We start from the raw sequence: 57,671 nt of genomic DNA, 5'->3' as shown, positions 1-57,671 counted from the left end.
CACCTTCGCCGAGATCGGGCAGAAGGTGAACCTGTCCGCGCCGGCGGTCAAACGCCGCGTCGACCGGATGCTGGACAACGGCGTGATCAAGGGCTTCACCACTGTCGTCGACCGCACCGCGCTCGGCTGGAACACCGAGGCGTATGTGCAAGTGTTCTGCCACGGCACCATTACGCCGGATCGCCTGCGGGCCGCATGGGTGGACATCCCCGAAGTTGTTAGCGCGGCGACGGTGACCGGCACGTCGGACGCGATACTGCACGTGCTCGCCCGCGACATGCGGCACCTGGAGACCGCCCTGGAACGCATCCGGTCGAGTGCCGACATCGAACGCAGCGAAAGCATCGTCGTCCTGTCGAACCTCATCGACCGCATGCGGCCGTAGCTATCACCTACTCAGGTGCAATATCGTCTCGAGCGCTATGGCGATGCCACTGGCCGCGACGGTGATCGCAAGTGTCACCCAGTCCGCGAGTTTGGGCCGCGCCGGGTACGCGGACAGCTGCCCGGTTCCGCCGCGGGCAGTGATCGCGTCGCCCATCTCGTCGGCGCGCCGCAGGGTCACCGTCATGGCGGCAGCGAGCAGGTCGATCAGCTCACGAGCACGCCACTGCCGTCGGGCTTTGCGGGTTCGCGGTATCCGTTTGGGCCGCAACCGACGAGCGGCGTAGAGCACCTGGAATTCGTCGATCAGCATGGGGAAGGCGCGCAGCGCGAGCGCCAACGCCACTGCCCATTCGTCGACCGGGATCCGCAAGGCACGCAGTGGACGGCCCAAAGTGGCTACCGCAGGCCCGATTTCGGCGACGTTGGTGGTCCAAGACACCATCGCCCCAAGGGCCAGCATCACGATCGACAACGCCGTGATTCGCAGGAAGTTCAACGTCCCGCCAAGCCCGAGCTCGACACCACCCACCGAAATCACTGGGTCACCGCCGGCCAGAGCTGCCGTGAAACCACCGATCGCGATCACGATCCACAGCCAGCGCGGCACCGACGGCAGCGCTCCACGCGGGATGCGCGCGATCCAAAGCGCCGCCAGCACCAAGGCGGCCATCATCCCGATTGCCACCCAACCCGGATAGAACGTCAACAGCACCGAAACGCCGAAGACGACCAGCAGCTTGGTGCCGGCCCACAAGTCGTGGATGGCCGATCGACCCGGCACCGGAATCAGCAGCACAATCGGACGTCCGGAGCGGCGGTTGTCGCGACGTGTCGGGGCCGAGGTGGACGTCATGGCCTACCCCCCGCCCCCGGTGCCGCCGCGGTCGATGGCGATTCCAGCACACCATTGCGCAAATGCAGCGTGCGCGGGCACAGCTCCTCCATGCCCACGAAGTCATGCGAGATGACCACCACGGTCAGACCCCGCTCTCGGCGCAGGTCCGCCAGCAGCCGCAGCAGGCCACGCTGGCTGGCAGCGTCCAAACCCGCCAGCGGCTCGTCGAGGATCAACGCCCGGGGCGAACACGCAAGCAGTCCGGCCAACACCACGCGTCGCATCTGGCCGCCGCTGAGCTGGTCGATGCGCCGCTTGGCCAGCGCGGGATCCAGCCCGACGACGCCTAGCGCCGCGGCCACCCGGTCCTGATCTCGAGTGGAAAAGCCTGCTGCGGAAGCAACTTCCAGGTCGACACGGCTGCGCATCAACTGCAGTCGAGCCGCCTGGAATGACAACGCCACCGCGCCGACCTGCTCGTGTGTGGGACGGCCATCAAGCAGGCACGAGCCGGTCGTAGGAACCGTCAGCCCGGCCATGATCCATGCCAGCGTCGACTTCCCGGAGCCGTTGCCGCCGTGGATCAGCACCCCATCCCCCTGCTCCACCACGAAGTTGATATCCCGCAACGCGGTCTTGGCCCACGGTGTGCCGCTGCCGTATTCGTGGCCGACACCCACGAGTTCGAGCGCCGGCGCATGTGCTCGGTGACCAACCCCGGCGGCCGGCACCGGCGCATGCTCGGTCTCGACGATGTCGGTGTTATCCGGCGAATCGCTGAGTTTGATTGTGCGGTGGGCGGAATCGGCCTCGTTGTTGTAGTGCGTGATGTGCACCAGAGCGGTGCGGTGCCGTTTGGTCAGGCCGGACAGCACTTTGAGCAGGGCCTCGCGGCTCTGCTGGTCGACCATGGTGGTGACCTCGTCGGCGATGAGCATTGCCGGTTCTCGCGCCAACGCCGCCGCGATCGCCAGGCGCTGCAGCTCACCGCCCGACAGGCTGCCGGTGTCGCGTTCGGCGAGGGCCTCCAGACCGACCTCGTTCAGTAGCTGGCCGACGTCGATCTTGGTGCCCGGCGGCAGACCCCAGACCACGTCGTCGGCGACCCGGGTGCCCAAGACCTGGGATTCGGGATGCTGCAAAACAACCGCCGTCCCGCCCAGCTTTCCCAACCCCACCAGGCCCGGGCGGTCCACGATGCCCGACGTCGGTTCGCGACCCGCCAGGATCAGCATCAGCGTGGTCTTGCCGGAACCGTTGGCGCCGGTGATCGCCACGTGCTCGCCTGCCTCGACATCCATGCTGAGTTCGCGCAGCGCGTCTTGGTCGGCACCGGGATACCGGAACCGCACCTTGTCCAACCGCACCGGCACCGGATCGATCGTGTCGCCATGATCACCGGCCGGTGCGTCGAGCATGTGCACGTCGGGGATTCCGCGCATCCGCTCCAACAGGCGAGACAACGCCCACCAACCGATCAGGGACACGATCATCACGAAGATGGTGAAGTAGCCGAGCACCCACCACGGCCAGGAATGCAGCCCCACTGCGAAATTGCGCTTCAAGCTGGCGCCGGCATCCTGCAGATGCACCCTGCCCAGGAATGCAGCCAGCCCGTCAATGTTGGCGGTCATGACGGCGAAAATCAGGTGCCGCAGTCGGGCGAGGACAACCAACATGACAACGACCATCGCGCCGAATCCAAATCCGGCGATCAAGGACACGACAACGACCGTTGGCGTACCGCGGCGCCGTCGTTTGACGATTCCGGTCAGCCCGCCGATGTAGGCGCTTTGGACCACCGCCATGAAACCGCCCAGCCCCGCGATCAGGAAGGCAATCACTGCGGCAGCAACCGTGGCGGCCATCAGCGCCCGGAGCCGGTAGCGATAGGCCAGCAACCCCATGGGCACGGTTCCCAGCAGCGCCAGTCCCGCGGCGAATGGGACAACGACGGAAATGATCGCCGTCACCGCGCACAGCGCAGCCATGACCGAAGCCTGCGCCAATTCGCCCGGTCGCAGCGGCCCACGCCGACGATACGAAGAGGGGGGGTCCGCCGCGGTCACTTCATCGATTGTGCCAGGCCCAGACCCTAAGTAGGTGCGGCACGCATAGCAATGCGGGGTTGGCATGCCGGAGGCAACGATTGGTCCCACATAGCAAAGCTATGCAACGATGGGTGCATGACTTCATCCGCCACAGCCAAGCAGGCCGAGGTCGCGCACGGGCTGGGCGCGGATCTGCTGGCCGTGGTCGCACGGCTCAACCGGCTGGCCACCCAGCGCATCCAGATGCCGCTGCCATCCGCCCAAGCCCGGCTGCTGGCCACCATCGAGTCCCAGGGCGAAGCACGCATCGGGGACCTGGCCGCGGTCGATCACTGTTCCCAACCGACGATGACCACACAGGTGCGGCGTCTCGAGGATGCCGGGCTGGTTACCCGAACCGTCGACCCCGGTGATGCGCGGGCGGTCCGCATCCGCATCACGCCCGAAGGACTACGCACACTCAACGCGGTCCGGGCCGATCGTGCCGCTGCGATCGAACCGCAACTGGCCCGGCTCGAACCGGCAGACCGTCAGGTGTTGGCCGATGCGGTCGAGGTGTTGCGGCGTCTGCTCGACAATGCCGCCGGCGCACCCGGGCGCAACACCCTGTGATGGTCGCGCGCAAGTGGGTAGACACTTGATTCAAGATGACTGCCTTGCCATTGACCGTGTGGGTCGGATCGATGCGGTACGTCTTTGCGCCCGACCGCAATGTGATCGTGGGCTACGGCGACCGGTGCGACATTCGCCTGGACCTGCTCGGTCCCATCGACCCGAACGCGGTCCCGAATTTGGTGCTGCGGTTTAACGGCACCCATTGGGTGGCGATCGATCGCAGCAACAACGGCATCTTCGTCGATGGTGCGCGGATGTCGACGGTCGATATCCGCAACGGCCAATCGATTGCGATCGGCGATCCTGCGCGAGGCCCACGACTGACCTTCCAGCTCGCCGCTCCCGTCGGCCCGGGGGAAGCGGCCACAAAGCAAATGCGGGTACCCCCACGCCCGCAACCGCCGCTCCAACGAGCCACCAGGCCAATGCGGTTGCCACCACGACCAGCCCCGCCTCCCGCGGCCAACGTCCCCGAATCGCCACCAGCAGAGGACGCGCAGTCGAAGACCCGAGGGCTGGTCGATTGGATGGCCATAGCGACGAAAAAGCTGCACATTGCTCGCCCTGACACCGACGCCGGCGCAGCAGCGACACCGACCACCAGCCGGTTACCGTTCAAGCCCGGCGCGCGCACGATCGGGGTGGCCGCCTATGAGCTGGGGCTGACCGCCGGTGGACACGACCTGCTTTCGAATGTGTCGTTCACCGCGCGCCCGGGCTCATTGATCGCGGTTGTCGGGCCATCGCCGGCACGCAACTCTGCCTTGGTCGGACTGCTTGGCGGCACACGGCCGCTGGGCTCCGGTGTGCTGACCGTGGACGGCCACGACGTGCATGCTGAGCCCGAGTCGACGCGATCCCGCATTGGGGTACTAGCGCGTGACGACCGCGCGCACGCGCGCCTCACCGTCGAACAGGCCGTCGGGTACGCCGCCGAAATGCGGCTGCCCCCAAACACGTCGCCGGACGATCGCCACCGGGTGATCGACCAGGTTCTCGACGAACTCGAGCTGACCCCGCATCGCAAGACCCGGGTGGCCAAACTGCCCCCCGAGATGCGTCGGTGTGCATCCATGGCGATCGAATTGATTACCAGGCCGTCGTTGCTCGTTGTCGACGAGCCAAGCGCGGGACTGAGGCCGGCGCAGGAATACCACGTCATGTCGTTGTTGCGGCGCCAGGCCGACCTCGGCTGTGTTGTCGTGGCGGCTATGGGGTCGCTGTCACAGTTGAACCTGTGCGACCAGGTGTTGCTGCTAACCCCGGCCGGCACGCTGGCCTACGCCGGGCCGCCAGCGCAGATCGAGTCCGCGATGGGCACCACCAATTGGGCCGACATCTTCGCGCAGATCAGCGCCCATCCCGTCGGTGCCCATCGGGCGTTCCTAACCCGGCAACAGGCGTCGGTTTCCACAACATCACCGGCGGTGGCCGCGCCCGACCCGGCCCCCGCCGAACTCACCTTCTGGCAGCAGATCCGCTTGGTGACCCGTCGTCAGGCCCGCCTGTTAGTAGCCCACCGCAGCTACTTCGTCTTTCTGCTGCTCCTGCCATTCGCGTTGGGGGCGTTGACGCTGCTGATTCCCGGCAGTTCCGGCTGGGGCAAGGCAAACCCGACGGGCAAGAACCCCCACGAAGCCGTCGAGATCCTGGCGTTGCTCAACATCGGCGCAGTGCTGATGGGCACCGCGCTGACCATCCGCGACCTCGTTGGCGAGCGCCGCATCTTCCCGCGCGAGCACTCCGTCGGACTGTCGACATCGGCCTACCTGGCCGGCAAGATCGTCGTCTTCAGCGTGGCCGCGGCCGTCCAGGCGGCAATCCTCACCACCATCGTCGTTGTCGTCAAAGGCAGACCCGTGCAAGGCGCTGTCCTGCTTCACGACCCCGCGCTCGAGCTCTACGTGGCGGTGGCGACCACAACCATCGTTTCGGCGGTCGTTGGGCTGGCGCTGTCCTCGCTGGGAAACTCGCTGCGGGAAGTCCTGCCACTAGTAGTGCCGGTGATCCTGGCGTCGCTGTTGTTCGCCGGAGGGCTGGTCTCACTCGTGGGCACCTGGGGCTACGACCAGATTTCGTGGCTCATTCCCGCCCAATGGGGCTTTGCGGCAACGGCTTCCACCGTTGATCTGCGACGGGTCGACACACTGGCCGCTCACAACCAGGTGTGGACACATTATGTGGGCTGGTGGATGTTCGACATGCTCGTGCTCGCCGTGATTGGCGCGATGTGCGCCGCGTTTGTCCGATACCGACTGGGCCAAACCGCTACATCGCGAACAACAGGAACTGAGTGACCTGACTAGGCGAGAAATCGTTGTCGCTGACGAGCACTACCGATTGACGGCCGTCGGGCAATTTCGGTCCCAGCGTGATGCCTTCAATGTTGTACACCGGGTCTTTCGGGGACGACAGAGCGGACAAGTCCACGACAAGTGACTTGCTCATCGCGGTCAACGTTGCACCTTGTAGGGAGGGCATAGCCAGAACATCGGTCGCGGTTCCGATTTCGGCGCGAAATATCCGAACGAGCGGCGGTAAGGCGTTGGACCGTTCCAGCACCAGAAAGGTGGTGTCGGACAAGGCGACGAGATCTGAGACGCCGTTGAATCCGGCGGGCCAAGCGGGCGGCTCCAGCGGATAGGCGTACTGCGCGGTGGGCGCTGCGCTGGCGACCTTGAATTTGGTGATTCGGGTCAGCACCTGGCGGTCGCCGTCCTTCAGCGGTCCGTCGTTGTAACCCGGATCCTCCATCGCAGCGAACAGGGACCTGCCGTCGGGTGTCAGCGTCAACCCCTCCAGTGCCCGGTTCCGGCGCGGACCGGTGCGCTGCGCAGACATCGCCAGATTGGCGGGCAAGGTGAATTGCCCCAGGTAGGCGCCGTCGGGCGCGGCAATGCGGAGCCACGACTCCAGCAGCAAGGGCGGTCCGTCGGTGAGCCGTTCGCCTTCGGAGCTCCAATACAGCCGGTGCCGCGCGGAGTCGAAGGCGATGCCCTCCGGGTCGGGAGGAACCACTGGCGGCCTGCTCTCCAGATTCTGGTGCTCAAACGGACGACCGGAAGCGTCCAGCAGCGGATGCACGCCGGTAATCGCGACATCGCTAATCCCCTTGTCCGACAACGAAAGCCGCACCGTGTAGAAGCGAGCCGGACCCTTCTCAGAGTAGTCGTCACTAATCACGTAATAGGCCTGGCTATCCGCATCGAAGCTGATTCCCGACAAGCCGCCGATGGGCGTGCCGTCAAAGGTGGCGTCGGCCGGAACCCGAATCTGGCCCAGGTAACTCAGCATCGGCCGTGGGATGGTGGCCGGCGGGCGCACCGAGCAGCCGGCCAGCGACAGGACGGCGCACAGACAGCAAACAGCCAGCAATCTTGGCGGTATGGGCATCACATGACCGCTGCGACGAGCAACCCGACCAGGTACGCAAAGGTGGCCGCCCACAACCAGCCTCCGCTCACGTCGGAATGGATGTGCCCGACGTCGTAAGAATCGCCGGAGTCTGACTGGGACATTCCGCTATCTAAGCCCACCCGGGGTCCCGCTATAGATACCGCCTGACGCGGCTGCAGTACTCGATGTACTCCTGGCCGTAGCGCTGCCGCATGAATTCTTCCTCCCGCAACACCTGCCGGTTAAACAGCCAGGTACCGCCGACCAGATAGACAAGGGGAATCCAATTGGGAAACACCAGGAACTGACCCACGAGGAACAGGAAAAACCCGACGTAGATCGGATTGCGGCTCACCGCGAATATGCCGGTCGTCACCAGCCCGCCGGGATGTTCGGTGTCAATGCCGACCCGGAAGCTGTTGCCGAACGCCACCAGGCTGAGCACCAGGATCACTATCCCGCCCAGGCAGAGTCCCACTCCGAGCCAAGCTAGCGGCGTGGACCGAAAGAACCTTTGACCGCTGACCAGAGGCCACCCGAACGCGGCGGCAAACAACGTATAAAAGTAGAACAGCGCCACCGGGGGTATCAAGAAATCGGTCTTGTCGAGTTCCCCGAAATGCATTGCCCGAGTACCGCTTTTGCGCAGCACGAGGACCCTGCCCAACACCGCGCCCACCAGGAGCACGATCGTGAGTGCGGCCAGAATTTGCGGCATCGCGGTCCTGTTCGATCACTTCAGCTCAGGCTCGACATCCTCGACATTACCGATTTTTTCGGGCTACTCCCATGGCCGCGAGAGCCGCGGGCTACCGTTCGGTTATGGCGCCAGACACCACAACCACTGCCGAACATCTGCGCAACGCGCTGGACGGGCGTTGGCGTGATGTGAAGAACCAGACGCGGGCCAAGCTGAACCACGAAGTGTTCCGCCCGCACTACACCCCGAACACGGTCATCGCCCGCGCCAAAGTGGCAGAGCAAATGCAGATCATGGCGGCCGCCGGCGTTTCCGACGAAGGATTCCGCAAAGAGCACGGCGGCACCGGCGACGTCGGCGCGGCGATCACGATGATCGAGATGCTGGCGATGTCGGATCTGTCCCTGATGGTCAAGGCCGGGGTGCAATGGGGCCTGTTCGGTGGGGCCGTGGAGAACCTGGGCACCGAACGCCACGCGACGTACGTGAAGAAGATCATCACCCTCGAGCTGCTCGGTTGCTTTGCCATGACCGAGACGGGGCACGGAAGCAACGTTCAGTCCCTGGAGACGACGGCGACCTACGACGCCGAGACCGAAGAGTTCATCGTCGACTCCCCGACCCCGACGGCGCGCAAGGACTACATCGGCGGCGCGGCCGAGACCGCAACCATTGCAGCGGTTTTCGCCCAGCTGATTACCGCCAAAGGCGGCAAGCCGGTCAACCACGGCGTGCACTGCGTTTTAGTGCCGATCCGCGACGCCGACGGCAACGACCTGCCGGGTGTCACCACATCGGACTGCCACTACAAGGGCGGACTGCCCGGTGTCGACAACGGCCGCATCGTCTTTGACCATGTCCGTGTGCCGCGGGTGAATCTGCTGAACAAGTACGGTGACGTCGCTGCGGACGGCCCCTACAGCTCCCCGATCGACACCCCGAACCGCCGGTTCTTCACCATGATCGGCACCCTGATCCGGGGCCGGGTCACCGTCGGCGGCAGCGCAGGCGCGGCCGCTCGCGTGGCGTTGGATATCGCCACCCGATATGCGTTGCAGCGCAGGCAATTCAGCGCACCCGACGACAGGGACGAGGTGCTGATCATGGACTACCTGGCGCACCAGCGTCGGCTGTTCCCGCTGATTGCCAGGTCTTACGCGCTGCAGTTCGCGCAGAACGAGCTGGTGTCCAAGACCCACGACCTGCAGACGTCCGACGTCGTGGATGCCGAGGAGCAGCGTGAATTGGAAGCCCGTGCCGCCGGGTTAAAGGCAGCCAACACCTGGCACGCCAGTAGGGCCATACAGGAGGCCCGAGAGGCGTGCGGCGGTGCGGGCTATATGGCCGAGAACCGGCTGATCGCGTTGCGCGCCGACACCGATGTGTTCACCACGTTCGAGGGCGACAACCACGTGCTGACCCAGCTGGTGGCCAAGGAGCTACTGACCGCCTACGCCGACGACATCCGCAGCATGAGCCCGGTCGAATGGGTTCGCTTCGCCGCCAACGCCGTCGGTGATCGCGTGATGAAACGCACTGCGGCAGAAACGATTATGCAGACGATCGTGGACACCCGGCAGGACAGCGAGGAAGAGGGCAGCCTGTTCAACCGCGGCACTCAGGTCAAGATGTTCGAGGACCGTGAGGAATACCTGATTTCGTCGGTCGCCCGGCGGTTGCAGGCCAAATCCAAGGAGATGTCGTCATTCGACGCGTTCAATGCGGTGCAGGATCACGTGCTGCACGCGGCCGCGGCGCACATCGACCGGGTGGTGCTGGAAGCCTTCGTCGCCGGCATCGAGTCATGCCCAGACCGGGAGGCGCGCAAGCTGTTGGGTGTCGTATGCGACCTCTACGCGTTGTCGGTAATCGAGGAGGACAAGGCCTGGTACATCGAGCACCGATACCTATCGACCGAGCGGGCGAAGGCAGTCACCCGCGGGATCAACGATCGCTGCCGCGTCTTGCGCCCGCACGCCAAGACGCTGGTTGACGGGTTCGGTATCCCGGAGCAGTTGCGTTACGCCGAGATGCTGCACCCAGAGAATCTGTCCGGGTGAACCCCGGCGCGGGCTGGTCGGCGCGCGTACACCTTCCAGGTCAGCAGACCCGCGGCCGCGTAGAACACCATGAAGATCAGGAACGCCGAGGTGCCGGTGCCCGTGCTGATGTAGGACTCGCGCAGCGCCAGGTTGATTCCGACCCCGCCGAGCGCGCCGAAGGCCGCCACGAACCCGATCGCTACCCCCGAGATGACTCGTGACCAGTCGCGGCGTTCGGCCTCCCCTGCCTCCGGGCCGAGATCCAGGGAACGGCTGCATGACTCGAAAATCGTCGGAATCATTTTGTAGACGGATCCATTGCCCAGCCCGGACAAGATGAACAGCACGATGAAGCAGACAAAGTAGCCGACGATGGCCGCACCGGCAACCGAACCAGTCTGCAGGCCATGGTGGTGGCGGTCCTCGAGAGAACTTGCGCCGATCAGCAGGCCGGCGGCAACGGCCATGGCGACGAAGACCATCAGGGTGAGGCGGCTACCGCCGATCCGGTCGGCCAACCGGCCACCGTAGACCCGGGCCAGCGCCGCCAGCAGCGGCCCGACGAAAGCCAGTTCGGCGGAATGCAGCGCCGCCTGCGCGGCAGTTTGTCCACAAGCCATGAAATTGGTCTGCAATACCTGGCCGAACGCGAACGAGAACCCGATGAACGAGCCGAACGTGCCGAGGTAGAGCAGCGAGAGCAACCAGGTGTCCCGGGTGGAAAGGACCGCGGTGATGATAGGCCGGAGCCGCTTCGCCTTGACCCGGTGCTGCTCAACATTGTTCATACACAATGCCGCTCCGATCGCGGCGATCGCCAGCAGCACCGCATACAGCCCGCAGACCAAATAGGGCTTCCCGTCGCCCGCCGTAGCGATGACCAGCAGCCCAACCAACTGGATCACCGGCACACCGAGATTGCCTATGCCACCGGCAATTCCAAGTGCGGAGCCTTTGAGCCGATGCGGATAGAAGGCATTGGCGTTGCTCATCGAGGCCGCGAAATTACCGCCGCCCAATCCCGTCAGTGCCGCGCATACCAGATACGGCCACAGCGGCAGACCTGGATGGGCCAACAACGCAATGGCGCCAATGATGGGAATTAGCAACACGATTGCCGAGAACATCGCCCAGTTGCGGCCGCCGAAGATCGCGGTGGCCAACGAATACGGCATCCGCAGGCACGCCCCAACAAGGGTTGCGGTGGTGCCGAGCAGAAACTTGTCACCCGCCGAAAATCCATAGACGTTCTGCGGCATGAACAACTCCATCACCGGCCACAGCGTCCACACCGAGTAACCCAGGTGCACGGTCACGACCGACCAGAGCAGATTGCGCCGGGCGATGGTCTTGTTACCGGCCTCCCATGCCACCACATCCTCGGGGTCCCAACACGAGATGTGGCGTGAGCCGGCGCGGCGTTTGGCCGCAGCCTGGGCTTCGGTACGTACAGCTCTCAAGTCGTGACCGGGACTGCGCGGCGATTCTTCGCGTTGCAGCAGCATCTGCTGGTCCATCACCCTCCTTGCTCCCCGGCCTCGTTCTTGGCCGTCATCAAGCTGCGTCGACCTTCCAGGGTGCCAGTCTTGCGAACTCGGAGCATTCCGTGCGGAGCCTGAAACTCCTGTAGAAGTCCTGTAGAACTGCTGTAGGCAACGCGCACCTGGCAGTCGAGCCATACGCCCGAGATCATTGGAAGTTGTTGTGCGCGAACGCTACTGGTGCGGGATCGTGTCGAGCGCTTTCAGCTTGCCGTCTGGTCCGATCCGAAATCGAACGGTGCCAACGCCACTGGGACAGCAGGGGCGATCGCCGGCAGCCTGCCATCGGTACTGGACTGTCACGGTGTCGTCACCGGGAGGCAACACAGTTATGTAGGGCTTCGGATTGGGCGTTGGTGGGCCTAGCGGGGTGTTGTGGTCAAAGAACAACAGCTGCTGGGGAGTCGACTCGTCGGCAATGGTCGGAATGATCTGCACCCAGTACAAACGGCATTTCCTGGTATGGCCGCGCCCGATTTCCGCCCAAGCCGAACCGGGTACCACGATCGGAACCCCGGCGATAGCCCTCCCGACGGTGGCGGGAGACGGCCCGTCAGAATCCTTGCAGGTGACCGGCGGCGCGGGTCGCGGTGTCGGCGGCTTCGAGCCGCAACCGGCGGCCGCCAGGCCCAAAATCATCAGAATCGCGCTCAGCCGACGACGCACGCCGCGAGCTTAGCGAAGACTGTGAATCTTCCCCAGGTTTCGTCATAAGCCCAGGTGTAGGGCCTAAAGCAGGCCACGCCGCGGGTACTGTTGGGCTCAGACCCAGTTGGTCGCTCTCAACGGCGCACTGCCGCGCCCGGGGCCATCGCGGGAAGTCCGTAAAACGGTTGAAACCTCGGATATCTCGTCCTGAAACATCCTTGTCGCACGATTCAGCGCAAACGATTGAGCACCCGAGAAAGGACGTAAGCGTGGCTACGCAGCCCGGCCAGCATGCCGTGCACTCGATGTGCGCGTACTGCGGCGTGGGCTGCGGAATGGTGCTGCAGATCACAACTGACCCCGAAAGCGGCCGTCGTCACATCACCAAATCGACTGGGGACAACAGCCATCCGGCCAACTTCGGCCGGTTGTGCACCAAGGGCACGACCACCGTAGACCTTTTCGGCGCACCGGGCAGGGCGGAGTCGGCACACCTGCGGTCCGACCGCGGTGAACCCCTCCAACCAATCGATACCGATGACGCCATTACCCTATGCGCCAAACGGTTACGAGCGATCATCGATGAACACGGCCCAGATGCTGTAGCCATCTACGTGTCGGGGCAGATGTCCATCGAGGCCCAGTACTTGGCGAACAAGCTGGCCAAGGGGTTCATCGGCACCAACCAAATCGAGTCGAATTCGCGGTTGTGCATGGCGGGGGCCAGTTCGGGCTACACACTGTCGCTGGGCGCCGACGGACCACCAGGCTCATACCAGGACATCGATCATGCCGACGTCTTCTTCGTCATCGGCGCGAATATGGCTGACTGCCACCCGATTCTGTTCCTGCGGATGATGGACCGCGTAAAGGCGGGCGCCAAACTGATCGTCGTCGACCCGCGCCGCACCGCGACCGCTGACAAGGCTGACCTGTTCCTACAGATTGCCCCCGGGACCGATCTGGCACTGCTCAACGGATTACTGCAGCAGATCGTCCAAAACGGGCACACCGATGCCGAGTTCATCGCCGAATTCACCGAGGGCTGGGAGGTGATGCCGAGCTTCCTGGCGCAATTCAGCCCCGCCAGGGTCAGCGAAATCACCAACATTTCTGAGGAAGACATCCGCACGGCGGCACGCTGGATCGGCGAATCCGCAAACTGGATGAGCATCTGGACGATGGGAATCAACCAGAGCACCCACGGCACCTGGAACACCAACGCGATCTGCAACCTGCACCTGGCCACCGGCGCGATCTGCAAGCCGGGCAGCGGTCCCTTCTCCCTAACCGGTCAGCCAAACGCCATGGGTGGACGCGAAATGGGTTACATGGGGCCGGGTCTGCCGGGTCAGCGGTCGGTGACTTCGGCCGAGGACCGCAAATTCGTCGAGGAACAGTGGGGCATTCCCCACGGATCGTTGCGCAGCGACGTCAGCGCCGGCGTGATCGACATGTTTTCCCGAATGGCCGACGGCCAGATCAAGGCGTGCTGGATCATTTGCACTAATCCCGTTGCCACCGTTGCCAATCGGAAGACCGTGATCGCCGGCCTGGAGAAGGCCGAACTGGTGATCGCGCAGGACGCGTTCCTGGAGACCGAGACCAACGAGTACGCCGACGTTCTGCTGCCCGCCGCGCTCTGGACCGAATCCGACGGGGTGATGGTCAATTCCGAGCGCAACCTGACCCTGTTCGAGCAAGCTGTCGATCCGGCAGGGCAAGCGCTTCCCGACTGGCATCTCATTGCCCGGATCGCTTGCGAGATGGGCTTTTCGGACTCCTTCGGATACGAGTCCGCCGAGGATGTCTTCGAAGAGATCAAGCGGTTCTGGAATCCCAAGACCGGCTACGACCTGTGCGGCGTCAGCTACGAGCGGCTGCGGCAGACACCGCTGCAGTGGCCATGCCCGCCCGGGGACGCGGCCGACCGTCACCCGATCCGTTATCTGAACGACGGTGTCAGCCAGACTCAATTGGTCCGCGAGGACGGTCACGTGCCCCGGTTGGCGTTCCCAACCGCGACTGGGCGTGCGGTGTTCTTCGCCCGCCCGCACCTGCTGCCCGCGGAGATGCCGGACGCCGACTACCCGTTCTTGCTCAATACCGGCCGGCTGCCCCACCAATGGCACACGATGACCAAGACCGGCAAGGTGGCCAGGCTCAACAAACTCAACCCGGGGCCGTTTGTCGAAATACATCCCGAGGATGCCGACGCGCTACAAATCGCCGACGGCGACCGCGTCGAGATCGCCTCCCGGCGTGGCCGCGCCGTACTGCCCGCCGCGATCAGCGACCGGGTACGGCCCGGCAACTGCTTTGCGCCCTTCCACTGGAACGACGTGTTCGGCGAATATCTCTCGATCAACGCCGTCACCAGCGACGCCGTCGACCCGGTGTCGCGGCAACCCGAATACAAGGCGTGCGCGGTCACCGTGACCAAGGTCCCGGTCGCGCCGGATACCGCCGCACCGGACCCCGGAGTGGCCGACGAAGGCCCCGAAATTGCGGAGATCAGCCTGTCGCAGGTCGACACATTGGCCGAAATTCTCGGCCTGGCCAACGAACCAATGCCCCAGTTCGGTCAGCTCGGCCGCGCTTACCTGGCCGGGGTGATCGCCGGGCTGCGTTCGGAGCCCGGTCGCCGCGCCGCGGGCGTGCCCACCCTGCCGCTGAGCGCCCCATTCGATTCCAACACTCGGCTGTGGGTGGACGGACTGCTCGCCGGGATGTTCTCGCGCACCGAGCTGCCACCCTCACTGGCGGCACCGGTCGCCACCGATACAACCGAAGCGGCGCCTCAGCGGGCACCGATCGTGGTGTTGTGGGCTTCACAGACCGGAAATGCCGAAGAACTCGCCGCCGGGATCGCAGCGCAGCTTCGCCAGGCCCGGTTGCCTGTCGCAGTGCACGGCATGGACGACTTCCCTATTGCCGACCTGCCAACGACGCACGAGCTACTGGTGATCACCAGCACCACCGGGGACGGCGACCCCCCGGACAACGGCGCCGGTTTCTGGCGAGCGCTATCGGACGACAGCGCTCCACATCTGGACGACACGCGCTATTCCGTTCTCGCGCTGGGCGACTCCAACTACAACGACTTCTGCGGTCATGGGCACAGGCTCGACCAACGCCTTGCTGAGCTGGGAGCGACCCGTCTCGCCGGCCGCGTCGACTGCGAACCCGATTACGAGGACGCGGCGGCGGGATGGCTCGACACGGTCTTGCAAGCGCTGACCCAACCGGCCGCGCCGATCGGTGATGACCCCACACCCAGGCCCACGGCCCTGATCGCACCAGCCCGCCCTGCCGGCGCGCCGCAGACGTATACAAAGAAGCACCCCCTGGTCACCAGCCTCGTCCGCAACACCACGCTCAGCCGGCCACGGTCAGCAAAAGACGTGCGGCAGCTGGTGTTTCATATACCGGAGGGAACAGTCAGCTACGAGGCCGGTGACTCTCTCGGGGTGTGGCCGCGCAATAACGACGGGCTCGTCGACGAATGGCTGACCGTCACCGGATTGGACGGCCACGCCGAAGTGGAGATTGCCGACCACGGCTCGATGACATCAATGTCACTGCGTGAGGCTCTTACGGACCGACTTGCGATCGCCCACATCAGCCCCGATCTGCTGCGGTTCGCGCAGCAACGCACTCACGACGCCGCATCCGCCGCCGAACTTGCCGAGTTAATGAAGCCGGAAAACAAAGCGGCACTGGCTGATTGGTCATGGGGCCGCCAGTCGGTCGATCTGCTCGCCAGGGCGCCGGTCACCGCGTCGGTCGACGAGTGGCTGGCAGTGCTCAAACCGCTACAGCCGCGGCTGTATTCGATCTCGTCCAGCCCCAAGGAAAACCCCGGAGAAGTGCACCTGACCGTGTCGCCGGTGCGGTACAACTTTCAGGGTGTACCGCGGCGCGGGGTGTGCTCGACATATTTGGCGGACCGCTCCCCTAACGATCAGATCGCGCTGTACGTAAGGACATGCAGAAACTTCCGCGTCCCCAGCGATCCGCACACGCCGATGATCATGATCGGGCCGGGAACCGGGATCGCACCCTTCCGCGGCTTCCTACAGGAGCGACGCGCGCTCGGCCACACCGCACCCAACTGGCTGTTCTTCGGCGAACAGCATGCCGCCACGGACTTCTACTACCGCGAAGAGATCGAGGCGATGCATGCCGACGGGCTGCTCACCGAACTGGATCTGGCGTTCTCCCGGGATCAGCGCGAGAAGGTCTACGTGCAGCACCTGATGCGCAAGCGCGGGGCTCGGCTGTGGCAGTGGCTGCAGGAGGGAGCGCATCTTTATGTCTGCGGCAACGCCGACCCGATGGCCAAGGACGTCGATCGCGCGCTGTGCCAGATCGTCGTCGAACACGGGCGCCTGGACGCTGACGAGGCCACCGCATACGTCCGGGCATTGAGCGCCGACAAGCGCTATCACCGCGACGTCTATTAAGACGTCTACTAAGGGGAACTTGTAATGCGGCGGAAACGTCGCAGATCGAGCAGTTGAAACATCCCGGTCGCACCATCGAGCCATGACTCGGGAATGCCCGTTGCAGTGTCGTCAGGCGTCGGCACCTGACCACGTCGATTGGGCAGGGCTGCCCGTCAACCTGGACTTGGCGTTCTCCCCCGAGCAGCGCGACAAGGTCTACGCGCAGCACATGATGCGCAAGCGCTGGTCCCAACTGCGGCAATGGTCCCGCGACGTGGCACAGCTGTGCGTCTGCGAGATTGCGTTCAACGCGCAACAGTTCGACCCGGACGCGGCCAATTCCACCTCCGGTCGTTAACCGCGGGTTCACCTCGATCGGCGCTACCGTGACGTGACGCGCGAAGTCACGGACGGAGGTTAGAGATGAGCGATGCCTGCGTGCCACGGTTTCCGGCCGCACTGTCCACACCAAGCCTCAATCGCGGGGTTGGGTTTACCCATGAGGAGCGGCGACGGCTCGGGCTCACCGGCCGGCTGCCGTCGGCGGTGCTCACCCTCGAGCAGCAAGCCGATCGGGTGTGGCATCAATTGCAAAGCCTTGCAACAGATTTAGGACGCAATCTGCTTCTCGAGCAATTGCACTACCGCCACGAACTGTTGTACTTCAAAGTGCTCACCGAGCATCTGCCGGAACTGATGCCGGTGGTGTACACGCCCACCGTTGGCGAGGCTATCCAGCGCTTCTCCGACGAATACCGCGGGCAACGCGGTTTGTTCCTGAGCATCGACGAACCCGGAGATATCGGCCCAGCATTCGAAACGCTCGGGCAAGGACCCGACGACATCGACCTGATTGTCTGCACCGACGCCGAAGCGATCCTGGGTATCGGCGACTGGGGTGTGGGTGGCATCCAGATCGCGGTGGGCAAATTGGCGCTGTACACGGCCGGCGGTGGCATCGACCCGCGCCGCACCCTGGCGGTGTCCCTGGATGTCGGCACGGATAACGAACAACTGCTGCAGGACCCGTTCTATCTCGGCAATCGTCATGCGCGCCGCCGCGGCGCCGAATACGACCAGTTCATCAAGCACTACATCGAGACCGCCCATCGGATGTTTCCGCGCGCGCTGTTGCATTTCGAGGACTTCGGGCCGGCCAACGCGCGAATGATCCTGCAGACATACGGTGCCGACTACTGCGTGTTCAACGATGATGTGCAGGGCACCGGCGCCGTGGTGGTGGCTGCCGTGGACGGCGGATCGGCGGTCACCGGTATTCCCTTGCGCGAGCAGCGGGCGGTTGTCTTCGGCGCCGGAACGGCCGGGATCGGGGTCGCCGATCAGATCCGGGACGCAATGGTCGCCGACGGCGCCACCGTCGAGCAGGCGACAGCACAGATCTGGGCGATCGACAAGCAGGGCCTGCTGTTCGACGACATGGCCGACCTGCGCGATTTTCAGGTGCCCTACGCGAAGAACCGCGGTCAGCTCGGCGTGGCGGCCGGGGATCGAGTCGGACTGCTCGACGCCATCAAGATGGCGGCGCCGACCGTCCTGCTCGGGTGCTCGGCGGTGTCCGGTGCGTTCACCCAGGAGGTCATCGAGGCTATGACGGCGTCCTGTGAACGACCGATGATTTTCCCGCTGTCCAACCCGACCTCGCGGATGGAAGCCATGCCGGCCGACGTGCTGTCCTGGTCCGACGGCAAGGCATTGCTTGCTACCGGCAGCCCCGTCGCGCCCGTCGACTACAACGGGACCGCCTATACCATTGGCCAAGCCAACAATGTGCTGGTGTTCCCCGGCATTGGGCTGGGCGTGATCGTCGCCGGCGCCCGGCTGCTCACCCAGGGCCTGCTGCACGCGGCGGCGAAAGCTATTGCACGCCAGGCTAATCCGGCGCGCCCCGGAGATTCCCTATTGCCGGATGTCCAGGACTTGCGCGCCGTCTCGAGCGCCGTCGCGCAGGCCGTCTATCGCGCTGCCGTGGACGACGGGGTGGCCACCAGAACGCATGATGACGTCACGCAGGCCATCGTCGACATCATGTGGCTGCCAACATACGACTAAGAACAGGCGTAATTTCAGTCATTCAACGATCGCCGGTGTTGCAACCTCGCGCTTGGCGATGCGACGCGGGAACCAGCGCCAACCGGCGACGAACACACCGGCCAACGACACGGTGGCGATGAGGAACGCGATGCGGATGCCGTCGATGAAATCTTCCTCCGCAACCTGCGCGGGGTCGCGGTGCGGGATATGTTGCCGCGGTGCGATTCCGCTGACATGCGCTCGCGGGTTGGCATTGTCGATGATCACCGCGGCGATGGCGTGTCGCTCGACCGGGTCGGGTACCACCGGCTCCAGATGAGGCTCGAGTGTGGCCGTCAGCCAAGCGGCGAGGACAGAGCCTAGGACGGCAAAACCAATCGTCGAGCCGATCGCGCGCTGGGCGCTCATAATGCCGGACGCCATGCCCGCCCGTTCTGGTGGGACGGCGGTCATGGCGACGGTCGTGATCGGCGTCAGGCACAACGCGACGCCCATGCCGCACATGCCCAACCCGATCAGGACCAAGCCCGAGCTGCGATGCTCGCTGGCGATTAGCGTCAGCAGACCCAGCATCAACAGGCACAGCCCCAGTAAGACGAGCATGCGCGCGCCGACCCGGCCCACGAGGGGGCCAACCAGGGGCGATAAGACGACCACGCCCGCGCTGAACGGGAGGATCATGAGGCCGGTCACGCTCGGGGTATAGCCACGCACGTTCTGCAGGAACTGCGTGGTGAGCAGCAGCATCCCGTAGACAGCGAAGAACACCGTGCAGATGGTTCCGATGGACAATGCGTACGAGGTGTCGCGGAACAAGCTCAGATCCATCATCGGATCCGGCGATCTGCGCTCGAGCCACAAGAACAGGATGGCGCCAACGGCGGCCACCAACAGCAGCCCGACGGTTTGCGTCGATGTCCAGCCGACCTGGGGGCCCTCGATGATCGCGTATACGAAAGCCCCCACGGTCACGATGAACAGCACCTGCCCGGACAGGTCGAAGCGTCCCGACCGCTCGTTGCACGACTCCTTCACAAAGCCCACGGTCAGAAGAAGGACAACCACGCCCATGGGCACATTGACGTAGAAGATGCTGCGCCACCCCCACTGGTCCACCAGCAGACCGCCAAGCGTCGGGCCGGCCGTCGTGCCAACACTGGCAATGGCGGTCCAGATCCCGATTGCCTGCGCCTTCTGCTTGGCTTCCGGAAAGGCCGCGCTGACCAGGGCCAACGAGGTCACACTGGCAGTCGCAGCGCCCAAGCCCTGCACACCCCGGGCGGTGGCAAGCACCCCGATGGAGGGCGCCATGCCACAGGCGATGGATCCCAGCGTGAACAAGAAAACCCCCGCGATGTACCAGCGACGGCGGCCGTAGCGATCGGCCAGTGTCGCCGCCGACATGATGAATACCGCCATGCCGAGGCTGTAGGCCGCCACCACCCATTGCAGGCCGTCCTCGCCCACGCCGAAGCTGCGCTGGATCTCGGGCAGTGCCACATTCACGATCAGTGCGTCGAGAAAGATCATGAACAGGCCCAAGCCCGTAGCGACGAGGGTGAGGAGCTGCGTTCGGTTCATGCGGGGCCCCAGTTCGCGGGTTAACGGTGGCGATCTGGGGATGAACTTTATGCGGCAGGGAGCACGAGCAGTCGCAAAAGCCCCCAAATCGGCTGATTTTGGGGGCCTTTGCGTCTGCTGACGCCAGTTTCAGCCGACGTTGGTCCCGCCCTCGGCGATGCGGCGCACCGCCCGCAGGAACACGTCGACCTCCTCGAAGGTGTTGTAGAACGCAAGCGAGGGACGGACGGTGGCCTCCAAGCCATACCGACGCAGAATCGGTTGGGCGCAGTGATGCCCGGCGCGCACCGCGATGCCTTCGGCGTTCAGCGCCTTGCCCACCTCGAGCGGCTCGTGTCCGGCCAGCACGAACGACAACACGCTGGCCTTCTCGTCCGCCGTGCCAACGAGCCGAACACCCGGAATGTCGGCCAGGCGGGGGGTCGCATACTCCAGCAAGGCATGCTCGTAGGCGGCAATGCGCTCGATGCCCACCCGCTCGACATACCGCAGCGCCTCGCCGAGCCCGACGGCGTCCGCGATGTTTCCGGTCCCGGCCTCGAACTTGTTGGGCAGCCCTTGATACAGCGACCGCTCCAGCGTGACGTCGGCGATCATGTTGCCGCCGCCCTGCCACGGTGGTGTCTCGGCCAGCGCTTCCTCGGTTCCGTAGAGCACGCCGATTCCGGTGGGCCCATAGATCTTGTGGCCGGAGAACGCGAAGAAGTCAACGCCAAGCGCCGAGACATCTATCGGCAGATGCGGAATCGACTGCGCCCCGTCGATGAGCACCCGCGCGCCGTAGCGGTGGCCCAGCTCGACGATCTTCTCAACCGGCGTCACTGTGCCCAGGGCGTTTGAAACGTGAGTCGCGGCAACTAGTTTCGTCTTCGGACCCAGCAGGTCCTCGAACTCCGACAACAGCAGGTTGCCCGCCTCGTCCACCGGCGCGACCTTCAGGATTGCGCCCGTTTGTTGCGAAACCAGCTGCCACGGAACGATATTGGCGTGGTGCTCGAGGTGGGTGATGACGATCTCGTCGCCGGGGCCGAGGTGCTTGCCGCCCCACGCGTAGGCCACCAGGTTGATGGCCTCCGTGGTGCCGCGCACGAAAATGTTCTGTTCGGCCTTGGAAGCGCCGATGAAACGCCGCACGGTCTCGCGGGCCTCTTCGTAGGCGTCTGTCGCCCGGGCCGCCAACTCATGCGCCGCGCGGTGAATGTTGGAGTTCTCGTGGGCGTAGAAGTTCGACAGCCGGTCGATCACCACCTGCGGCTTCTGAGTGGTCGCGGCGTTGTCGAACCAGATCAGCGGCTTGCCGTTGACCGTCTCCTTCAGGATCGGAAAGTCGGCCCGCACCGCGTTCACGTCGAACACCTCGTGCTCGTCAGGCAACTGCGGCACCGGCTCGGGCCTATTCAGGAAGTAGTAGTCCGCCTCATCCCCCGTCGACACGACCGAAGGTGCATCAGACCAGCCCAGGTCGGCGACCGAGGGCGCCCCATGCGGCCATTCTGGCCGCACAGGGTTGGTGCCGCGCGGCGCCACCGGCCCCGTCGGCGTCCCCCCGGCCAGCACCCCGGGCACGGTCGGCACGATCCCGGAATTCGGTACCGCGAACGCGGTCAGATCCGCAATACCGGGCGGCAGGAACGGATCCGCTACCGCCTCGGTCGTCTCGGCCGCCGACGGCGCCGCGGTTGCGTCCGGCAGGTTTCCACGCGGAGCAACCGGCACCGCCTGCGGCGGTACTCCTTCGGGTCCCGGGGACGTCGGCGCCGGGATGTAGATGTCCGAGACGCCGATCAACGGAATCGGAGCCGGGAACGGATCAGCCGTGCCCGCCGCCACCTGGCCAGCAGAAGTAGCCGCCGTCGTGTCGGGCACGTTGCCGCGCGGCGCGACCTGCGTTGTCTGCGGTGGACTATCGGGACCCGGCCGAATACCGGCCGCGTACAACTGATTGGCCAGCGCGGCGAGCTCCGCAGCGCTAATGGGGAGCTCGCTTTCGGCGTCTACCGACCGGTACTCACTTGTACTCATGGAACTGGTCCACAGCGACGTCGTCGAGCACGGCGAGCGCGTCGTCAGTGAGGACAGCCAAAGACGTATACAGGGTGACCAGATATGTCGCGATCGCCGACTGATTGATGCCGGTGAACCGAACCGAGAGCCCGGGCGCTTGTTCGCCGACCAGGCCGGGCTGGAACAGGCCCACCACTCCCTGGCGCTCCTCGCCGGTGCGCACCAGGATGAACTTGGTCTTGCCGTCCTTGACGGGCACCTTGTCCGACGGGATCAACGGAATGCCGCGCCAGGTGATGAATTGCGCGCCGAACAAGCTCACCACAACGGGCGGTACACCCCGGTAGGTGGCTTCACGGCCGAACGCGGCAATACCTTGCGGGTGCGTGAGGAAGAAGCTGGGTGTCTTCCAGACCTTGGTGATCAGCGCGTCGAGATCGTCAGGCGTGGGTGCGCCGGCGAGCGTCTGGATGGTCTGCTCCGGGGTCGCCTGCGCCAGCAACCCGTACTCGGGGCTGTTGACCAGTTCGGACTCCTGGCGTTCCTTGATCGTCTCAATGGTCAGTCGCAACTGCTGCGCGATCTGGTCGTGCGGGCTGGAGTACAGGTCAGACACCCTGGTGTGGATATCGAGGAGTGTCGAAATCGTCCGCAGTGTGTACTCACGCGGGCTCGTCTCGTAGTCGACATAGGTCTCCGGCAGCGGCCCTTCGGTTCCGGCGCCCGCTTCGGCCTTGACCGCAACCTGCTCGGGGTTGACCACGCGGTTCACGCGGTAGATACCCGCTTCCACCGGCACCCAGCTCAGCAGATGCAGCAACCACCGCGGCGTGATCGTCGAGAGCTGCGGAACGGTCTTCGTCGCATTGGCAAGCTGCCTGGCGGCGAGATCGCCGAGTGCCTGAGACTCAGTTTGGGCCCCCGATTGAGGCGAAGTCATCATGGTCCTTCCGTGGGTGGTCGGGTAGCGCGCGGACTGTGGACTGTGGGGCAGAGCCATTGTGCCCCACAAAGATCGCTTGCGGATCGCTTGCGCTGTGCCGAGCGTATGCGATGGTGATCGTACGGCAAAGAATTAGGCCCGCCCGTGAGCCGAACTGCCGAAATTTGTCCATGCCGTATAGTGGGGCCATGCAACAGGCCGTTCAGCCGCGCTTCGTCCCCTCGCGCTGCCTTGCCGTCGACTGTTGTTGTTGTTGATTTCCTGACCCCGTCTGACTCTGACCTCCAGCAGCGTTCGCGCGAGCCGGTCACCCGCGACACCGTGACGCGCGTAGCTCGAATTCTTTCAGGAAGATCAACCGCCGATGACTGTGCTCTCCGTACCCAGCCGTGCCCTGGCGCCTGTGGCGACCCGTCGCCGCACCCACGTGCGGCCGGTCACCGAACTGACTCGCATGACGCGCTACCGAGGCGGCACCTATTCCCACACCGTTGACAAGGTCGTGTTCGCCGACGGCACCACCGCGCGCACTGACCTGATCAGGCTCAACCCGAACCTGCAGGCCTACTCGCTCGATTTCACCGGCATCGCCCCGCACCAGCCGTCGCACTACAGGCCGGGAACCTGGTCCGCGCTGCCACACCTGCTCACCCGCGACTGCGAAGCCGAAGTGGCGTGGATCCTGCGCCACTCCTTCCCAATGCGCTCTACCGCCGAACTCAGCGAACAGCTGCGCCGGGCCGGCTACCCATTGGGACCGGCCAACATCAGCGAACACGAAGCCATCGCCGGAACACAGGCCGCGATCTGGTACCTGACCAACGGCATGTCCCTAGACACCCGACCACTCAACGCACCCATCGCCGTCCACCGCGGGCCAGGACCGGTGCTCACCTTCGAATTCGAGGGCCAACCCCAGCTCGGCGGCTACTCACTGTGGGCAACCGGGGACGCCGCCGTCACCATCAAGCTGCAGAAGTCGCTCGACGGCAGTGTCTGGCACGACGTCTCCGGCTCACAACTGACCACGCACGCCGGAAAGGGTCGCTACCAACGCGCTCTGGGCGTCGGCAGCACGCTGTCTACCAGCCGTCACGGCCACGGCGGATCCGGCTACCGCTACTACCGGCTGATCACCACCACACCCGATGCCACGACCGGGATCGACCATGTCGACTTCTGGCTTACCGGCACCCGCCACTACCGCAACGCGGACCGGGTCGTGCACCTCTACAACTACCTGCTCGCGGGAGCACACCAAGCCGTCCGCGCGACACCGGAACCCCGGCTCATCGCCACCGACGCGACCGCCGATTCCGAACTCGTCGGACCGTTCCAGGTGCAGATCCCATTGCAGCTGACGGTCGGCGAAGGTCACGAGCTGGTCGACGCCGACGGCTTCCCAATCGACGATGTGGTTCAACCTGGGACCGAGTTCTACCTGCGTCGCGCCCCGGGTACATCGGCAATAACATTGACTGCAACCACTCCACACAGCATCGGCGGAAGAGTATTGACCGGGCTGGCGTTAGACGGGGCACCACAGCGGTACACACCTGTTGCCCTAGCCGTACCCACGGACGTGACCATCGAATTCGACATCAGCTGGGACGAGGCCTGGGCCGACATTCTGAGAGAAGGCAGATGAGCATCGCGGACAACATCACGCAACTGATCGGAAATACGCCGCTGGTCCGGCTGCGCCGGGTTACCGACGGGGCGGTGGCCGACGTTGTCGCCAAGCTGGAGTCGTTCAACCCGGCGGGCAGCGTGAAGGACCGCATCGGGGTGGCCATGATCGACGCGGCCGAGAAGGCCGGCCTGATCAAGCCGGACACGATCATCCTCGAGCCGACGAGTGGCAACACCGGCATCGCCCTGGCGATGGTGGCGGCCGCACGCGGCTACAAGTGCGTACTGACCATGCCGGACACGATGAGCATCGAGCGACGGATGCTGCTGCGGGCATACGGCGCCGAACTGATCCTTACTCCCGGTCCGGACGGCATGGCGGGCGCCATCGCGAAGGCCGAGGAACTGGCCAAGACCGACGATCGGTATTTCATCCCGCAGCAGTTCGAAAACCTGGCCAACCCGGCTGTCCACGCCGTCACGACCGCTGAGGAGGTGTGGAAAGACACCGACGGCAAGGTCGACATCTTCGTGTCCGGGATCGGCACCGGCGGCACCATCACCGGAGTCGCCCAGGTGATCAAGGAACGCAGACCATCGGCACAGTTCGTGGCCGTGGAGCCCGCCGCGTCACCGGTGCTGTCCGGCGGCCAGAAGGGACCACACCCGATCCAAGGCATCGGCGCCGGCTTCATCCCGCCGGTGCTGGACCTGGGTTTGGTCGACGAAATCGTCACCGTCGAGAACGAAGACGCGCTCGAGCTGGCGCGGCGGCTGGCCCGGGAAGAGGGGCTGCTGGTCGGCATTTCCTCGGGCGCGGCCGTGTCGGCCGCCCTGCAGCTGGCGCGTCGGCCGGAAAACGCCGGAAAGCTGATTGTCGTCGTGCTCCCCGACTTCGGCGAGCGGTATCTGAGCACAGTCCTGTTCGCCGATCTGAGCGACTAGCCATGCTGGCGGATATCCGGCGCGACATACGGGCGGCCAGGAAGCGAGATCCGGCCCGGCCCACGGTGCTGGAGGTCGTCTTCTGCTATCCCGGCGTGCACGCGGTATGGGGCCACCGGATCAGCCATTGGCTGTGGCTGCGGGGCGCGAGGCTGGCCGCGCGGGCGCTGGCGGAGCTCACCCGGGTGCTAACGGGAGTCGAGATCCACCCCGCTGCCGTGCTCGGTGCCGGACTGTTCATCGACCATGCGACCGGAGTGGTAATCGGAGAAACCGCCGAGGTGGGCGACGACGTCACGCTGTTCCATGGCGTCACGCTGGGCGGCACCGGCCGGGAAACCGGGAAGCGCCACCCTACCGTCGGAGACCGGGTGATTATCGGGGCCGGAGCCAAGATCCTCGGCCCGATCAAAGTCGGCGACGACAGTCGGATCGGCGCCAACGCCGTCGTGGTCAAGGATGTCCCGTCGAGCGCGGTGGTCGTCGGGGTCCCCGGGCAAATCGTCAGCCGCTCAATCCCGGCAACCGAGGACGACTCGGTGCTGCCTGATCTGGTGGGTGTCAGCCTCCAATCCCTGCTCACCAGGGTGGCCAGGCTGGAAGCCCAGGATGGCGGCTCACAAACCGACCGCGTCGTCCGACCACCTGAAGGTGGGGTCTGGTACGGCGAGGACTTTTCCATCTGAGGTCTTTTGGAGCAGCTGTGAGCACTCTTGTGATGGCCTTGACCGCGACCATCGCGGCGTTGGGCGCAGCCTCCGCGATCGGCGTCGCCGTCAATCGACGCTCGGGTGTATTGCGGGAAGCCAGTTCCACGTCCGAGCAGGACACGTCGGACCTTGGCTTATCGAGTACGGGGCCGACCGTCGTGCACTTCAGCGCCGAGTGGTGCGGTCCGTGTGACGCGGTGCGTCGCGTGGTCGACCAGGTGTGCGCCGATTTGCCGGACGTGGCGCACGTGGAGATCGACATCGGCGCGAACCCGGTGGCCGCCAAGCGGCTGTCGGTGCTGTCACTACCTACGACGTTCATCTTCGACGCTGACGGTCAGCAGCGATACCGCACGGCGGGTGTGCCGAAGGCAGCCGACCTGCAGACGGCGCTGCGACCCCTTATTCCCGACAGGAGCAGTTGATGGCGATCACTACCAACCAAGTAGACGTACGGGGACCACGATTCGCCGCGTGGATTACCAGCACGGTTCTGGTGTTGACGTTGGCGGTGTCAGCGTTCAGCCAACCCACGGCGGCGGCAATTCTGGGCGTCCAGGCCGTCATCTTCGCGATCAGCGCCGTACGGGGGCCCCGCAATAGTCCATACGGGCTGGTGTTCAGGAAGTTGGTGGCACCTCGGATTGGACCGGTGAAGGAACGGGAGCCGGTGCCGCCGCTGAAGTTCGCGCAATTGGTGGGGCTTATTTTCGCGGTCGTCGGGGTAGCTGGCTTCGCCGCGGGAATCCAGCTGCTCGGCGTGGTTGCAACCGCGTTCGCGCTGTTCGCGTCGTTCCTCAATGCCGCCTTCGGCATCTGCCTCGGCTGCCAGTTGTATCCGTTCGTCGCTCGGCTACGTCGCGCACCAGCGGCTTAGCCGTCGAACATCCAAACAGCCGAACCGGTCTCAGCGCGCATGACAGAGTGCGTGAATCTGCGCGAAAGTGGGTATTCCCTGTCACCGCAATAACTCTCACGAAACCGGCTTACGCCCGGGCAGCAAACACCAAGGCGATGGGATAGGAAGTCCACGACAGATGATCGAAGGTCTGCAAAACCAGCTACAACGTGGCGCTGGCGGCCACGAAAGCACGCGTGATCTCGACACAGCCGTAGGGATACTGGTCGGGTGGCGCCGGTACAGCACTTATGCCGCCTTCCGGGAACTGATCTCAGCTAGCGAGCGGCATCGCGTACCGATCTTTGCCCTTGCTGGGGCGCTGGTGAACCTGGCTTGTCGGGACGCCGATACCGCGCGTGCTAGCACTCCCGCTCAGCTAGCGGCCGAACGGGAGTGGGGGCGTTAATCACTCGCTCCTCAGTTGCCGGTCGCACTACCCCGCCATACGCGTGGGCGCTTCTGCATTGAGTTTTTCGGTGCTTGTGCACTAATCCAACGGGTCGTGGTATGCGTCGGCGCGCCGCCAACCGCGTTGGCAACTTTGCGCTTTCGTGGATCTCTGGTGCGACTTCCGCACTCTACGGCCACCACGCCGACTTTGAATGGTCGCCATACCCTGCCCTCGTTGTCAGCATGAAGGGAAGCGGCCGGTGAACGCCCAGACTATTACCGAAAACCACTGTGGTGGTGTCGTTTTCGGAATGCATAGCATTTAGGCCATCGAAATGCCACTGGGGAGCGTAGTGTCAACGGTGAGCCGTTTCGTTGTCACGGTGGTCCGCCGCAATCTGCGGGATGACGGCCACCGGCAATGTGATTCCTCCGTCCGCCTGCATCCGTGGGGCGGTAGCAACCGACCGAGAAGGAACCGCGCGTGAGTTGCGCAGCCGCAACCGTTTCGCGACAACGAGACGGCTTAAGCCCGGCTTTCGGACTCGACACGCGTGCCAGCGTCATCATCTGGTGGGCCCGGTCCCAACCGCGATACCGTCGATGACGCGGCCGTTTGGAGGTCGGGGCCGTGTCAACCCCATTCGACTATCGGTGGCATCCGAGCTCGGCCGCGACATCGATGGGGCATGGTGGCCCCGCGCGGACCGCATCACCAATGAATTACCCGACCTTGTCGCGGTCTTGACCCCCCTGTTGGGAGACATCACATCGATCAACGTCAACTGGCCACCGCTGCAACGACCGCCCGACTTCAACAAGCCGGGATGGGAACACAAGCGCCAGCACGTAATGACCGTCTCCGGCACGGATGCTTGCGCAAATCTCCTGATCATCCCGTATGGGACCTACAGCACGCTGGCCCTCATGGTGCTGCGCTGCGCCGCGGACCTGCCCGTCGAACCCGCTGACCGCGATAAACCCGCGTTCCTAACCGCCAGCTCGATCCTGCGGGCCGCCAGACAACAACGCGCTTCCGGCTGTCTCTGATCCCAGCCAGGGTTTCAAGCTCCCCCGGAAGGACTCGAACCTTCAACCCTTCGGTTAACAGCCGAATGCTCTGCCAGTTGAGCTACAGGGGACTATCAGGACGCGCGTCTGCTGGCGCAGATCGCGGGACGACTCTAGCGTACTGGCATACCCGCACCCAACTAGAGGGACCACGCGATCGCGTATCCCCTCGCTAGGGCCACCTGCCGCAGCGGGATCGGACGCGCCCCAAGCCGGGCGCATGAGGCAGGATGGAACCAACTGCATTGTTTGTCGGAGGGGACCGCTTTGATCGGGTATGTCGCCGTGCTTGGACTGGGTTACGTGTTGGGCGCAAAGGCGGGGCGCCGGCGCTACGAGCAGATCGCGGGCACGTACCGCGCGCTGACCAGCAGTCCTGCCGCGAGGTCGGTGATCGAAGGCGGGCGCCGCAAAATCGCGAATCGCATCTCACCCGATGCCGGGTTCGTGACCTTGACCGAAATCGACAACGAGACAGCCGTTGTTGAACGACCCGTTGATTACCCGATCGAGCGGCGGTCGAACGCCGCCCCGTAGCCTCAGGCACTCAGATCGTCGCCGCTGGCTTGCTCCAACAGGCTGCGCCGATACGCCTCCATGGCCACCAGGTCGCCGAACAGCGCGTGATACTCGTCGCTTTGTTCGATCGGCGACATGCGCTGCAGCTTGGACTTCACCTCGGCGATCTGGCGGCCGATCCAGACCTCTTGCAATCGAGCCAGCACGCCCCCGATGTAGCGCGGCAGCTTTTCGTCGTCGTCGACCTTGATCGCTTCTACCCCGAGTTCGCTGATCAACCCAACGGTCGCGGCCGACGTGGTCTGCTGACGGACCTTATCGATCCATTGCGCCCCGCTGACACTGGTCGAGGTACCGCCGGCGGCCTCAATGGCCGCGCGGATGGCCGCGTAGCCGGGGTGCGTGAAGCTCTCGACGGTCAGCGAGTCGAACACCGGGCCGGCCAACGCCGGGTATTGCAACGCCGACTTGAGCGCCTCACGCTGCGGCCGCAGGGTTGGATCGCGCGGATCGGGACGGGCGACGGTGGGCTCGGCCGGGGCAGCGTCAGGGGACCGCGCGGCCTGAGCCTTCCATCCGGGCCGGCCGGGATTCTTGAACCTCTTGGCTTCGCCACGCACCCGGTCGATGACCTGGGCGACATCTGCCCAACCGACCCAGCCGGCGAGCTGCCGAGCGTACTCGTCACGCAGCGTCGGGTCTTTGATCTGGCCCACCATCGGTACACAGCGCCGCAGCGCGGCCACCCGGCCTTCGGCGCTGTCCAGGTCCATTTCGGCAATCGCGGTGCGAATGGCGAACTCGAACAACGGCGTTCTTCGTGCCACCAGGTCGCGCAGCGCACCGTCACCGGACTTCAGCCGCAAGTCGCAGGGATCCATGCCGTCCGGAGCTACCGCGACAAAGGGCTGACCGGCCAGGTTCTGCTCGCCGTCGAAGGCCTTGAGAGCGGCAGCGCGTCCAGCCTCGTCGCCATCGAAAACGTAGATCAATTCGCCGCGAAAGAAGCTGTCGTCCATCATCAGCCGGCGCAGCATCGCCAGGTGCTCGTCGCCGAACGCGGTGCCGCATGACGCCACCGCCGTGGTGACGCCCGCCAGATGCATCGCCATCACGTCGGTGTAGCCCTCGACGACAACCGCCTGATGCCCCTTGGCGATGTCACGCTTGGCCAGGTCGATGCCGAACATAACCGCCGACTTCTTGTACAGCAGCGTCTCGGGCGTATTGATGTACTTGGCTTCCATCGGATCGTCGTCGAACAATCGCCGGGCCCCGAAGCCGATCACCTCGCCGGCCGAGGTGCGGATGGGCCACAGCAACCGCCGGTGAAACCGGTCCATCGGGCCGCGACGGCCCTGCCGGGACAGGCCCGCAGCTTCCAGCTCCTTGAACTCAAAACCCTTGCGCTGCAGATGCTTTGTCAGTGTGTCCCAGCCCGACGGCGCGAAGCCGCAGCCGAAACGACGGGCGGCCTCGGCATCGAAGCTGCGCTCGCTCAGGTATTGCCGGGCCGGTGCCGCCTCGTCGGACTCGAGGGCCTCTGCATAGAACCCTGCCGCGGCCGCGTTGGCGGCGATGAGCCTGCTACGGCTCCCGCGATCACGCTGCACGCTGGTGGCCGAGCCGGTGTAACTGATCGTATGGCCGATCCGGTCCGCGAGCAGTTCGACCGCCTCGACGAAGCTGACGTGTTCGATCTTCTGGATGAACGCGTAAACGTCACCGCCCTCGCCGCAGCCGAAGCAGTGGAAGTGGCCGTGGTTGGGCCGCACATGAAACGACGGTGACTTCTCGTTGTGGAATGGGCACAAGCCCTTCAGCGAGTCGGCGCCGGCGCGTCGCAACTGGACATAGTCGCCAACGACATCCTCGATTCGGGCCCCTTCGCGGATGGCGGCGATGTCGCGATCGGAAATTCTGGACCGACCTGGACTCGACATCGGCTTAGTCTAAGCCTCGATATGACTCGGCCCGGCCGAGCTGTGCGGCGTCAATGCGTTCCAACCGCCCCTCGGTGTAGGACGCGATCTGATCAACGACAACACGCAGTCGCGCTCGGTCATCAACGGCGGTGTTGAATGCCGCCGCAAAGACCGGGTCGAGCGTCTGCGGCGCTCCGGAGTAGAGCCACTCCGCCACTCGATGGATGCGTTCGCGCTGCCGGACCTGTGTTTCCAGATGCCGCGGATCGGACATGATGAACTGCAACGCCAAGATTTTCAGCACCGCGACCTCGGCACGCACCAGGTCGGGCACCTGCAAGTCGGCCTGGTACCGCACGAGCGGCCCCGGCCCGGCCACTGCGCGCGTTGTCGCGATCGCCGCCGACGCGAACCGGCCCACCAACTCGCTGGTCAACCGTTTAAGCGCGACCGCCGACGCCAATGTGGCATCGTATTTGCCGACCGCGGCGACCACGGGCAACCCCGAAAGCCGGCGAGCGGCCTCCATCAATTCGTCGGCGCTCACGCGGGAGAACTCGCTCTCCCCTAACTTGGCCAGCGAGGCGGCATCGTCGTCGTCGGCAAGTACGCGCAGGTCGATGCGTTGGGAGACGACACCGTCCTCGACGTCGTGTACCGAATACGCGACATCGTCGGCCCAGTCCATCACCTGGGCTTCTAGGCACGAGCGATCCGCCGGCGCCCGAGCGCGGACCCAGGCCGCCGGTTGGTGGTCGTCGTCATAAAACCCGTACTTGCCTCGGCCGGCGCCACGGGTCCACGGATACTTGGTGACCGCATCCAGCGATGCGCGCGTCAGATTCAGCCCAACGCTATACCCTTGTGTATCAAGGACTTTGGGCTCGAGGCTGGTCAGGATCCGGAAGTTCTGCGCATTGCCCTCGAAGCCGCCGTGCTCGGCTGCGACCTCATCGAGCGCCCGCTCACCGTTGTGCCCGTAGGGCGGGTGCCCGATGTCGTGGGCCAGACCGGCCAGTTCGACCAGATCCAGGTCGCAGCCCAGTCCGACGGCCATTCCGCGCCCGATCTGGGCAACTTCCAGCGAGTGAGTCAGCCGGGTGCGTGGCGTGTCGCTCTCCCGGGGTCCGACGACTTGCGTCTTGTCGGCAAGGCGGCGCAGCGCGGCGCTGTGCAGCACTCGGGCCCGGTCCCGGGCGAAGTCGGTGCGGTGCTGGCCTTCCGTACCTGGCAGACCCGCCGTCTTCGGCGCTTCGGGTACCCGCCGCTGACGGTCGAAGTCGTCGTAGGGGTCGTGCTGAATCGTGGTCACCGACCCATAGTCTGCCAGGGAGGACGCAGAGCGGTCCGCATCGTCGCCGGGCTGGATTAGATTGCCCGTATGCGCATCGGTCGCCTGCTCGGCATGATCCTGACGCTCGTCACCGTGGGCATCGCCGGGCTGCTGCCGGCGCCGCCCTGCGCCGCGCAACCGCCGTTCCGGCTTCCGGGCTACGTGACCGACAACGCGGGCGTGCTGACAGATTCCGGTCGCGCCGCGGTCACGTCGGCCATCGACAACCTGTACACCGATCGCCACATCAGGCTATGGGTGGTCTACGTCGACCACTTCTCCGGGCAGAGCGCGATGGACTGGGCCCAGCGCACCATGAGGACCAGCGATCTGGGTAATTACGACGTGCTGCTCGCCGTTGCCACCGTTGATCGCGCGTACGCCTTCCTGGTGCCGTCCATGGTGCACGGCATCACCGAAAGCCAGGTCGACAACCTGCGACGCAACCAGATCGAACCCGCGCTGCGCAACGGCGACTGGAGCGGTGCAGCCATTGCCGCAGCCAACGGACTCAACAAGTCCCCCAGCTCGTCAGGTCGGTTGTTTCTGTTGGTCGCGCTAGGCGTCATCGTCGTCGCGGTGGTGATTTTGCTGGTTGTGATGCGTGGGCGTGCCCGGCGACGGCGCGCCGAGGCGTTGGCTGCGGCGCGACGAGTCGATCCCACCGACGCGCGGGCACTGGCCGGGGTGCCGCTGGACGTGCTCGACGATCTATCGCGGTCGATGGTGGTGGAGGTCGACAACGCGTTGCGCACCAGTTCCAACGAGCTCGCGCTGGCAATCGACGAGTTCGGCGCCGAGCGGACCGCGCCATTCACCCAGGCGGTGAACAACGCCAAAGCGGCGCTGTCCCAGGCATTCACGGTGCGCCAGCAACTTGACGACGGCACACCCGAGACACCGGTGCAGCGCCGTGAGCTCCTCACCCGAGTGATCGTGTCGGCGGCGCACGCCGACCGCGAACTGGAATCACAGACCGAGGCGTTCGAGCAGCTGCGGGATTTGGTGATCAACGCCCCGTCTCGACTCGATCTGCTGACTCAGCAGTACGTTGAACTCACTGCCCGAATCGCGCCGACAGAACAGCGGCTAGCCGAGCTGAACAACGAATTCGGAGCTGCCGCACTGACTTCGGTCTCCGGTAATGTCACGACCGCCCAAGAGCGACTGGCATTCGCCGACCGCAACATCACCTCGGCGCGTGAGCTGGCCACGCGGGCAGTGAGCGGCCAGCAGATAGGTTTGGTGGATGCGGTGCGGGGTGCCGAGTCGGCGCTCGGGCAAGCACGTGCGCTGCTCGATGCGGTGGAGAATGCGGCCAGCGACATCCGGCATGCCGTCGCCAGCCTGCCGTCGGTCATAGCGGACGTCCAGGGCGGCATCCAACACGCCAATGAGCAACTGCAGCGGACCCAAAGCAACAGGTCTGCGCACACCGGCGAACTGATCGCGGCGCGCGACGCGGCAGCTCGAGCCTTGGACAACTCCCGAAGCTCCCGCGGCTCCGCCGATCCGTTGGGTGCATTTGCCCAGCTGACCAAGGCCGACGCGGACCTCAACCGACTATTGGCCACACTGGCGCAAGAGAAAGCGGATGCCGATCGGCTCAACCGTTCCTTCGAGCAGGCGTTGTTCACCGCGCAGTCACGGGTGCGCGCGGTCTCCGACTACGTCGACACCCGTCGGGGCAGCATCGGACCCGAAGCCCGAACCCGGCTCGCCGAGGCAAAGCGACAGCTCCAAGCCGCAACAGACAAGCAGTCAACCAACCTCACTGAAGCGATTGCCCACGCGAACGCCGCGTCCACGCTGGCCGCCAATGCGCAGTCGCTGGCCAACGCCGATGTGCAATCGGCCCAGCGCGCCTACAGCAGCCGCGGGGCCGGAAATGCCAGCAATGACTGGGGGGCGATGATCGGCGGGATCATCATCGGCGACCTGCTCAGCGGCGGCATGCGGGGCGGGTTCGGCGGCTGGAGCCCCACCTCGTTCGGCGGCTCCTCTAGCTCATCCGGGAGCTCGTCCGGCGGCGGCTTCATGGGCGGCGGCGGGCGGTTCTAAATCGGGCGAGTCGATCCGGTGTGAATCCTGACCTGTGCGGGTGAATTCGCGCCGCAAAAATCGGCCGGATCCCGCCCTGGGCGCAAGCCGACAGCCGTGAGTCACACTCGATCTCAAGATCTCAAGGCCGGGCACTCAACAAATAAGTGATAAATAAGTGCGCACGCCCACACATGAGGCGTTAGCTACCCGTGCGTGGGCGTGCGCTAGTGGTCTGGGCGGGCGCACCGAATGGTCAGTGCGCCGCCACGACCGAAACTTCGCTAGGGCGTGTCAGGCCCAGCTGGAACCAACGGCGCTGTCCGTCTGCGCCATGTTGCTGCCCGCGGCCTGCACCTTCTGGCCGTGAGCGTTGGCCTGCTCGTAGATCACCTGGAAGTTGCGACCCAACTGGGTGATGAATTCCTGGCACGCCACCGAACCGGCGCCGCCCCAGAAGTCCCCAGCGGCCAGCACATCGCGAACAATGGCCTGGTGCTCGGCCTCGAGCGACGCGGCCTGCGCCCGAATCATGGCACCGTGGGCGTCGACATCGCCGAACTGGTAGTTGATTGTCATCGAACCTGTTCTCCTTAGCTTGTAAAAGTGTTGTGGCGTTAGCTGCTGAGGATCTGCTGCGAAGCCTGCTCTTGCTGCTCGTAGTTGTTAGCGTCGCGAACCAGGCCGTCGCGGACACCGTGCAGCATGTTCACGATGTTGCGGAAAGCGGTGTTCATCTGGCCCATGGTGTCCAACGAGGTTGCCTCGGCAAGACCGCTCCAGCCAGCGCCGGAGATGTTCTGCGAGGACGCCCACATCCGGCGAGCCTCGTCTTCCACCGTCTGGGCGTGCATCTCAAAGCGGCCCGCCATGTCCCGCATTGCGTGCGGGTCAGTCATAAAACGTGTTGCCATGTTGCCTGTTCTCCTTATTTCCCGGACTTAATTACATTCGTGCACATTGACTGCTGTGATCGCCGGGCGGGGGAACGCCCAAGTCGCCGACCACTTGTAAACAAGACAGTCTTCCCCCTCTCTCTCAACCGGCCGCCGGCGAACGCGGTACCACGCCGCTGCTACTACGTGGCATTTCAAAGCGAGGTTCGGCGTTTTCGGCTTCCCACTCGCGCCACTCCGCCCATTCGTCCCATTCCTCCATGGTTGGGTCGACCGGTTCCGGGTCCACCGCACCTGGGACGAGGTCGGCAGCGGTGTCCGCTTCGGACTCCTTAGCCCAGTGGTCATAGTCATCAGGTGGAACGGCAACGCCCCAGCTGAGCGGAACCGACAACCCGCCGAGCATGCCCGATTCACCGCGTTTTGCCGCCACGGCATCGGGCGGCAAGGGCGGACCAAGAGGCAAAAGCACCGCTGTCCCCTTCCAGTGCCGATCTCACTACACCAACACTCAGTGGCCAACCTCACACCACCGAGCACTCCGCATCGTATGGCAATACTTCGGACAATATCCCTAATTCCCCGATTTCTCTGCCCCCAACTGCACAAGTGATAAAAAAGCACCACGACCGATGGGCGCGTTGTGCAGCCGTCGCGGTCCTACGGTCGGTGGCTAGCACAGCCCACTGGGAATCCCCCGGGCCGGCCCGGATTCCTGGGCCGGCATAGCTTGCGGATAGGGCACCCGATAAGGCAGCCCTTCATTCAAGAATCCCAACACAACGTTGGGCACACACTTGGCGACCTTCGGCAGCTGGCGCACCGGGTGGTCCAGGTTGGGTCGCGACGGGTCCGGCGGAACGGCGAAATTGAATGCTGACGTCAGATCCCCGGTCACGCTGGCCCGCCAGGGAGTCAAGTTGGGAACCGGAACCCCGAACCGCTTGCCGATAAATTGCAGCTGCGACGTGTGATCGAACTGATCATGGGCCATCAGCCCGCCACGACTGTACGGCGAAATGACGAAACAGGGCACGCGATAACCCAGACCGATCGGCCCACGTATGCCACCGGAACCGTCGACTTTGTTGATGTCCACCGTGTCTGGAATCCATTCGCCGGGGGTTCCGATCGGCGCCGTCACGGGTGTGACATGGTCGAAAAACCCGCCATGCTCGTCATAAGCGATGATCAATGCCGTTTTTTCCCATACGGCAGGATTGCGCAACAGCGCCTTGATCAGATTCACAATCGTCCAGGCACCCACGGCGATCGGGAATGAGGGGTGTTCGGACTCGACGGTCAACGGGACGACCCAGGAGACCGCAGGCAAGGTGTTGTTCATGACGTCGCGAACAAAGTCGCCAGGATAGGTCGGCGCGATACCGTAACGGGCCAGGTCCGACCTCGGGTCTCCCGCTTGTTTGAAACTTCCCACATACCCGTTGCGGCTCAGGGACGTGTCGTTGAGTCCTCCCAGCAACTTGCTGTTGTAAACCTTCCAACTGACCCCGGCGTCACTGAGGTTCTCCGGCATGATGCGCCAGGAGAACGTCAACTTCGGCTGGATCGAAGGCTCGACGATCTGAGGCCCACCTTTGTCGCCGTCGGGATTGACGGTGGCGCTGATCCAGTACAGCCGGTTGGGCATGGTCCCGCCCAGCAGCGACGAGTGGTAGTGGTCGCAGATCGTGAAGGTGTCTGCCAGCAGGTAATGGATCGGAATGTCGGGACGCGCGTAATAGCCCATCACCACAGGGGTATTGGCCACCGATCGGGTCCTCGCTTGCGCCGCCAGCCAACCGTCATTGGCCCCGCCGTTCCATGACAAGTGCGCGGCAATCCACTGGTGGTCGGGATCATTGACGCACTCACCAACTCCGTTAGGTCCCCGAGTCGTATCAATGCGGTAGGGCAATGTAATGCCCGCGGGGTCCAGCGACTGCGTCTGTGGATTCCAGCCCTTCTGCTGGAATAGTGGCGTCGGGGTGTTGAACCCATCGATAGCCGACAGCGTGCCGAAATAGTGATCGAACGACCTGTTCTCTTGGAGGCACAGCACAATGTGCTCGATATCGTTCAAATGACCGGACCACAGCTGGACCGCCATGCATCAGTCGTGGAACAACGGCGCCAACAACGGCTGGCTGCCGGCGCAAGCGGCGGTTAGTGCATTACAGGGCAATACGCCGGTGACAATGGGCTATTACACCCCCCCACCCCGCATACGGAGCCGCCGCAGCCGCCATCGCCGACGCCGCCGCACCCTGCCACGCCTGACCCGGCCCCCCCGTCAAGCCCGACGTCACCGACACAAACGAATCCGCCGCCGACCCCAACTCCGCGGCCAACCCGTCCCAGGCGACCGCGGCCTCCAACATCGGCCCCGACCCCGCACCGGAGAACATCCGCAAAGAATTGACCTCAGGCGGCAACACCGAAAAATTCATCAGGACAGCCCCTCCTCTTACGGCTTATTCTCGACCGCAAGCCCGCGCGTTACCTGAAGCGACACGCACCACCTCCCACCGGGAGCAGACCGGTCCCGTCAGGTACCCCGACGCGCACCACCACCCTGGGATCGCAGGGCGCTCCCGTAATGCGTTACGACAGTTGCGACTACCTGAAGAAACCCGAAAGTCCTGACCCTGAGTTGAACCCACCGGAGTTCTGGTCGCCAGAGTTTACGACACCCGAGCTGTCGTCACCCGAATTGGAGATACCAGCGAGGTTATTGCCTGAGTTGGTAATTCCCGCGTTGAAAGTGCCGATATTTCCGAACCCAGAGTTGAAGCCGACGAGCGACGTAGTACCCGCGTTCGAGAAGCCCGAGTTACCGGTTCCGGTATTGAAGAAACCAGAATTCAGACCACCATTGGGATCGCTGTTTCCCCAGCCCGAATTTCCCGCACCAGCGTTCCCGAAACCCGAGTTCAGAACCGGCTGATTGACCGCGTTGCCGAAACCGGTGTTGAGGTTACCCCCATTGAATGCACCGGTGTTGGTATCTCCGGCGTTCCAGAAGCCGGTGTTGACGCTGCCCCCGTTTGCGAAGCCGGTATTCGAGTCACCCGCATTGAAGAAACCGGTGTTTCCCGCACCCGAATTGCCGAAGCCGGTGTTCTGCCAGCCCACATTGAAGCTACCCGCGTTGCCCTTTCCGGCGTCGAAGATACCCAAGTTCCCGTCACCCGCGCTCCCGAAGCCGGTGTTGCTACTGCCCGCATTCCAAAAGCCGGTGTTGAAATTTCCTGCGTTGCCAAAGCCGGTATTTCCGTTGCCCGCATTCCCCCAGCCTATGTTATTGTCGCCGGAGTTGAAGAAACCGATATTGTTGTTACCCGAATTGAACAGGCCGATATTTCCGGTACCCGAATTCAGCGCCCCGAAACCGACCTGACCGTCGCCCGTAAGACCGAAGCCTATGTTGTTATTGCCCTTGTTGCCGAATCCGATATTGCCGGTTCCGAGGTTTCCGAACCCGATGTTGGAGCCACCGCTGTTTCCGCTGCCGAGGGTAAAGTCGCCGATGTTTCCGCTGCCGAAGGTTCCATCGGCCCGGTTTCCGCCGCCGAAGAGGTTGAGGGTGCCGAAGCTTCCGCTAGCCAAGTTGAGGCTGCCGATATTTCCACTACCAAGGTTTCCGCTGCCGAAGTTTCCGCTGCCGAAGTTGTAGTCGCCGGTGTTCCCGCTGCCGGTGTTTCCGGTCCCGGTGTTTCCGCTGCCCCAGTTCAGGCCGCCGTAGTTGCCGCTGCCGATGTTCCAGTCGCCGAAGTTGCCGCTGCCCAGGTTAAGGCCCCCGAAGTTGCCGCTGCCGAAGTTGAAGGAGCCGACATTTCCAAAACCCAAGTTGAAGACCAGGTCGGCAATCCCTTGAGCGGCCCTGGGGGCGGCCGCGGCTGCCCCAGCACCACCGACCAGGCTCGACAAGCCCGGCAGATTCGATAAGGAGCCCTGCCAGGACGCCAACTGGGCGGCCGCCGCCGAGGCCCCGCCGTAATAGCCGACCATGGCTGACACATCGGCGGCCCACATCTCCTCATAGACCGCCTCGGCGGCCGCGATCGCCGGCGCATTCTGACCGAACAAATTCGACAACACCAACTGCACGAACGCATTGCGGTTAGCCGCCACCGCCAACGGATGAATCATCGCCGCCCGCGCCGCCTCAAACGCACCGGCCACCGCCTTGGCCTGAGCCGACGCCCCCGCAGCCCGCGCCGCCGCCGCACTCAACCACCCCGCATACGGAGCCGCGGCAGCCGCCATCGCCGACGCCGCCGCACCCTGCCACGCCTGACCCGGCCCCCCCGTCAGGCCCGACGTCACCGACGCAAACGAATCCGCCGCCGACCCCAACTCCGCGGCCAACCCGTCCCAGGCCACCGCGGCTTCCAACATCGGCCCCGACCCCGCACCGGAGAACATCCGCAATGAATTGACCTCAGGCGGCAACACCGAAAAATTCATCACCAACCCCCTCCTCTAGCGGATTATCTCCATCGCATGCCCGCGCGTTACTAGAAACGACACGCGACACCTCCCACAGGCAGCCACCTAGGGACCCTAGGCCGAACCCCGACCAAAACCGGGGATTTGCCCCACGACTCACCGTCGCTGCGAGCTGCGAGCTGCAAGCTGCGGTTCTAGACTCCCTTGAGCCGAACGGCCAGATAGTCGGAGACCTTGTCCATCGCGATCCGCTCCTGTGTCATGGCGTCGCGGTCGCGCACGGTGACGGCATTGTCCTCGAGTGAGTCGAAATCCACAGTCACGCAGAATGGCGTACCGATCTCGTCCTGACGCCGGTAGCGCCGTCCGATCGCGCCCGCATCGTCGAAATCGATGTTCCAGCATTTCCGCAATTCCGCCGCGAGGTCACGAGCCTTGGGGCTCAGGTCTGCGTGCCGCGACAGCGGCAACACCGCCGCCTTAACCGGCGCCAGCCGTGGATCCAGCCTCAAGACCGAACGCTTGTCCATTCCCCCCTTGGCATTTGGGGCTTCATCCTCGGCGTACGCATCGATTAGAAATGCCATGAACGACCGGGTCAGGCCGGCTGCCGGTTCGATCACATACGGCGTGTACCGGGTGTCGTTGACCTGGTCATAAAATGACAGGTCGGTGCCGGAATGCTTTGTGTGCGTTGATAAGTCGAAGTCGGTTCGGTTGGCGACGCCTTCCAGCTCGCCCCATGGATTGCCGACGAAGCCGAACTTGTACTCGATATCGACGGTGCGGTCGGAGTAGTGCGACAACTTGTCCTTGGGGTGTTCCCACAGCCGCAGGTTCTCCCGATCGATCCCCAGATCGACATACCACTGCAGCCGGGTGTCGATCCAATACTGATGCCACTCCTTGGCCGTCGACGGCTCCACGAAGAACTCCATCTCCATCTGCTCGAACTCGCGGGTACGGAAGATGAAGTTGCCCGGGGTGATCTCGTTGCGGAAGCTCTTCCCTATCTGGCCGATACCAAACGGCGGCTTTCTGCGCGCCGTCGTCACGACGTTGGCGAAGTTCACGAAGATGCCCTGCGCGGTCTCGGGTCGTAGATAGTGCAGCCCCTCCTCGGTCTCAATGGGGCCAAGGTAGGTCTTGAGCATCATGTTGAATTCGCGCGGCTCGGTCCACTGGCCGGGCTCACCCGTGTCCGGGTCGCGAATATCGGCCAGCCCGTTGGGTGGCGGGTGACCGTGCTTGGCTTCGTAGGCCTCGATGAGATGGTCGGCCCGGTAGCGCTTGTGGGTGATCAGCGACTCGACGAGGGGGTCGTGGAAGACCTCGACGTGGCCGGAAGCCACCCACACCTCGCGCGGCAGGATGATCGACGAATCGATACCGACGACGTCATCGCGGCCGGTGACCACCGATCGCCACCACTGCCGCTTGATGTTCTCTTTGAGTTCCACCCCCAGTGGACCGTAGTCCCACGCAGACTTCGTGCCCCCGTAGATCTCACCCGAGGGAAAGACGAAGCCGCGCCGTTTGGCCAGGTTGACTACGGTGTCGATGACGGACGCCACGGGGTAGTCCACTCCCTTCCGGGGATCGGCAAGCACGTGCAGCGGTGACTCACACCGTTGCGAAACATCAGTCATGGTAGCGATCGGCCGTTCGGACCTATTTCCGTCTTTGACATGCGTCATCATGCATGTGACAGTGGAGGTCGGCCGCAAGCCCTCCGAATACCGGGACTTTTCGAGGTGGTGACTCCGACATGGTGACGTCCCCCGCCACGCCGACCGCCGCTCATCAGGACGTGGGTGGCGACGTGGCTGGCGCTCACGAGCACGGCACCGATAGATCCCTGGACTTCCCAGCACCGCCGCCGCGGGAGATTCTCGACGCAGCTGGCGAGCTGCTGCGCGCGCTGGCTGCGCCGGTACGGATCGCCATTGTGCTGCAGCTGCGGGAAGCCCAGCGCTGCGTGCACGAGTTGGTCGACGCGTTGGGCGTGCCGCAGCCGCTGGTCAGCCAACATCTGAAGATCCTTAAGGCCGCTGGGGTGGTCGCCGGGGAGCGGTCCGGCCGCGAAGTGCTGTACCGACTTGCCGACCACCACCTGGCACACATCGTCGTCGACGCCGTCGCTCACGCGAGTGAGGGCCCGCCGTGACCTCCTCGAGCATTCGCTCCACCCGCCAGCGAGCAGCGATCTCGACACTGCTGGAGACGCTGGACGAATTCCGCTCGGCCCAGGAATTGCACGACGAACTGCGTCGCCGCGGCGAGAACATCGGCCTGACCACCGTGTATCGAACTCTGCAATCGATGGCCGCCGCAGGCCTGGTCGACACGCTGCGCACCGACACCGGTGAATCGGTCTATCGCAGGTGCTCGGAGCATCATCACCACCATCTGGTGTGCCGCAGCTGCGGTTCCACCATCGAGGTGGCCGACCACGAAGTCGAGGCATGGGCGGCCGAAGTGGCCATCAAGCATGGCTTTTCCGACGTCAGCCACACGATAGAGATCTTCGGCACGTGCTCGGACTGCGGGGCCTAATGGCGATCGCAAGCGCGGCGAAGCCGGGCGCAGCGGGTCGCCATCATCAGGCCGGTGGCGATCGCAAGCGCGGCGAAGCCGGGCGCAGCGGGTCGCCATCATCAGGCCGGTGGCGATCGCAAGCGCGGCGAAGCCGGGCGCAGCGGGTCGCCATCATCAGGCTTAGCCGGCAAGCTTAGACAGTTAGCGCGCGGCGCATCTGAGCTCCGGTATCCAGCACCAGCAGGATCAGGGTGCGCAGCGCGTCGTCGGTCAAGCCAGCGCCGGGAAAGTTGTATCGCAGCATCACGTCTGCGGTCTTAGCCGCACCCTTGCCGGAGTTTCGCTGTACGGCCTTGTCCGCAACCTTTTCGACCATCGTCACGGAGCCGAAGTTCGTATCCCGCGCCTGCTTGGCCACCTGATCGCGGATCTTCTTGGTCAGCGGCAGGTCCCACACCAATATCTGGGTCATCGACACCAGGTCGAGGTCTTCGACGATGGTCACCACCCGCAACGAAGCGAACGTGCCGTCATGCCGGACCGTCAGCCCACCGTCGGCTTCCTCCTCGACGGAAAGGACCTCCCGGAGTATCGATGCCAGCCGCTCCTGCAGAGATGGCACTAGGCGCTCCCGAACCGTCGATTTCGGGCCGCGTACTCCTCGCAGGCCGCCCACAAGTCGCGACGGTCATAGTCGGGCCACAGCTTGTCCTGGAATACGTATTCGGCGTACGCCGCCTGCCACAACATGAAATTGCTCGACCGGTGCTCACCGGAGGTCCGCAGAAACAGATCCACATCAGGGATGTCCGGCCGCTGCATGTGTCGGGAAACGGTCGACTCGGTGATGCGCTCCGGGTTCAGTCTGCCCGCGGCCGCCTCACGGGCGATTTCCCTTGCCGCTTCCGCGATTTCGGTTCGGCCACCGTAGTTGACGCAGTAGTTGATGGTGATGACATCGTTGTTGCGCGTCGTCTGCTCCGCGATCGCCAATTCATTGATGACGCTGCGCCACAGGCGTGGTCGTGAACCGACCCATCTGATCCGCACCCCCATCTGGTTGAGGATGTCGCGGCGCCGTCGTACCACGTCACGGTTGAAGCCCATCAGAAACCGGACTTCCTCGGCGGAACGCTTCCAGTTCTCCGTGGAAAAGGCGTAGAGGCTGAGCCACTTGATCCCGAGTTCGACGGCACCGCAAGCGATATCGATCACCACCGCCTCGCCCATCTTGTGCCCCTCGGTACGGGGCAATCCGCGTTGGGTGGCCCAGCGGCCATTGCCGTCCATCACGATGGCGACGTGAAGAGGCAACCGGTCGGCGGGAATCCGTGGCGCAGTCGCTTTGGAAATGTGCTGCGGCGGCCGGCGCGGGCCACCGTCGGGCGATGGCGGAAGAGCCGGGAAGACAACCGGCCACGTCGACTTATCGGGAAAGGTCGGGTAATCGTCGGGCGCCGGGGGCAGCTGCGGGAAGACAGCGGACTTCAGCTTTCGCTCGGCCTTCTTCGCCACACTCACCTATCCTGCCCGATCAGCGCCGCGCGTCGTTCGACAACTGTGCGATCACCCCGATAGAACCGCTCCACCAGCGGCAACGTTTTGAGCTGCCGTTCCAGATGCCATTGCAGGTGTGCGGCCACCAATCCGCTGGCGTAGCTGCGGTGCGATTGCGGTGCCTGCTCTGCGGCCTCCCAATCACCGTCATGCAGCGCGGACATCAGATCCAGCACGCCCAACGGCGGCGTGGTCGAACCGACCGGGCGACAGTGCACGCAGACACTGCCCCCGGCAGCGATGTGAAATGCCCGATGCGGACCGGGTGTGCCGCAGCGGGCGCACTCAGCCAACGCCGGCGCCCAGCCCGCAATACCCATGGCACGGAGCAGATAGGCGTCCAGCAGCAGGTCACGAGGCCGGCTCCCGTCGGCCACCGCCCGCAGCGCGCCAACCGTTAGCCGGTGCAGAGCCGGAGCCGGCGCCCGCTCCTCACCGGCGAGGCGTTCGGCGGTTTCCAGCATCGCGCACCCGCAGGTGTAGCGGCCGTAGTCGCTGACGATGTCGGTGGCGAACGCGTCGATCGAGACGACCTGGGTGACGATGTCGAGGTTGCGGCCGGGATGCAGTTGCGCGTCGATGTGCGCGAACGGCTCCAGTCGTGCGCCGAATTTGCTGCGGGTGCGGCGCACACCCTTGGCCACCGCACGAACCAGCCCGTGATCGCGGGTCAACAGGGTGACGATCCGGTCGGCTTCGCCGAGCTTGTGCTGGCGCAGCACAACAGCCCGGTCTCGATACAGCCGCATCACACTGATCTTATCGGTGGCGACCCGCTGCGCCCGGCTCCGCCGCGCTGGCGATCGCCACTGATCTTATCGGTGGCGCCCCGCTGCGCCCGGCTCCGCCGCGCTGGCGATCGCCACTGATCTTATCGGTGGCGACCCGCTGCGCCCGGCTCCGCCGCGCTGGCGATCGCCACTGGTTTGGCCCCCCGCCGCGACATCGCGGGTATCCGCGCCGATAGTCTCGTACCCCGTGGTTGGCGCTTCTGGGTCCGATTTTGGGGCCATTCCTGGATCCGGCGGCCAGCGCCTGCCCACGCTGACCGACCTGCTCTATCAGCTGGCGACCGGCAAAGTTACCTCCGCTGAGCTGGTACGACGATCCTTGCACGCGATCGATATGAGCCAGTCCACCCTGAACGCGTTCCGAATCGTGCTCACCGAGTCCGCGCTGGCCGACGCCGCGGCCGCCGACCGGCGCCGGGCCGACGGCGACACCGCGCCGCTGCTGGGCATTCCGATAGCGGTCAAAGACGACGTCGACGTTGCTGGAGTGCCCACCGCGTTCGGTACCGAGGGGTATGTACGGCCCGCTACCCACGATGCCGAGGTCGTTCGCCGGCTCAAGGCGGCCGGCGCGGTGATCGTCGGCAAGACCAACACCTGCGAACTGGGCCAATGGCCCTTCACCAGCGGACCCGCATTCGGACACACCCGAAACCCCTGGTCACGCCGGCACACGCCGGGTGGATCCTCGGGCGGTAGCGCGGCCGCGGTGGCTGCGGGCCTGGTTACCGCCGCGATCGGCTCCGACGGCGCCGGCAGCATCCGCATCCCCGCGGCGTGGACGCACCTGGTGGGCATCAAGCCGCAACGGGGCCGCATCTCCACCTGGCCGTTGCCGGAGGCGTTCAACGGCATCACGGTCAACGGCGTGTTGGCCCGCACCGTCGAGGATGCGGCGCTGGTACTGGACGCCGCTTCCGGCAACGTCGAGGGAGACCTGCACAAGCCGCCGCCGCTGACCGCATCCGACTACGTCGGCATCGCGCCGGGCCCGCTGAAGATCGCGTTGTCAACCCGGTTCCCGTACACCTTCTTTCGCGCCAAATTGCATCCTGAGATCCTGGCTGCGACGCAAACGGTGGGCGAGCAACTTGAGCTGCTCGGTCATACTGTCGTCAAAGGCAACCCGGACTACGGCCTACGGCTGTCATGGGACTTTCTCGCCCGCTCCACCGCCGGCCTGCGTGACTGGGAGGAGCGACTCGGCGACGAGGTCGTCTGGGACCGTCGCACTCTGTCCAATTTCCGCACGGGCCACGTGCTGGGCCAGGCGGTCCTGCGCAGCGCCCGCCGTCACGAGGCCGCCGATCAGCGTCGAGTGGGCTCCATCTTCGACATCGTCGACGTGGTGCTGGCTCCGACTACCGCGCAGCCACCTCCGCTGGCCCGCGCGTTCGACAGGCTGAGCGGCATGGCAACCGACCGCACGATGATCGCCGCGTGCCCGGGTGCATGGCCGTGGAACGTGTTGGGCTGGCCAGCCATCAACGTGCCGGCCGGGTTCACCTCCGACGGCTTGCCGATCGGCGTGCAACTAATGGGACCGGCCAACAGCGAGGGAATGCTGATCTCACTGGCCGCGGAGTTGGAAGCCGTCAGCGGCTGGGCCACCAAACAGCCCACGGTGTGGTGGAACAAGCGTTAAAACCCAAGTCGGCCAAGCTGTTTGGGGTCGCGCTGCCAGTTCTTGGCGACCTTGACCCGCAAGTCGAGGTAGATCTTGGTGCCAAGCAGCTTTTCGATCTGGCTGCGCGCGGCGGTACCCACCTCCCGCAGTCGGGCGCCGCCCTTGCCGATGACGATTCCCTTCTGGCTATCCCGTTCCACGTACAACACCGCGTGCACGTCGATCAGATCGTCGCGCCCCTCCCGTGGGCTGACCTCGTCGATCACTACCGCCAATGAATGCGGGAGCTCGTCATGCACCCCCTCTAAGGCGGCCTCGCGGATGAGCTCGGCCATCAGCGTCTCTTCGGGTTCGTCGGTGAGCTCGCCGTCGGGGTAGTACGCCGGGCCTGGCGGCAGCGCCGCCACCAGCAGGTCGATCAGCACATTGATCTGCTCGCCGGATACCGCCGACACCGGGACGATCTCGGCCGCGTTGGTAACCAGCTCGCTGACGGCGGCGAGCTGAGCGGCGAGTCGATCCTTCGGCACCTTGTCGATCTTGGTGACGATGGCAATCAGCGTTGTCTTGGGAGCGATCGAGCGAATCTGATCGACGATCCACTTGTCTCCGGGACCAATCGCCTCGTCGGCCGGTATGCACAGGCCGATGATGTCGACCTCGGCGTAGGTGTCACGCACGAGGTCGTTGAGCCGCTTGCCGAGCAGGGTGCGTGGCCGGTGCAGGCCCGGCGTGTCGACGAGAATGATCTGAAAGTTATTGCGGTGCACGATGCCTCGAATGGTGTGCCGGGTCGTCTGTGGCTTCATCGAGGTGATGGCCACCTTCGTGCCCACCAGCGCGTTGGTCAGCGTGGACTTGCCGGTGTTTGGCCTGCCGACCAAACACACGAAGCCGGAACGGAATTCGGTCATCCTCGGTTCCTCGCCGAGCGTGCACACAGTGCGACTTTTCGCGTGTTTTTTGAATGTGAGTGCACGCTCGGCGTCATATGGGATTACCCACCCGATCGGTGATGATGATCACGGCGGTGGGGGCTAGCTCGCGGACGGCGGCGATGCCTGGGTCATTCCGTGACCCGGCGACCAGCACTGCCGCCTCGAGACCGGTCGCGCCGCTGGATGCGGCCGCGGCCACCGCGGCTTGCAGGCCGGTCAACTCCAGAGTCGACAATCGCACCGGCGCAGCCGCATACGTGCGCCCATCGGTATCGCGTACTGCCGCGGCGCTGCCCGCTTCGGCACGTGCCATCGCCGCGCGCGCCAGCACCACCAGCTTGGCGTCCTCGGCGTCCAGCTGCTCAGCCATGGTGATCGGCATCGTTGCCGCCGACGGGGCTCACCAGCACGGTGCCGATCCGCACCCGGCCCCGATGATCGGGCCCGCCCTCGGCGTGCAACCGCAGGCCGTGAGAGACCACCTCGGCGCCCGGCAACGGGACCCGGCCCAGTTCCAGAGCCAGCAGGCCACCCACCGTGTCTACATCGAGATCGTCGTCGAATTCCACGCCGTACAGCTCTCCCACGTCTTCAATCGGTAGTCGCGCCGACACCCGGAAACGATTGTCGCCCAAGTCTTCCACTGGCGCCGTCTCGGCCTCGTCGTATTCGTCGGCGATCTCGCCGACAATTTCTTCCAGCACGTCTTCGATACTCACCAGGCCGGCGATGGCGCCGTACTCGTCGACCAACATAGCCATGTGGTTGCGGTCGTGCTGCATTTCGCGCAGCAACGCATCCAGTGGCTTGGAGTCGGGCACGAACACCGCCGGGCGCATCACCTTCGCAACGGTAGTTTCACGGCCGCCGTCCGTTGAGCAGACCGTCTGCTGCACAAGATCTTTCAGATACACCACGCCGAGGATGTCGTCGACGTTCTCACCGATCACCGGAATGCGCGAATGTCCACTGCGTACGGCCAGATTCATCGCTTGACCGGCTGACTTGTCGCCCTCGATCCAGACCATCTCAGTTCGCGGCACCATCACCTCACGCGCCGGCGTATCGCCGAGTTCGAAGACCGACTCGATCATCCGATGCTCATCCGCGGCGACCACGCCGCGCTGCTGGGCAAGGTCGACGACCTCCCGCAGTTCGATTTCAGATGCGAACGGCCCGTTGCGAAAACCTCGGCCCGGAGTAAGCGCATTACCCAGCAGCACCAGCAGCCGACTGATCGGCATCAACAGCCACGAGATCACTTGCAGCGGAACGGCCGTCGCCAAAGCGATGGAATACGCGTTTTGCCGACCGAGGGTGCGTGGTCCGACACCGATAACGACAAAGCTGGTCACCACCATGATCGCCGCGGCGACGAACAAGCCCCAGTCCAGGCTGAGGTTGTGGCGGAAAAAGACCACCAGTAACGCGGTCGCGGTGATCTCACAAACGATTCGCAGCAGCACCACCAGGTTGATGTAGCGCGGCCGGTCGGCCATCACCTTGAGCAGCGCCACCGCGCCGGGACGCTCGTCACGTACGAGTTCTTGCACCCGGGCCAATGAGACCGTGCTGAAGGCCGCGTCGACCGCTGCGAAGAGTCCGCCCAGACCAATCAGCGCGATCGCGCCGAGTAGCTGAGAAAGGCCGGTCACGGCTGGTCGAAATACCTTGACTTGTCCAGCAGCCGGCGGTCCCGCTCGTCCTGACGGTCCTGCTGATAGGCCTCGACCTGGTCGGCCACCCACTCCTCAAGTAACCGCGCCTGCAGGGCGAACATCTCCTTCTCCTCGGCCTGCTCGGCATGGTCGTAGCCGAGCAGATGCAGCACGCCGTGAATGGTCAACAATGCCAGCTCATGCCCAAGACTGTGGCCGGCGGCCGCTGCCTGTTCGGCGGCGAACTCCGGACACAGCACAATGTCGCCCAGCATCGCCGGCCCCGGCTCGGGAGCATCGGGGCGCCCGCCCGGCTCGAGCTCATCCATGGGAAAACTCATCACATCGGTCGGCCCGGGCAGGTCCATCCAGCGCATGTGCAGGTCGGCCATCGCCGCGGTGTCCAACAGCACCATCGACAGCTCGGCTCCCGGGTTGACGTCCATCTTGGTGATGACGAACCGCGCCACGCTGACCAGTTCTGCCTCGGAGACGTCGATGCCCGACTCGTTGGATACTTCGATGCTCATAAGACGCTCATAAGCCTGCTCACGCACTCATCATCGACGACTGCGGCTGCCGGATGCCCGCCGCGCCGCCCGGTTCATCCCAGAACCGGGTTCCTCGTATCGCGCGTAAGCGTCGACGATCTCCGAGACCAACCGATGGCGGACTACATCCGCACTGGTCAGTTCGGCGATGTGGATATCGTCGATGTCCTCGAGGATGTCGACCGCAGCCCGCAGGCCCGACCTGGCGCCGCCCGGCAGATCGATCTGGGTGACATCCCCGGTGACGACGACCTTGGACCCGAAGCCCAGCCTGGTGAGAAACATCTTCATCTGCTCGGCGGTGGTGTTCTGCGCCTCGTCGAGAACGATGAACGCATCGTTCAGGGTGTTGTGGGTAAGCAAGAAATCCTCGGTGACGTACAGCGAGTCGGCGGCTGCGACCCGGATGCAAACGGCTTCCTCGGTACCCGCGGAATCAATCCGATCGATGAAGCGCACCGGCCGACCACCGCCCGTGGCATCGTATTTCGCGGCCTTGCGAGCCAGCCGGAACGGGACTACTCCCTCTGAGCCCGCCGACAGCCGGATCTCAATGATGTGCGCGTCTGATCGGTGGTGTACATCTCGACCACGGGCCAGTCCCGGGTTGCGCCCCGCTGCCGCCCTAGTCCGCGGGTAAGCGACGCCGCCAAGCGACTGGACCAGAAACACCACGTCGTCTCGCAACCGGTCCGAGTCCGTCGTGAACTGAATGCGACACGTCCGCCCCCGCTGGGTGACCAGTCCAGCATCAGAGTCGAGCAGACCCTGCAAAACGCCGACCCGCACCTCGGGCGAATTGAACAGGTAGTCCGGCGGGATGAACTTGGTAGACGACCGCGTACCCGCCAGGCCCAGTTGACGAAGAGCGTTTGTGACCGGCACATAGTCCACTTCGGACTTTCGTCGCACCTCAATCCCGGGAATCAGACTTGCCAGCGAATCAGCCAGCTCGGGATCGCTTGCGGCAAATGAGGGTGTCGTCGCATTGGCGATGCACCCGTCACCTAGCAACAGTCCTAAAGCGTAGGGATCGAGAGGCACCGACCGTGATTCGAAACTCACCGGTGAGCTCAACAGCGGCAACTCATAGCGATGGTAGTGCGCGACACGGAGGTTGCCGATCATCTCCTTGGTCTGCAGTACCCGCGGCGGCTTGCCAGAACTGCGGTCCTTGGGGGTATAGACCGACCAGAGGTGATCGCCGGAGGCAAGCGTCGAGGAACCATCCTGCGTATAGACCCGATAGATCTCCTTGAAGCCCTGCGGATAGACACCCAAAACCTCGGTGGGGCGCCCGTCGGAACCGATGACAAAATCCCCGACCTGAAGTTCGCCGATCGGTTGGAACCCATTGGGGGTCAACACCTTGGTAAACACTGGCTGCGCCCTACCCCGCATGTATGCCAGCGGCGCCACCTCAATTATCCCGGCGGACATCAGCTTTGGGATCAGCTCGGGGTCCATCATGTCGTACAGCGCGTCGTACAGCGGCCGCAGATACGGATCGATCTTTTCGCTCAGCGTGCCCGGCAGAAAGCCGAGGCGCTCGCCGGCTTCCACCGCGGGGCGGGTCAAGATGATACGGGTGACCTGTTTGGTTTGCAGCGCGTTAACGGCCTTGGCCATCGCGAGATATGTCTTTCCGGTCCCGGCGGGGCCGATTCCGAAAACAATGGTGTTGGCGTCGATCGCGTCGACGTAGCGCTTCTGGTTGAGCGTCTTCGGCCGAATCGTCTTACCGCGGCGCGACAAGATGTCCAGGGTCAGCACTTCGGCCGGCGACTCGTTTCCGGTGCCGACCAACATGGCGACGCTGTGGCGCACCACCTCCGGCGTCAGGGGCTGGCCGCTGGCCACGATCGCGACCAGTTCTGTGATCGCACGTTCGGCGAGTGCGACGTCGGCCGGCTCACCCGTGAGGGTGACGGTGTTGCCACGCACATGCATGGCTGCGCTCAGGGTGCGTTCGAGGGCACGGAGATTTTCATCGGCCGAACCAAGCAAGCCCACGACGAGGTCAGGCGGAACATCGATGCTGCTGCGAACCTGAGCGTCGGCTTGCCGGGCTACAGCAGTGTCAGCAGCGCGGGTCTCGCGGGGCGTCACGTGGGTTCTAATGCCTGCTTTCTGGCCTGTCCGAGAGTGGAAATTCCAGTTTAGCGCCGGTCACCGACCGCGTCCCCAAGATTCGACGCCGGTGGACAGGATGTCGAGGCCACGCTCGAAGTTAGCATTCGCCGTGGACTGCTGACCGACTTGCGCTCGGATCACCATGCGGAGGTACTCGGCGCCGACGCCGGCGCCGACCACACTTTCGTCATGCTGCGTTCACCAGCGGCCTCGATCGGCTTTGCGGCGGACAGCTCTACATCGAAGCGTGGTTGACCCTCAGTACCCAATCGAGCGCTTGGCGTTGAAACATCTTCAGGCGCAGGTTTACGCCCCCGGCATCGTCCCCATATCGAAAGAGCCTTGATAACGGCCCCGAACCTGTGGTCAGAAGGATTCGAGGCCATCGTATTTCGCACTGTAAACGACCGGCCGACATTGTCAGGGCTTATTCGCCGGTGAAGCCGTTGGTGTCGCCGGTGGCGTTGGGACGGGTGCGGTCACCGATCCGTCCAGCAAATGTTCGTCGGCCACGTCGCGGACATCCGAGCGAGCTAGCAGTCGAGGCCGACGGATGATTTGGCGCTTGACCCGATCTCGCGCGGTAAGCCTACTTGCGTCGCCAAGCTTCGAGTTGCGTCGTGACCCTGCTCGCAAAGCGAGTAAACAAGAAAGGTCGCTATGCTGCACCCATGAGCCGGACCACGAAGCCGCTGGTTGCTGATGATGTGGAGATCGTTCGGCGCGTTCTTGCCCATGTCGACGGCGGCACCACCGATGAAGGCACTCCGTGGCGCGAGCCCGTTGAAAACTACCTGAATCCACACCGGTTCACCCAAGAGTGGAACCTACTGCGCGCGATGCCAAGCGCGTTTGTTCCGTCCGCCGCTATCCCCAACAAGGGCGACCACGTCGAACGAGTGACCTTCGGGGTGCCGCTGTTCGCTGTGCGTGGGCACGATCAACGAGCTCGGGTGTTTCGCAACGCATGTCGGCATCGTGGTTTCGCACTGGTCGAGGACGCGGGTTGTTCCCATGCCTTAGTGTGTCGCTACCACGGCTGGACATATCGCCTGGATGGCTCGCTAGCACACGTCCCCCACGCTCACGGTTTCCCCGATTTGGACATGTCGGCACGAGGTCTCATCGAGGTCCCGAGCTATGAGGCCGACGGGCTCATCGTTATCGGTGCAATCGATTCTGACGGCGCGCGCACCTCAAATGCCGATGCTGACGAGGCGATGGCGTGGCTGACTGACGGGACAACATGGCGAGACAAGCTGCTGCCAATCGATCGGGTCGTATCCGTCGAGTCCTTTCGACTGGCAATAAATTGGAAGGTCCTTATCGAGCAGTTTCTGGAGGGGTATCACATCCGCTGGACCCATAAGGAGACGCTGCCCAACCTGTACGACAACCTCACTGTGGTCGAAACGTTCGGCCCGAATTCTCGGGTTACGTTTCCGTACGACGCAATTGAGCGGCTCCGCGACCGTCCAGAATCGACTTGGGTGGGACGTCCGCCGTTGACATTTGTCTATCACCTGTTCCCCAACGTCATCATTGGGGCTTTCCCGCAACTGGTGCAGGTGGTTGTGATCGACCCGATAGATGTAGCTGACAGCGAGGTTGTTTACTACACGATGACCCGAGCGGATGTCGGCCCCGGCATGGAGCTCGACGGTGAGGAACCGCTCGATCCTGCCGAGTTACTTCCTTACATTTTCCGCGTCGTCGCGGAGGATAACGAAGTGTCGGCGGGCGTACAACGAGGATTTCGCGCGGGTGCGAACAAATTTGTGGAGTTCGGCCGGCACGAGAGCGCTATCGGACACTTTCACGCCAGCCTTGGTGACCGTCTGGCTCAGTTTGCCGCAACCCAAGCGCACGCTCCGCTTTAACCCATGTTTGCCGGAAAAAGCGTCTTTGCCAGATTCTCTTAGCCGCAAGCTTCGCCCGCCACACTAAACGTCGACGGTCGTCGAATTCTGATCCAATTGTCGACCCGTCGCATTTCGACCAGCTGGATACATTGTTTGTCGGGCGAGGTTTCGATCGTTGATGCGGCTGGAACCGCTGGCCTCCGTCCCGTACCGGCCAGCCGCGATGGCTGCCGGGCTCTGCTGCGCTTCGCCCGGCGCTCGCCCCACACCGCGTGGGCAATCGAACATGGTCTTTGGGCCGCCATTGCCAGTTCGACGGCACCAAGACGGCATAACCGTCATCGACGTCCCACGGCTGCGGATCCCACGACTTGGTCGGGCGCAACCCCCACCATGCACCCCAGCGACATTCAAGTGACCGATCTGACATGCCACCAGCCGAAATGTACGCACTCGCAACGATCAACTCCTGCTACTCTTAACGCCACGGGCTCGACGCCGACCCGTTCTCGCGTCAAATCCCACACCCCGATGTCCCACCTCAGGACCGCACCGCATGGACATGCCGATCCAAAAATACTCTCGATGGCGCCAACCGGCCTTCGCTATGGGCTGTCACCAGAATCTACGAAGTCGTGGGCGTATTCGCTGACGACACAATGACATACACAGACATACACACTGGAGTAACGCCCAGGAAGGAACAAAAGCTGTCTTCAAGCCTCCTCACTAATGAAGAAATCCGAATGTTCAGTCGTGACCTCCGGATACTCCTCGCAAGCAATGGCACCCTCACTCGGATCCTTGGCATTCTCGTGAACGACGAGATCTTTACACAGCTTATCGACCAGGATATTCACGCTTCCACTACGGAAATGAGTAGTTCCGAGCAGCATTTCGATGGCCGAACGCTTCGTCGCAAGGTCTTACTTAAAGGCCGGTCTTCGGGAAAAGTATTTGTAGTTGCGGAGTCAGTTGTTGCGATTGATATCGTGCCACCAAAATTGATCGACAATTTGATCGAGATGGATTGCCCTATTGGGGAGTCTATATTGGCCAATGGTGTTGAGATATTCAAGGAGGCTCAAAAAATCTGGATGGACACGTTGCCCAACTGGTCGAAGCTTAACGACTATCAGGACATGGGCCAGGAAGCTGTCGCGCGTCGATACCGCATGACCATCCGCAGTCAGCCGGCTATCGTTACTACCGAATATTTTCCCCGTAACGCATTCATTGATACCGCCGAAACGGCGATCGTCGGGACCGCTGACGAAGATAACGGCGCCGAAATTGACATGAGCATTTCTGATTGTTCCTACGCACAGGCAGAACGACCGCAAATGGCGAGCCGCCAATTGCACTAGGGGCGATCAGAGACGTTGACTAAATTCTTTATTGCCAATGGCGTGGCGGCCACAGCTTTTATACCACAGCTGATGGGGCTGCCAATGCTATCGAGATTCTGTGGATACCTCCCGAGGCACCCACGATGGGGTCGGGTATATATGAGCGTGGCGTACGGTCAAATCATTCGCTTTTTGTCGCGGGTGGTAACTGACTAATGCAAAGCGAGAACGTAGCAAGATTTTTGGCCGAACGGTCATTGGAAGCTGGACGGCGCGACTCGCCTGCATTCTATGCTCCGAACCCTGTGACTCATGGGCAAATCCATGATGGTGCATTACGTCTCGCGACAGTGCTTACTCGCCACGGACTTTCCCGAGGAGATCGCCTCCTGTTGTGTCTCCCGGATTCGTTGGATCTGGTGCAACTATTGTTGGCAAGCTTGGCTCGTGGGATTTTGGTGTTTATCGCCAACCCCGAACTTCGTCCTGAAGACCATGCGTTTGTTGAGCGCGACACCGAGCCAGCGCTTGTCGTCACGTCTGGTGCCCTCCACGGTCGATTCCAGCGGTCTACCGTAGTGGATCCGGCAGAGCTGTTGTCGGATGCGACTCGAGCCGAGCCTGCAGACTTCGAAAACCTCAGCGGCGATGCTGTTGCCTACGCTACCTATACTTCCGGTACTACGGGTCCACCCAAAGCCGCGGTTCATCGGCATGCCGATGTCTTCACCTATGTTGACGCAATGTGTCGCACCGCACTGCGGCTCGCTCCCGAGGATGTGGGACTAAGTAGCGCCCGCATGTATTTCGCGTATGGCTTAGGTAATTCGGTTTGGTTTCCGCTTGCGACAGGCAGTTCCGCGGTCATCAACTCGTCGCCAATCAGCTCGGAGGTAGCGGCGAAGCTCTGTGAGAGATATCGACCGTCTGTGCTCTATGGTGTACCAACTTTTTTTGCAAGAGTTGTCGACACGTGCTTTCCCGATTCATTCCAGTCGCTCCGCTGCATAGTATCAGCCGGCGAGGCTCTTGAGTTCAGTCTTGCTGAACGCCTTATGGAATTCTTCGGCGGTATCCCTATTCTTGACGGAATAGGCTCGACTGAGGTCGGACAAACATTTGTGTCGAATACGGTCGATGAATGGCGTATTGGAACATTGGGAAAGGTTCTTCCCCCCTACGAGATCCGCGTGGTGGCGCCTGACGGTACGACAGCCGGACCCGGGGTCGAGGGAAACCTATGGGTTCAGGGACCATCGATCGCAGCGGGCTATTGGAACCGACCGAATACCCCTCTCTCTATGAATGGGAGTTGGCTCGACACTGGCGATCGGGTATTTATCGATCCTGACGGGTGGATTAGGTACGGTTGCCGCGCCGACGACATAGAAATTGTGGGCGGCATCAACATCAATCCAAACGAGGTTGAACGGCTCATCCTTGAGGATGACTGTGTAGCCGAAGCCGCCGTTGTCGGAGTACGGGAATCCACGGGCGCCTCGGCGCTACAGGCGTTTCTGGTCCCCAAGAGGGGCACATCTCTCGATGATTCGGCTATTGCCGAGATATACCGGCGATTGCGCAACCAACTGTCTTCGTTCAAGGTACCGCATCGATTTGCGATTGCACAGCAGCTCCCTCGGACCGCATCCGGGAAATTGATGCGAGGCGATCTTCGCGCAGAAAGTCCAACAAAACCAATTTGGCAGGTTTCATCTATGCCGCCGCCGTCGAACATAGAGGCGGAGCCTGACAAAACATCAGCCGCGAACATCGAGACTTCGGACCGAAACCGCCGAGGAATGAAGCTTCACGAGCAACTGAACGTTTTGCGGCAACAGCGCTATCAACTGTTGGCGGATACCGTTGGCCGACAGGTTGCAATGATGCTGGGCCAATCCAATGCTCGGTCGCTAGATACGGAACTCGCCTTCTCGGAGCTAGGTTTCAACTCGCAAATGACAGTCGAACTTCGCAATCGACTGGCGGCAGCGACCGGCCTGCAACTGCCTGACACAGTGGGGTGGGACTACGGGTCTATATCCGAGTTAGCTACGTACTTGGAGGCTGAGCTCTCAGGTCGGGCCAGCCCGATGGCGGCTCTGCCCGCTCCGGCCCGGGTGGATGAGCCGATTGCTGTGGTGGGGATGGCGTGTCGGTTGCCCGGTGGGGTGGATTCGGCGCAGGCGTTGTGGGACTTGGTCAGCGGTGGCGTTGATGCGGTTGGGGGGTTCCCGACCGACCGGGGTTGGGATTTGGCGGGGTTGTTTGATCCTGATCCGGATGCGGTCGGCAAGACCTATACGCGGTCGGGCGCGTTTTTGGCGGATGCGGCCGGGTTTGATGCCGAGTTCTTCGGGATCTCGGCGCGGGAGGCCACCGCCATGGACCCCCAGCAGCGCCTGCTGTTGGAGGTGTGTTGGGAGGCGTTGGAAACCGCCGGGATCGACCCCACCACCTTGGAAGGCTCTAACACCGGAGTGTTCGCCGGAGCCTGGGCACAACCCGGCGCCGCCGGCGCCGACGGGGCCGAAGGATACGGACTGACCGGGGTCGCCACCAGCGTGGCCTCGGGCCGGGTCGCCTACGTGCTAGGCCTACAAGGCCCCG

Annotated in this window: 46 protein-coding genes, 1 tRNA gene and 7 pseudogenes (1 of these 54 only partly in view); 23 read left to right on the top strand and 31 right to left on the bottom strand. The window is 63.9% G+C overall.

The genetic code is table 11. The annotated features are described in order from the left end of the window. Nucleotides 1-385: the 3' portion of an Lrp/AsnC family transcriptional regulator gene (locus MSIMFI_RS16030; protein ID WP_191497925.1), read on the top strand. It extends 62 nt beyond the left edge of the window; the window shows 385 of its 447 coding nt (coding positions 63-447); the start codon falls outside the window, past its left edge; it ends in the stop codon at nucleotides 383-385. 3 nt (nucleotides 386-388) lie between these two features. Here MSIMFI_RS16030 and MSIMFI_RS16025 read toward each other — a convergent pair whose 3' ends face one another. Continuing rightward, a complete protein-coding gene (locus MSIMFI_RS16025) occupies nucleotides 389-1,240 on the bottom strand; it encodes an energy-coupling factor transporter transmembrane component T family protein (protein ID WP_191497924.1) in 852 nt (283 codons plus the stop codon). Continuing rightward, nucleotides 1,237-3,291, bottom strand: coding sequence for an ATP-binding cassette domain-containing protein (locus tag MSIMFI_RS16020; protein ID WP_396820094.1), 2,055 nt, complete (start codon nucleotides 3,289-3,291; stop codon nucleotides 1,237-1,239). The genes MSIMFI_RS16025 and MSIMFI_RS16020 overlap by 4 nt, the downstream gene beginning before the upstream one ends. Before the next feature lie 117 nt (nucleotides 3,292-3,408). On the opposite strand from MSIMFI_RS16020, the gene MSIMFI_RS16015 reads away from it, so the two are divergent. Continuing rightward, nucleotides 3,409-3,885 (top strand): MarR family winged helix-turn-helix transcriptional regulator, encoded by a 477-nt coding sequence (locus tag MSIMFI_RS16015; RefSeq protein ID WP_191497923.1) that lies wholly within the window; start codon nucleotides 3,409-3,411, stop codon nucleotides 3,883-3,885. 71 nt (nucleotides 3,886-3,956) lie between these two features. Further along, a complete protein-coding gene (locus MSIMFI_RS16010) occupies nucleotides 3,957-6,185 on the top strand; it encodes an ATP-binding cassette domain-containing protein (RefSeq protein ID WP_191498225.1) in 2,229 nt (742 codons plus the stop codon). Here the strand turns inward: MSIMFI_RS16010 and MSIMFI_RS16005 are convergent. The 3 genes from MSIMFI_RS16005 to MSIMFI_RS16000 are packed head-to-tail and all read right to left on the bottom strand — an operon-like array spanning nucleotide 6,157 to nucleotide 8,002. Next, nucleotides 6,157-7,284: an esterase-like activity of phytase family protein gene (locus tag MSIMFI_RS16005; protein ID WP_396820091.1), complete on the bottom strand. Its 1,128-nt coding sequence runs from the start codon at nucleotides 7,282-7,284 to the stop codon at nucleotides 6,157-6,159. The genes MSIMFI_RS16010 and MSIMFI_RS16005 overlap by 29 nt on opposite strands. Continuing rightward, on the bottom strand, nucleotides 7,281-7,406 hold the full coding sequence (locus MSIMFI_RS28980; protein ID WP_263597402.1) for a hypothetical protein: 126 nt from the start codon (nucleotides 7,404-7,406) through the stop codon (nucleotides 7,281-7,283). Before MSIMFI_RS28980 ends, MSIMFI_RS16005 begins: the two co-directional genes overlap by 4 nt. A gap of 29 nt (nucleotides 7,407-7,435) precedes the next feature. Next, the gene (locus tag MSIMFI_RS16000; protein WP_191497922.1) at nucleotides 7,436-8,002 is read right to left on the bottom strand and encodes a methyltransferase family protein; all 567 of its coding nucleotides are present in this window, start codon (nucleotides 8,000-8,002) and stop codon (nucleotides 7,436-7,438) included. A 104-nt stretch (nucleotides 8,003-8,106) separates the two neighbouring features. On the opposite strand from MSIMFI_RS16000, the gene MSIMFI_RS15995 reads away from it, so the two are divergent. Next, complete coding sequence (locus MSIMFI_RS15995) at nucleotides 8,107-10,044, top strand: acyl-CoA dehydrogenase family protein (protein ID WP_191497921.1); 1,938 nt, start codon at nucleotides 8,107-8,109, stop codon at nucleotides 10,042-10,044. Here MSIMFI_RS15995 and MSIMFI_RS15990 read toward each other — a convergent pair. Both MSIMFI_RS15990 and MSIMFI_RS15985 read right to left on the bottom strand, forming a co-directional pair. After that, on the bottom strand, nucleotides 10,005-11,543 hold the full coding sequence (locus MSIMFI_RS15990; protein ID WP_191497920.1) for a nitrate/nitrite transporter: 1,539 nt from the start codon (nucleotides 11,541-11,543) through the stop codon (nucleotides 10,005-10,007). The two genes, MSIMFI_RS15995 and MSIMFI_RS15990, sit on opposite strands and share 40 nt — an antisense overlap. Nucleotides 11,544-11,741: 198 nt before the next feature. Then, nucleotides 11,742-12,206 carry an LppP/LprE family lipoprotein gene (locus MSIMFI_RS15985; protein ID WP_191498223.1) on the bottom strand — a complete coding sequence of 155 codons (465 nt, stop codon included), beginning with the start codon at nucleotides 12,204-12,206 and terminating at the stop codon, nucleotides 11,742-11,744. A gap of 314 nt (nucleotides 12,207-12,520) precedes the next feature. Between MSIMFI_RS15985 and MSIMFI_RS15980 the strand changes: the two genes are divergently transcribed. The 3 genes from MSIMFI_RS15980 to MSIMFI_RS15970 all read left to right on the top strand — a co-directional run bounded on the left by MSIMFI_RS15980 (nucleotide 12,521) and on the right by MSIMFI_RS15970 (nucleotide 18,733). Further along, on the top strand, nucleotides 12,521-16,681 hold the full coding sequence (locus MSIMFI_RS15980; protein WP_191498222.1) for a bifunctional nitrate reductase/sulfite reductase flavoprotein subunit alpha: 4,161 nt from the start codon (nucleotides 12,521-12,523) through the stop codon (nucleotides 16,679-16,681). Between the two features lie 82 nt (nucleotides 16,682-16,763). Beyond that, complete coding sequence (locus MSIMFI_RS15975) at nucleotides 16,764-17,021, top strand: hypothetical protein (protein WP_191497919.1); 258 nt, start codon at nucleotides 16,764-16,766, stop codon at nucleotides 17,019-17,021. Between the two features lie 65 nt (nucleotides 17,022-17,086). After that, on the top strand, nucleotides 17,087-18,733 hold the full coding sequence (locus MSIMFI_RS15970) for an NAD-dependent malic enzyme (RefSeq protein ID WP_191497918.1): 1,647 nt from the start codon (nucleotides 17,087-17,089) through the stop codon (nucleotides 18,731-18,733). 18 nt (nucleotides 18,734-18,751) lie between these two features. Here MSIMFI_RS15970 and MSIMFI_RS15965 read toward each other — a convergent pair whose 3' ends face one another. The 3 genes from MSIMFI_RS15965 to MSIMFI_RS15955 all read right to left on the bottom strand — a co-directional run bounded on the left by MSIMFI_RS15965 (nucleotide 18,752) and on the right by MSIMFI_RS15955 (nucleotide 23,240). Continuing rightward, nucleotides 18,752-20,296 (bottom strand): MFS transporter, encoded by a 1,545-nt coding sequence (locus tag MSIMFI_RS15965; RefSeq protein WP_186243783.1) that lies wholly within the window; start codon nucleotides 20,294-20,296, stop codon nucleotides 18,752-18,754. 129 nt (nucleotides 20,297-20,425) lie between these two features. Then, nucleotides 20,426-22,318, bottom strand: a complete 1,893-nt coding sequence (locus tag MSIMFI_RS15960) for a family 2A encapsulin nanocompartment cargo protein cysteine desulfurase (protein ID WP_191497917.1) — start codon at nucleotides 22,316-22,318, stop codon at nucleotides 20,426-20,428. Beyond that, nucleotides 22,305-23,240 (bottom strand): family 2A encapsulin nanocompartment shell protein, encoded by a 936-nt coding sequence (locus MSIMFI_RS15955; RefSeq protein ID WP_191498221.1) that lies wholly within the window; start codon nucleotides 23,238-23,240, stop codon nucleotides 22,305-22,307. Before MSIMFI_RS15955 ends, MSIMFI_RS15960 begins: the two co-directional genes overlap by 14 nt. Nucleotides 23,241-23,607: 367 nt before the next feature. On the opposite strand from MSIMFI_RS15955, the gene MSIMFI_RS15950 reads away from it, so the two are divergent. The 7 genes from MSIMFI_RS15950 to MSIMFI_RS15920 all read left to right on the top strand — a co-directional run bounded on the left by MSIMFI_RS15950 (nucleotide 23,608) and on the right by MSIMFI_RS15920 (nucleotide 28,871). After that, on the top strand, nucleotides 23,608-24,891 hold the full coding sequence (locus MSIMFI_RS15950) for a TQXA domain-containing protein (RefSeq protein WP_191497916.1): 1,284 nt from the start codon (nucleotides 23,608-23,610) through the stop codon (nucleotides 24,889-24,891). Next, nucleotides 24,888-25,820 carry a cysteine synthase A gene (gene cysK / locus MSIMFI_RS15945; RefSeq protein WP_186243786.1) on the top strand — a complete coding sequence of 311 codons (933 nt, stop codon included), beginning with the start codon at nucleotides 24,888-24,890 and terminating at the stop codon, nucleotides 25,818-25,820. Before MSIMFI_RS15950 ends, cysK begins: the two co-directional genes overlap by 4 nt. A gap of 2 nt (nucleotides 25,821-25,822) precedes the next feature. Next, the gene (gene cysE / locus MSIMFI_RS15940) at nucleotides 25,823-26,506 is read left to right on the top strand and encodes a serine O-acetyltransferase (RefSeq protein ID WP_191497915.1); all 684 of its coding nucleotides are present in this window, start codon (nucleotides 25,823-25,825) and stop codon (nucleotides 26,504-26,506) included. A 17-nt stretch (nucleotides 26,507-26,523) separates the two neighbouring features. Further along, nucleotides 26,524-26,955, top strand: a complete 432-nt coding sequence (locus MSIMFI_RS15935) for a thioredoxin family protein (protein ID WP_191497914.1) — start codon at nucleotides 26,524-26,526, stop codon at nucleotides 26,953-26,955. Beyond that, nucleotides 26,955-27,407: a DUF4395 domain-containing protein gene (locus MSIMFI_RS15930; protein ID WP_191497913.1), complete on the top strand. Its 453-nt coding sequence runs from the start codon at nucleotides 26,955-26,957 to the stop codon at nucleotides 27,405-27,407. The genes MSIMFI_RS15935 and MSIMFI_RS15930 overlap by 1 nt, the downstream gene beginning before the upstream one ends. Before the next feature lie 160 nt (nucleotides 27,408-27,567). Next, nucleotides 27,568-27,837 (top strand): ANTAR domain-containing protein, encoded by a 270-nt coding sequence (locus tag MSIMFI_RS15925; RefSeq protein ID WP_186243790.1) that lies wholly within the window; start codon nucleotides 27,568-27,570, stop codon nucleotides 27,835-27,837. Nucleotides 27,838-28,424: 587 nt separating this feature from the next. Then, nucleotides 28,425-28,871, top strand: coding sequence for a DUF5994 family protein (locus tag MSIMFI_RS15920; RefSeq protein ID WP_191497912.1), 447 nt, complete (start codon nucleotides 28,425-28,427; stop codon nucleotides 28,869-28,871). A 19-nt stretch (nucleotides 28,872-28,890) separates the two neighbouring features. Here MSIMFI_RS15920 and MSIMFI_RS15915 read toward each other — a convergent pair. Further along, nucleotides 28,891-28,963 (bottom strand) — tRNA-Asn (locus MSIMFI_RS15915). A gap of 196 nt (nucleotides 28,964-29,159) precedes the next feature. Here MSIMFI_RS15915 and MSIMFI_RS15910 point away from each other — a divergent pair. Further along, nucleotides 29,160-29,429 (top strand): hypothetical protein, encoded by a 270-nt coding sequence (locus MSIMFI_RS15910; RefSeq protein ID WP_191498220.1) that lies wholly within the window; start codon nucleotides 29,160-29,162, stop codon nucleotides 29,427-29,429. 2 nt (nucleotides 29,430-29,431) lie between these two features. Here MSIMFI_RS15910 and dnaG read toward each other — a convergent pair whose 3' ends face one another. Together dnaG and MSIMFI_RS15900 are read right to left on the bottom strand one after the other, a co-directional pair. Further along, nucleotides 29,432-31,354, bottom strand: coding sequence for a DNA primase (gene dnaG, locus MSIMFI_RS15905; RefSeq protein ID WP_191497911.1), 1,923 nt, complete (start codon nucleotides 31,352-31,354; stop codon nucleotides 29,432-29,434). Between the two features lie 4 nt (nucleotides 31,355-31,358). After that, nucleotides 31,359-32,648: a deoxyguanosinetriphosphate triphosphohydrolase gene (locus tag MSIMFI_RS15900; protein ID WP_191497910.1), complete on the bottom strand. Its 1,290-nt coding sequence runs from the start codon at nucleotides 32,646-32,648 to the stop codon at nucleotides 31,359-31,361. 69 nt (nucleotides 32,649-32,717) lie between these two features. On the opposite strand from MSIMFI_RS15900, the gene MSIMFI_RS15895 reads away from it, so the two are divergent. Continuing rightward, on the top strand, nucleotides 32,718-34,730 hold the full coding sequence (locus MSIMFI_RS15895) for a TPM domain-containing protein (protein WP_191497909.1): 2,013 nt from the start codon (nucleotides 32,718-32,720) through the stop codon (nucleotides 34,728-34,730). Nucleotides 34,731-35,003: 273 nt separating this feature from the next. On the opposite strand, the gene esxN is transcribed toward MSIMFI_RS15895, so the two are convergent. The 4 genes and pseudogenes from esxN to MSIMFI_RS15875 form a co-directional block, all read right to left on the bottom strand. Beyond that, nucleotides 35,004-35,288, bottom strand: coding sequence for an effector (esxN, locus tag MSIMFI_RS15890; RefSeq protein WP_085325342.1), 285 nt, complete (start codon nucleotides 35,286-35,288; stop codon nucleotides 35,004-35,006). A 38-nt stretch (nucleotides 35,289-35,326) separates the two neighbouring features. Further along, nucleotides 35,327-35,623, bottom strand: coding sequence for a WXG100 family type VII secretion target (locus MSIMFI_RS15885; protein WP_085250443.1), 297 nt, complete (start codon nucleotides 35,621-35,623; stop codon nucleotides 35,327-35,329). A 124-nt stretch (nucleotides 35,624-35,747) separates the two neighbouring features. After that, on the bottom strand, nucleotides 35,748-36,077 hold the full coding sequence (locus MSIMFI_RS15880) for a hypothetical protein (RefSeq protein WP_186243796.1): 330 nt from the start codon (nucleotides 36,075-36,077) through the stop codon (nucleotides 35,748-35,750). 201 nt (nucleotides 36,078-36,278) lie between these two features. After that, nucleotides 36,279-37,697: pseudogene (locus MSIMFI_RS15875) on the bottom strand (phospholipase C); the annotation flags it as partial. Between MSIMFI_RS15875 and MSIMFI_RS15870 the strand changes: the two are divergent. Further along, a pseudogene (locus MSIMFI_RS15870) lies at nucleotides 37,693-37,818 on the top strand (alkaline phosphatase family protein); the annotation flags it as partial. The pseudogenes MSIMFI_RS15875 and MSIMFI_RS15870 sit on opposite strands and share 5 nt — an antisense overlap. A 3-nt stretch (nucleotides 37,819-37,821) precedes the next feature. On the opposite strand, the pseudogene MSIMFI_RS15865 reads toward MSIMFI_RS15870, so the two are convergent. The 4 genes and pseudogenes from MSIMFI_RS15865 to MSIMFI_RS15855 form a co-directional block, all read right to left on the bottom strand. Continuing rightward, nucleotides 37,822-38,055 (bottom strand): annotated as a pseudogene (locus MSIMFI_RS15865) (PPE family protein); the annotation flags it as partial. A gap of 169 nt (nucleotides 38,056-38,224) precedes the next feature. Next, on the bottom strand, nucleotides 38,225-39,136 hold the full coding sequence (locus MSIMFI_RS30030) for a beta strand repeat-containing protein (protein ID WP_449870779.1): 912 nt from the start codon (nucleotides 39,134-39,136) through the stop codon (nucleotides 38,225-38,227). Then, a pseudogene (locus tag MSIMFI_RS30025) lies at nucleotides 39,131-40,075 on the bottom strand (PPE family protein); the annotation flags it as partial. The gene MSIMFI_RS30030 and the pseudogene MSIMFI_RS30025, both read right to left, overlap by 6 nt. 176 nt (nucleotides 40,076-40,251) lie before the next feature. Continuing rightward, nucleotides 40,252-41,643, bottom strand: coding sequence for a glycine--tRNA ligase (locus MSIMFI_RS15855; protein WP_191498219.1), 1,392 nt, complete (start codon nucleotides 41,641-41,643; stop codon nucleotides 40,252-40,254). A gap of 182 nt (nucleotides 41,644-41,825) precedes the next feature. On the opposite strand from MSIMFI_RS15855, the gene MSIMFI_RS15850 reads away from it, so the two are divergent. Then, a complete protein-coding gene (locus tag MSIMFI_RS15850) occupies nucleotides 41,826-42,224 on the top strand; it encodes an ArsR/SmtB family transcription factor (protein ID WP_186243805.1) in 399 nt (132 codons plus the stop codon). Continuing rightward, a complete protein-coding gene (locus MSIMFI_RS15845; protein WP_186243806.1) occupies nucleotides 42,221-42,613 on the top strand; it encodes a Fur family transcriptional regulator in 393 nt (130 codons plus the stop codon). Before MSIMFI_RS15850 ends, MSIMFI_RS15845 begins: the two co-directional genes overlap by 4 nt. 175 nt (nucleotides 42,614-42,788) lie before the next feature. Here MSIMFI_RS15845 and MSIMFI_RS15835 read toward each other — a convergent pair whose 3' ends face one another. Genes MSIMFI_RS15835 through recO form a run of 3 tightly spaced genes read right to left on the bottom strand, consistent with a single transcriptional unit; the run spans nucleotide 42,789 to nucleotide 44,901 of the window. Further along, the gene (locus MSIMFI_RS15835) at nucleotides 42,789-43,217 is read right to left on the bottom strand and encodes a hypothetical protein (RefSeq protein ID WP_191497907.1); all 429 of its coding nucleotides are present in this window, start codon (nucleotides 43,215-43,217) and stop codon (nucleotides 42,789-42,791) included. Continuing rightward, nucleotides 43,217-44,110, bottom strand: coding sequence for a decaprenyl diphosphate synthase (locus tag MSIMFI_RS15830; protein ID WP_191498218.1), 894 nt, complete (start codon nucleotides 44,108-44,110; stop codon nucleotides 43,217-43,219). The genes MSIMFI_RS15835 and MSIMFI_RS15830 overlap by 1 nt, the downstream gene beginning before the upstream one ends. 2 nt (nucleotides 44,111-44,112) lie before the next feature. After that, entirely contained in the window at nucleotides 44,113-44,901 is a 789-nt protein-coding gene (recO, locus tag MSIMFI_RS15825) for a DNA repair protein RecO (protein ID WP_191497906.1), read from the bottom strand. Between the two features lie 229 nt (nucleotides 44,902-45,130). On the opposite strand from recO, the gene MSIMFI_RS15820 reads away from it, so the two are divergent. Beyond that, nucleotides 45,131-46,588 carry an amidase gene (locus MSIMFI_RS15820; RefSeq protein ID WP_191497905.1) on the top strand — a complete coding sequence of 486 codons (1,458 nt, stop codon included), beginning with the start codon at nucleotides 45,131-45,133 and terminating at the stop codon, nucleotides 46,586-46,588. On the opposite strand, the gene era is transcribed toward MSIMFI_RS15820, so the two are convergent. From era to MSIMFI_RS28210, 7 genes and pseudogenes are all read right to left on the bottom strand, one after another. Beyond that, nucleotides 46,585-47,484: a GTPase Era gene (gene era, locus MSIMFI_RS15815; protein WP_191497904.1), complete on the bottom strand. Its 900-nt coding sequence runs from the start codon at nucleotides 47,482-47,484 to the stop codon at nucleotides 46,585-46,587. The genes MSIMFI_RS15820 and era overlap by 4 nt on opposite strands. 73 nt (nucleotides 47,485-47,557) lie before the next feature. Further along, the gene (locus MSIMFI_RS15810; RefSeq protein ID WP_186243812.1) at nucleotides 47,558-47,890 is read right to left on the bottom strand and encodes a cytidine deaminase; all 333 of its coding nucleotides are present in this window, start codon (nucleotides 47,888-47,890) and stop codon (nucleotides 47,558-47,560) included. Next, complete coding sequence (locus MSIMFI_RS15805) at nucleotides 47,871-49,163, bottom strand: hemolysin family protein (protein ID WP_186243813.1); 1,293 nt, start codon at nucleotides 49,161-49,163, stop codon at nucleotides 47,871-47,873. The genes MSIMFI_RS15810 and MSIMFI_RS15805 overlap by 20 nt, the downstream gene beginning before the upstream one ends. Beyond that, nucleotides 49,160-49,696, bottom strand: coding sequence for an rRNA maturation RNase YbeY (ybeY, locus tag MSIMFI_RS15800; RefSeq protein ID WP_191497903.1), 537 nt, complete (start codon nucleotides 49,694-49,696; stop codon nucleotides 49,160-49,162). Before ybeY ends, MSIMFI_RS15805 begins: the two co-directional genes overlap by 4 nt. A 30-nt stretch (nucleotides 49,697-49,726) precedes the next feature. Beyond that, a pseudogene (locus MSIMFI_RS28215) lies at nucleotides 49,727-50,068 on the bottom strand (PhoH family protein); the annotation flags it as partial. A gap of 267 nt (nucleotides 50,069-50,335) precedes the next feature. Then, nucleotides 50,336-50,845, bottom strand: a pseudogene (locus MSIMFI_RS29700) (LAGLIDADG family homing endonuclease); the annotation flags it as partial. Nucleotides 50,846-51,106: 261 nt separating this feature from the next. Then, nucleotides 51,107-51,826: pseudogene (locus MSIMFI_RS28210) on the bottom strand (PhoH family protein); the annotation flags it as partial. 695 nt (nucleotides 51,827-52,521) lie between these two features. On the opposite strand from MSIMFI_RS28210, the gene MSIMFI_RS15790 reads away from it, so the two are divergent. From MSIMFI_RS15790 to MSIMFI_RS15780, 3 genes are all read left to right on the top strand, one after another. Next, on the top strand, nucleotides 52,522-53,730 hold the full coding sequence (locus MSIMFI_RS15790; protein ID WP_191497901.1) for an aromatic ring-hydroxylating oxygenase subunit alpha: 1,209 nt from the start codon (nucleotides 52,522-52,524) through the stop codon (nucleotides 53,728-53,730). Between the two features lie 641 nt (nucleotides 53,731-54,371). Beyond that, complete coding sequence (locus MSIMFI_RS15785) at nucleotides 54,372-55,079, top strand: chorismate--pyruvate lyase family protein (RefSeq protein ID WP_318187408.1); 708 nt, start codon at nucleotides 54,372-54,374, stop codon at nucleotides 55,077-55,079. A 197-nt stretch (nucleotides 55,080-55,276) separates the two neighbouring features. Further along, nucleotides 55,277-57,671 (top strand): AMP-binding protein (locus MSIMFI_RS15780; RefSeq protein ID WP_191497899.1); only part of this gene is annotated, 2,395 nt, incomplete at its 3' end.

Origin of the sequence: Mycobacterium simulans (assembly GCF_900232995.1) — a bacterium.
Taxonomy (GTDB): domain Bacteria; phylum Actinomycetota; class Actinomycetes; order Mycobacteriales; family Mycobacteriaceae; genus Mycobacterium; species Mycobacterium simulans.
This window is presented reverse-complemented; position numbering and strand designations above follow the sequence as displayed.

Coding starts and splice junctions, on each gene's coding strand:
- MSIMFI_RS16025 (WP_191497924.1), bottom strand. CDS start 1,240: ATGACGTCCACCTCGGCCCCGACACGTCGCGACAACCGCCGCTCCGGA.
- MSIMFI_RS16015 (WP_191497923.1), top strand. CDS start 3,409: ATGACTTCATCCGCCACAGCCAAGCAGGCCGAGGTCGCGCACGGGCTG.
- MSIMFI_RS16010 (WP_191498225.1), top strand. CDS start 3,957: ATGCGGTACGTCTTTGCGCCCGACCGCAATGTGATCGTGGGCTACGGC.
- MSIMFI_RS28980 (WP_263597402.1), bottom strand. CDS start 7,406: ATGTCCCAGTCAGACTCCGGCGATTCTTACGACGTCGGGCACATCCAT.
- MSIMFI_RS16000 (WP_191497922.1), bottom strand. CDS start 8,002: ATGCCGCAAATTCTGGCCGCACTCACGATCGTGCTCCTGGTGGGCGCG.
- MSIMFI_RS15995 (WP_191497921.1), top strand. CDS start 8,107: ATGGCGCCAGACACCACAACCACTGCCGAACATCTGCGCAACGCGCTG.
- MSIMFI_RS15990 (WP_191497920.1), bottom strand. CDS start 11,543: ATGGACCAGCAGATGCTGCTGCAACGCGAAGAATCGCCGCGCAGTCCC.
- MSIMFI_RS15985 (WP_191498223.1), bottom strand. CDS start 12,206: ATGATTTTGGGCCTGGCGGCCGCCGGTTGCGGCTCGAAGCCGCCGACA.
- MSIMFI_RS15980 (WP_191498222.1), top strand. CDS start 12,521: ATGTGCGCGTACTGCGGCGTGGGCTGCGGAATGGTGCTGCAGATCACA.
- MSIMFI_RS15975 (WP_191497919.1), top strand. CDS start 16,764: ATGACTCGGGAATGCCCGTTGCAGTGTCGTCAGGCGTCGGCACCTGAC.
- MSIMFI_RS15970 (WP_191497918.1), top strand. CDS start 17,087: ATGAGCGATGCCTGCGTGCCACGGTTTCCGGCCGCACTGTCCACACCA.
- MSIMFI_RS15965 (WP_186243783.1), bottom strand. CDS start 20,296: ATGAACCGAACGCAGCTCCTCACCCTCGTCGCTACGGGCTTGGGCCTG.
- MSIMFI_RS15960 (WP_191497917.1), bottom strand. CDS start 22,318: ATGAGTACAAGTGAGTACCGGTCGGTAGACGCCGAAAGCGAGCTCCCC.
- MSIMFI_RS15955 (WP_191498221.1), bottom strand. CDS start 23,240: ATGACTTCGCCTCAATCGGGGGCCCAAACTGAGTCTCAGGCACTCGGC.
- MSIMFI_RS15950 (WP_191497916.1), top strand. CDS start 23,608: ATGACTGTGCTCTCCGTACCCAGCCGTGCCCTGGCGCCTGTGGCGACC.
- cysK (WP_186243786.1), top strand. CDS start 24,888: ATGAGCATCGCGGACAACATCACGCAACTGATCGGAAATACGCCGCTG.
- cysE (WP_191497915.1), top strand. CDS start 25,823: ATGCTGGCGGATATCCGGCGCGACATACGGGCGGCCAGGAAGCGAGAT.
- MSIMFI_RS15930 (WP_191497913.1), top strand. CDS start 26,955: ATGGCGATCACTACCAACCAAGTAGACGTACGGGGACCACGATTCGCC.
- MSIMFI_RS15925 (WP_186243790.1), top strand. CDS start 27,568: ATGATCGAAGGTCTGCAAAACCAGCTACAACGTGGCGCTGGCGGCCAC.
- MSIMFI_RS15920 (WP_191497912.1), top strand. CDS start 28,425: ATGACGCGGCCGTTTGGAGGTCGGGGCCGTGTCAACCCCATTCGACTA.
- dnaG (WP_191497911.1), bottom strand. CDS start 31,354: ATGTCGAGTCCAGGTCGGTCCAGAATTTCCGATCGCGACATCGCCGCC.
- MSIMFI_RS15895 (WP_191497909.1), top strand. CDS start 32,718: ATGCGCATCGGTCGCCTGCTCGGCATGATCCTGACGCTCGTCACCGTG.
- esxN (WP_085325342.1), bottom strand. CDS start 35,288: ATGACAATCAACTACCAGTTCGGCGATGTCGACGCCCACGGTGCCATG.
- MSIMFI_RS15885 (WP_085250443.1), bottom strand. CDS start 35,623: ATGGCAACACGTTTTATGACTGACCCGCACGCAATGCGGGACATGGCG.
- MSIMFI_RS15850 (WP_186243805.1), top strand. CDS start 41,826: ATGGTGACGTCCCCCGCCACGCCGACCGCCGCTCATCAGGACGTGGGT.
- recO (WP_191497906.1), bottom strand. CDS start 44,901: ATGCGGCTGTATCGAGACCGGGCTGTTGTGCTGCGCCAGCACAAGCTC.
- era (WP_191497904.1), bottom strand. CDS start 47,484: ATGACCGAATTCCGTTCCGGCTTCGTGTGTTTGGTCGGCAGGCCAAAC.
- MSIMFI_RS15810 (WP_186243812.1), bottom strand. CDS start 47,890: ATGCCGATCACCATGGCTGAGCAGCTGGACGCCGAGGACGCCAAGCTG.
- ybeY (WP_191497903.1), bottom strand. CDS start 49,696: ATGAGCATCGAAGTATCCAACGAGTCGGGCATCGACGTCTCCGAGGCA.
- MSIMFI_RS15790 (WP_191497901.1), top strand. CDS start 52,522: ATGAGCCGGACCACGAAGCCGCTGGTTGCTGATGATGTGGAGATCGTT.
- MSIMFI_RS15785 (WP_318187408.1), top strand. CDS start 54,372: ATGACATACACAGACATACACACTGGAGTAACGCCCAGGAAGGAACAA.